The following is a 57671-nucleotide window of genomic DNA, read 5'->3' on the forward strand; positions in this document are numbered from 1 at the left end:
CGGCATCCGCCCGCCAAGCTCGATCGATCCGTCCTCGATCGCGCGCCACGATTCACCCGGTGCGGTCAGGCCGAGATGGTCGATTGCCATATATTCGGTCGCGGTGAAGCAGTCATGTGTCTCGACCGCATCGATCGCCGCGATGTCCTTCACCCCGGCCCGCGCCCGTGCGTCGAGGATCGCCCGGCGGACCTGCGGGAAGACATAGGGCTCGCCTTCGCTCGCCCGCACTTTCGCTGCGTAGGAAATCGGCGCCGACCGGTGGCCCCAGCCAGTTATGCGTGCCAGGCTTTCCAGCGGCACGCCGCGCTTGCGGGCATAATCGGCGGCGCGTTCCGGTGAGGCGAGGAACACCACCGCCGCGCCGTCCGTCACCTGCCCGCAATCCATTTTCCGCGTGCGGCCCTCGACCACAGGGTTGGTTTCGTCGTCAGCCGTGAAGTGCGCGGGCGTGAAGACATGGTTGCGCGTCTGGGCATTCGGATTGCGCCTGGCATTGCCGAAATTGATTTCGGCGATGCGCATCAGATGTTCGTATTTCAGGCCATGCCGCCGGTCATATTCCTCGGCGAGGTCGGAAAAGGCACGCGGCCAGACGAAGTCGGCATCGGCGAATTCATGCCCGTTCCACGCCGCCGCGCCGAGATGCTGCGCGGCTGTCCGTCCGGGCACGTTGCGCATCTGCTCGATTCCGACGACGCAGGCGAGATCATATCGTCCCGCTTCGATCTCGGCCGTCGCCGCAAGCAACGCGACGCTGCCCGAGGCGCAGGCAGCTTCGTGCCGTGCGGTCGGCAATCCATCCCACGCCGGATCGACCAGCCCGAAGAACCCGCCCAGCAGGCCCTGCCCGGCGAAGAGTTCGGCGGTAAAATTGCCAACATGGCCGGTTTCGATCTCGTCGGCGTCGAGCGCTGCTGCTTCGAGCCCGTGCCGGACCGATTCGCTAAAGGCATCGGCGATATCGATGCCCTCGCGGCTCCAGTTGCGCGCGAAGTCGCTTTGCCAGCCGCCCAATATATAGGCCAAACATCTTCTCCCCGGCTCTCGCGCCCGAGTGTTGCGCGTTTGCAGGGGAATGGCAATTTGCCGGTGCTGGCGATTATCGCGTGCGGGCGCTCCCGAATTTGTCCGCGCGGCGCTGGCCGACCATCAGGCCCCGTTCCAGCCTGGCGCACAACGCCGCGTAATAGTCCGACAGGAACCGGTAATCGTCGCCATCGTCGGGGATGTCCGCCTTGCGCCGGATCGTCGTCGCCACGGTCGCGATCGCGTCGTCGCGCCCGCCCCGGAGCACGTCTTCCAGCGTCTGGAGCTCGTAGATACCGTACAGGCTGAGTGCTGCCTCGCTGAAACTACGGCGCTGCCGCGAGATTTCTCCGCCCAGATCATCACCAAGCGTACCGCTGGTCGTGCGTACGACCCAGGTTCCCGCGATCAGGTCTCCGACCCGGAGCCGATCGCGATTGAACAGCGGGAAGAACAGGAAGATCCCGCTCCAGCTGAGCGCGAACAGGACAAGGAACCCGTCCGCCTGGCCCTGCGCCGATTGTATCGCCAGGAAGGACATCGGCAGAAATACCTCGATCTCGCGCATGGCGTTGCGCGCCAGCACGGCGCCGCCGGTCAACCGTGCCCCGTCACGTGCCACCACGCGCAGGCCCATCAGCCGCTTGCCCGGCGTGGCGCCCCGGCCGCCCATTTCGAAGAGCGCGAACCAGCCGTTGCGCAGGATGAAGAAGCCGATCATCCAAAGGATGGCGAGCGCGCTCGACTTGATGGCGGTGAATAGCAGGGCGATAACGATCGTCGTCGCGACCAGCACGATCAGGATCGCGACGGCATCCAGCATGAACGCCGCGCCGCGTACGCCGGCGCCGCCCAGCTCGAGCTGCAGGTCGACGCCCTCCGGCGTCACGAAATTGCGGCGGAGCGATTTGGGGAGGCGTGGCCCCTTGCGGAAAGGCCAGCGCATCAGGTGCGCCTCGGCAGATAGAAATAGACGAGCCAGCCCGCGAGCATGGCGAGCCCGATCGCATAGCGGGTGGTATCTCCGGTTACCGTCTGGCGGCCGATGCCCTCCAGCAGGCCGGCGATCGCCAGCATGACCACCGCGCCACCCATGGCGACCGCGCCGGCACGTCCGGCGTTGACGACGGAGTCGCCGCGCGCGAGGCGGCCGGGAAAGGCGATGGCGGTGCCGACGCGGAAACCGGCCGCGCCGGACAGGATGATCGCGAACATCTCGGTCGTGCCGTGGATTGTCAGCCAGCCGGCGAATTCGAAACCGAGTCCTTTCGACGCGAACACTGCCATCATCGCCCCGAGCATCAGGCCGTTATAGATGATCAGCATCGCTGTCGGCACCGCAAAGGCGAAACCCAGGGCGAAGGAGAAGATCGCGATCTGGGCATTGTGCGTGAACAGGAAGGTGGCGAAGGTCGCGAGCAACTCCTCCTTGCTGTCGTAGAGCGTCGCCTTCAACGCTGCCGCCGAAGCGGTCGGATCGCGCCCGTTCGCCATGCCGTCGCCGACAATGCCGTAGAACCAGGTCGGATCGCTGACGACCAGCAGATAGCCGACCACCGCGCCCGCCACGGTCAGCAACAGCGCAACGAGCGTTTCCCGCCACAGGGATTTCACGGCGTCCGGCCAGCCATGGGCGAAGAAATGGGCAAGCTGGCGCAGCGCCGAGGTCGGCACGCCGTAGATCTGGAAATAGGCGCGGGCGCAGAGTTGCTCGAGATAGGCGACCAGCGACCGGTCGAGCGATGTTTCCCGCGCCACCGACAGGGTCGACAATGCCGAGCGATAGAGCAGGGGCAGGGCAAGCAGGTCGTCGTCGGACAGCGCCCGCACCGACCGCTTCTCGCACCGGGTTACAAGCTGGTCGAGCCGTTCCCAGTCCGCTGAATGCACCTTGCGGAAACGGCTGGCATTGACCAGCACTGGCTGCGCATCGACAAAGGCCGATGACCGGCCCTGCTTGCGGGTGGTGCCTGGCGAGGTCACAACAGGTTCCTCCGCTTGAGATCGATATAGCCTTCGACGAGCCGCTCGCTGACCTTGTCGTGCTCGCTCTCGATCAGATGCACCCCGAGATGCCGCAACCGCGTCATGACGATCCGGCGGTCCTTGAGCAGCGCCGCCGCGGTCACCGCGCGGGTCACGTCATCGGCGCTTTGCGGTGCGCTGTCGGCGATCGCCTCGGCTTCCTCTTCGCGCAGCACGACGATCAGCAGCAAATGGGTCTTCACGATCCGCGCGGCGGCGCGGACCAGGAACTCGGCGGTGGTAAGGTCGGTGAACTCGGTGAAGAGGACGATCATCGATCGCCGGTTGAGCTGGGTCGCGAGCGTGGTCAGGGCGAAGGTATAGTTGGTTTCCTCGCCGCTATAATCGATGCCGGCGGCAAGCCGCTGGAGCTCAGCGAAGGAGGTCGTCCCGGAGATCAGGCCGCTGGCGATGCGCGGGCGCGAATCGAAGGAATGGAGCGCGATCCGGTCACCCAGCTTGAGCGCCACCCATGCCGTCAGCAGCATCGCCGAAACGGCACGGTCGACGCGGGGCAGGCCCGCGACCGGCTCTGTCATCTGGCGCCCTGCATCGACTGCGAAGACGATCTGGTTATTGCGCTCAGTCCGGTATTCCTTGGCGTGCAGTTTCACGTGCCGCGCCGATTGCTTCCAGTCGATCGCCCGCCTGTCCATGCCCGACCGGAATTCGACCAGCGCGTCGAAATCGGCGCCGTCGCCGCGATCGATCTGCGCGATCAGACCTTGCAGGGCGTGCCGCTGGAAAATCTGGGCGCCGCGCTCGCGCACCGGGCGGATATCGGGGATGATCGGGAAGCTCGCGTCCAGCGGCATCTCGCGCTGCTTCCAGGCCAGGCCGAAGGGCCCGCGCCAGCGCAGCCACAGCCGGTCTATCCGGCCCAGCCCGCGCCGTACCGCCGTCAGGGGCAGTAGCGCCGCGCCGCGTCCGTTCTTCAGTGCTATCCGCAGCCGCCCATCGTCTTCGACGGCAAGCAGCGGGCCGGTGGCGACCGCGATCTCGGCGGATGGGGGCGGCGTGCCGTCGCCAAGCACGACACTGATTGTCGCATCCACTGTCGCGCCGACGCAGACACTGGGGATAGCTTCAAGCCGCGCGCTGCCCCTGCGCGCGCCGGAAAAGGCGTCGATCAGGGTAAGGATCAGCACCGCGACCGGCCACGCAAGCCCTGCATACCAGCGCGACGGCAGAAGGACGGCGATCAGCAGCGCGACGGGCGCACCCGCCGCCGCCGCCACGACCGCCGCGCGCGTCGGATAGATCAACGGGGCGCCTCGATGGCCTCGATGATGCCGAGCAGGACATCCTCGATCGATCGCCCGTCGATCTCGGCCGCCGGCGACAGGATGAGGCGGTGGCGCAGCAAGGCCGGAGCCAGGGCCTTCACATCGTCCGGAAGCACGAAATCACGTCCATCGATCGCCGCCCGCGCGCGCGCCGCGCCCGCCAGCATGGCGCCGGCGCGCGGGCTTGCGCCGCTTTCCAGGTCGGCCACATCGCGCGTCGCGCGGATCAGGGCGGTGATATAGTCGATCACCTCGTCGACCAGCCTTATGCCCGCAACCGCCGTGAGGGCCGCGTCGATCTTCGCCGCGTCCGCGCGTTTTTCCACGTCCCAGTCGGCCGGCGTCATTGCCGGGTGCGCGCCGTGCCGTGCCACGATGCGGCGCTCCTCCTCGGCTGAAGGATAATCGACCGCCTGCTTGAACAGGAAACGATCGAGCTGCGCTTCGGGCAGCGGATAGACGCCCTGCTGTTCGATCGGGTTCTGCGTCGCGACGACCATGAAACGGTTGCCGAGCGCCAGGCTTTCGCCGTCGATCGTCACGGTGCGTTCCTGCATCGCTTCGAGCAGGGCGGCCTGGGTCTTGGGTGGTGCGCGATTGATTTCGTCGGCGAGCAGCAGGTCGGTGAAGATCGGCCCGCGGGTAAGGGTGAAGGTCGATGTTTGGAAATTGAACAGGTTCGCGCCGATGATATCGCCCGGCATGAGATCGGGCGTGAATTGAATCCGTCCGAAATCGAGCCCGATCACCTCGGCGAAGCTGCGTGCAAGCAGGGTCTTGGCAGTACCGGGAGGGCCCTCCAGCAGGATGTGGCCGCCGGAGAACAGGGCGACGAGCATCAGGTCGACGCTGGCTTCCTGCCCGACTACCGCCTTGCCGATCTCGACCCGTATCGCTTCCGCGAGCGCGCGCACCTCGTCAGTCGTCACCTGTTCTTCTCCCATAACCATTGATGCAGCGCCTGCGCTGCGGAAAGCACTGAATGCTGGTCGCGTGCGTCCCGCGCGGCCTGGGCCAGGTCGCTGAAGCGTGGCTGGCGCCCAAGCCCGTCGAGGTGCGAGTCGAGGGCGCCGTCCCGCAGATGCGCCGGGGCGCCGAAGATCGTGCTGGCCCGCTCCCGGGTCATGTCGGCATAACGATTGCCGAGCATGGCATATCGGCCGGCTTTTCGGACCAGCGCGGCGGCGTTGTCGATCAGCGCGACCTTGCCGAAGGCGATCGCGCGCGCGCGCCGACGCGGCGATCCGAAGCGCACCGCGCCCTGCCAGGCCGCGAGGAAAACGGCGATGGCAATCGCCAGGGTCATCGCAAGGAAGGGCGGGTCGAAGGCAAGCTTGAGCGGGCTTGGCGAGCGGCCGAAGCCGTTCAGCGTGACGTCGAAATAGATCGATGTCGCCTCGTTCGAGTTCAGCCAGTCGAGCAGATCAAGCGCTGAAGCGGCCTGACGCGCGTCAGCCATCCCGATGTTCGACAGCAGGTCAGGATCGGCGAGGACATAGAGCGGGCGGTCAGTCAGCTTGGCGAGCACGATGCGGCCCTGCGGGTCGGTGATCAGCGGCGTGAGACCGGTGCCCGAAATCGTTTGAAGCGGTCGCGGCGCCGTGAAGCGAATGGTTCGCGGGAGCTCGGGCGACGTGACAAGCGGCACGCCCGCGCTCCGGTGGCGAGCGACCTCGATCTCTTCCTTGGGCGCGAGGACACCCCCGGGATCGGAAGACGGCTTCAGACCCTTGTAATGGACCCAGCCGGTCCGTTCCGGATCTCCTACCGTCAGCCATTTCGGCAGGACGACGAGTGTCACCTTCGCCGATCGCTGGCTGAGTATGGGGAAGAGATTGGTTGTACCGGACTCGGGCGTCAGCACCACGAGATCTTCGGTATCCAGGCGATGGACATCGCGTGCCACCTGGGGGTGGCGTCCGGTCGCCTCCGCCAGTCGAACAAGCCCGCTGAAGCCGGTCGCGGCGGTCGAAAGGGCATGGCCGCCACCGTTACGTCCGGATCGCAGGTCGGGAGCATAGGCGCCGAGCACCAGCGTGCCGATAAAGCCCAGGATACCGATCGCGAGAATCAATATGACCGTGCGCGCGCTGAACGCGCCATCCGCGCCCCTTGATCCGATGGCGATGTCGCTCATGCGCGCCAGGTTCCGGGCAGGGCGAAATCCGAATAGGCGGACCGGGCCGTTTCCCAATCCTCCGGTGCGACCGGCCGGCCGCCGAACAGGCTCTTCTCCACCAGGCGCGCGATGCCGGCGAACAGATCGCGGGCCGATGGCGGGATGGCGTCGGTCGCGGCAAGCTCGCGACTGGTGAGAGCTGGCCGGACGAGACGTGGCCGGCGGCGTGCGATATCCTCGATCGACCGGAACAGCAGATGATGGACAGCCTCAGCGTAACGGCCTTGCGCCGCCAGCGCATCGGCCTCGTTCAGCCAGGCGCGGGCCGGGGCCGCTTCGGGCGCCCAGGCTTCCTCGGGCATGTCAACTGAGATGCTGGTTCTCCGCCGGAGACGCGGCAGGCGCCACTCGCCGTGGCGGATTCGCTGATACACCATCCATAACAAGGCAGCAGCCGCCACCGCGATCACGCTCCACAGGAAGATGCGGGCATAGAGCGCGTCCGGCATGAAGCTGCTGATCCATTGGAAGAACCGCCCGACGGGACGCAACACCTCCACCAGCCACTCGCCCAGGTGCCGCAGCCACGCCGGCGGCTGCGGCGGTGGCGGCGCGGGCGTGAGCGAAAACTGGACTGACGGGTCCGCTTTCAGCGCGTCATGGCCGGCGGCGAAGCGCTCGGCGGCGGTTGCCGCCTGCTGCGTGTTACCCCCGCTCACATCTTCCCCCGATCACAATCAGCCCGTACCAAGCCTAGACAATGTCGGCAGCGGTGCAATTGCGGATATTGCACCGGAATGATTGTTACTTCTGACTTTACAGCCTGAAACGCCATCGTCACTCTGATCGATGGCAGGGCGCCGGGCGCGCGACTGACGGTCAAGGGGAAAACCATGGCGACGAGCATCAATGGCGCAAGCGATCGTTCCGTTTCGATCGGCCGGATATTCAGCCGGGCGTTCGGAACGATGGGCAGTAATCCGGTCACGGTCTTCGGAATCTCGCTGGTGTTCAGCGCGCTGCCCGGGGTTGTCATCAACCTGGTTAGCCAGCGCCTGGGCTATGTGCCGCAGAATCTGGCGACGGGCGTGATCACGCCGGTCCTTTATTATACCATCGCGGCCGTCGTCTCCGTGTTGAGCATCGCGTTCGTCATGCTGGCACAGGGTGCCCTGGTACGCGCCACCGCGGCCCATAGCGAAGGGCGCGAGGCCAGTTTCGCTGAGTCGGCGATGACGGGCCTGCGGGTGATCGTGCCGCTGTTCGTGCTTGGCCTGCTGCTGGCCATCGGCGTCGGCTTCGGTTTCCTCCTGCTGATCGTGCCGGGCGTCATCCTCTATCTCATGTGGGCGGTTGCCGCGCCGGCATTGGTGGAGGAGAAGACGGGCATCCTCGGCTCTTTCGGCCGGAGCAGCTATCTGACCAAGGGCGCGCGCTGGAAAGTCCTTGGTCTCGGGCTCATCATGGTCGTGATCTACTGGATATTCTCGGCCGTGATCGGCGTTCTCATGCTCAGCATATATGGTCTGAACGGACTCGCCGCCGTCGCGCAGCAGGGGTTTCCGATCGGCTTCCTCCTGGTGAGCGCGGTGCTCTCGACCATCGTCACCGCCATCGTCGCGACTATCCAGACCTCGCTCTATATTGAACTGCGCGACTGGAAGGATGGACCCGCGACCGAGGCGCTGACCGAGATCTTCGCCTGAGTTGATCGCGGCGGGTCGGGCCATGGGCCATGGCCGTTGCGGGCGGCACCTACGGACCCTATCCCATGGCCATGGAACAGCCTGACGCAGCGCCGCGCGCGACTTTCATCGCCAGACTCGCCCTTGCCGGTCTGCTCGGATTGCTTGGGCTTTGGATTGCCTGGACTTTTTTGCCATCGCTTGCCTGGGCGGTGGTGATCGCGGTCGCGATCGATCCGGTGCACATGCGGCTGCGCGAGCGATGGCCAGGTCCGGCCGGCCGGACCTGGACGGCTGCGACGATCGCGCTGCTGGTCGCGTTGGTCGTACTGGTGCCAGTAGCCGCCGGCATCACCCAGGCCGCGCGGGAGGCGCATGACGTTTCGATCTGGATCACCCAGGCACAGGCGAATGGCCTGCCATTGCCCGGCTGGGTGGCCAAGGTGCCGGTCGGCCGCGAGATGCTCACGACCTGGTGGCAGGCCAACCTCGCCACCCCGGAAGGCGCGGTCAACCAGTTCCACCATCTCCGCGATGTCGCCGATACGCGCCTGATCGGCAGCAACGTGCTGCACCGGCTGGTCGTTTTCGCCTTCACCCTGCTGACCCTGTTCTTCCTTTTGCGCGACCGGGATTCGATCATCGCGCAGCTCCGTCGGGCCGGGGACCGCCTGTTCGGTCCGACCGGGGAACGGGTGGGCGTCCAGGCGCTACGCTCGATCCGCGGGACGATCGACGGGCTAGTGCTGGTCGGCATCGGGGAGGGGGCGGTGATGACCCTGGTCTATATCACCCTCGGCGTGCCGCACCCCTTGCTGCTCGGCGCGGTGACCGCGGTGGCGGCGATGATCCCGTTCGGCGCGGCGCTGGTCTTCGCGATTGCCGGTGCCTTGCTGGTCGGCCTCGGATCGGTCGGCGGTGCGGTGGCGGTGATGGTGATCGGGCTGGTCGTGGTCGGCATCGCCGATCATTTCATCCGGCCCGTCCTGATCGGCGGCGCGACCCGGCTGCCTTTTTTGTGGGTGCTGATCGGCATCCTCGGCGGCGTCGAGACCTTGGGGTTGCTCGGCCTGTTCATCGGCCCCGCGACGATGGCAGTGCTGGTCATGCTGTGGCGCGAGTTTCTCGAACAGCCGGAACAGGAGCAAGACGATGCGTCCCCGGCGACATGATGTGATGACGGCCCGGGCCCGAACTGGATTCGTGGTCGACGATGTCGAATGAGCGCAAGCCCCGAAAGATGCAGATCCTGATCGAGGCTGATGCGGGGGATTCGCTCGAAGGCATCTGGGATCAGGAGGCGCAACGCCTGAAGATCAGGGTAATGCGGGACAGCAAGCCTGTCAGCGCTCGCGGCATAACCGAGACCACCTTCTATGAAGGAACTGGTCGGCGCAAATTCATCCATGAAACGATGTTCGGGAAATCCTCCGACTTCACCGTCGATCCGAACGAGACGCTTCGGCTCTATCATCAGGTCTGGGCGGTGGACACCAACAGCAAGCCCGGCTTTGGCGGAATCATGAACGTCACCGGGGTCTCAGTGGTGGCGACCGACGGCAGCAACGTCATCGCGCCGGTGGCGGTCCTCTTCTTCGGCCGGACGGCGGGCAAGGCCGAGCTTTGTGGGTGGCGGCGCTTCATTGATGTCGCGCTATCCAATCCGCGATACGATGCCGGTCATCGTTATGCGCTCATCGTCGATGCCGACTATCCGAACCTTGCCGACTTCAACCATCGCCGTCGGCCAATTCATGGCGATTTTTACCTGCCCGATAATTTCACGCTGATCTACGCGACCGCGGACAAGCCGGACAGCATCCTGAATCGAGCGTTGAAGATGAGCGACATCGTGGCGACCAAATATCGCGAGCGCGCACTCCGGTTGCCTCGCAACGCCGCCTATTTTGCCGATGTCTTGGACGAGGAAACCCATCAGGTCGCGGTGGGCCTGATCCAGCCTGAATAGTCGGGGCCGCTTCTCAATACACCCCGCCGACCGCCTGCACCGTCGCCACCGCGATCTGCAACCGGCTGGTGCGCACATCAAGCAGGGAACGCTGCGCGTCGAGCGCTGCGGTCTGGGCCGTCACCACCTCAAGATAATCCGACGCCCCGTCGCGATAACGGATCAGGGCGAGGTCGCGGGTGCGTTCGGCGGCGGTCGTCGCGTTCTGCTGGTCGGCTTCCTGCACCGCAAGATGGCGGGCGCGGGCGAGATCGTCCTCTACTTCGCGGAAGGCGGTCAGCACGGTCGAACGATAGCTCGCGGCGGCTTCGTCATATTGCGCCCGGCTGATCTTCACCCGGGCCTGCCGGGCGCCGCCGTCGAAGATCGATAAAGCGGCCGACAGCGGCCCGAGTGCCCAGAAAGCGTTCGGCGCGCTGAAGATGCTCGTGTTGCCTGCCTCGAATCCGCCGGCCCCGCCCAGGCTGAGCGAGGGGTAGAGCGCGGCGCGCGCGACGCCGATCCGGGCGTTGGCGGCCGCGATGCGCTCGGCCGCGGCGGCGATGTCGGGACGGCGCTGGAGCAGGTCGGACGGCACGCCGACGGGGATCGCCGGTGGAACGAACGGGGCACCGGATACCGGCAGCGAGAAGCTGGACGGGGATTCGCCCACCAGGATCGCGACCGCGTGTTCAAGCGCGGCACGATCCGCGGCGATGGAAGACAGTTCTGCCTTTGCGCTCGACAGGATGGCGGCGGCACGGCTGACGTCGATACCGGAGGCAATGCCGCCGGCATGCCGCGTATCCGTCAGGTCATAGGCGCGCTGGAACGCTTCAACTGTCTGCCTGAGCAGGGTGATGCGTGCATCGAGTCCGCGCATCCGCACATAATTGTCAGCCAGCGCCGCCTGGAGACCGAGCCGCACGCCGGCAAGATCCTGTGCGCTGGCGCGGGCATCGGCCGCACCGGCCTTGATCGAATTGCGCACCCGGCCGAACAGGTCGATCTCATAGGAAAGCGAGGCACCGATGCGCAGGTCATTGTCGGTTACCGCCGTGCCAGAGCCGAAGGGGCGCCCAGCGGAGACGCGTGAGCGCCCGGCAAGCGCGCCGGCATCAACGCGCGGCAGCGCTTGCGCGCCCGCCTCGCGCAGCGCGGCGCGGGCCTGGTCGTAGCGAGCGACCGCCGCGGCCAGATCCGGATTGGCCGCCTCGATCCGGGATTCCAGATCGTTGAGTGTCGGATCGGCGAACAATGTCCACCATTTGCCGGCCTCGGGCGGCGTCGCGGCGACGGGCTGCCACGCGCCGAGTTCCTTGTAGGCCGGCGCGGCAGGGCTGGGCGGGAGCGTTTCGGGCGGGGCCAGCGAACAGGCGGTGAGGGCGGTTGCAAGGAGCGCGGCTACAAATCCCCTTCTCCTCAGCGGAGGGTTTGGAAGTGACACGCTACCCATCTCAGCTTGCCGCACGGGTGGCCCCCGGCCTGGTCGTGCGCACCGCATCGCCGGTCTGGAGCGAGTCGGGTGGGTTGTCGATCACGCGGTCGCTGGCGTTCAGCCCGGCGCTGATCTCGACATTGTCGCCATTGTCGCGGCCGATCGTGACCGTCTTGAGCAAGGCCTTGCCGTCCGGCCCGATCACGGCGACCTGCGTGCCGTTCGCGCCGATGATCATCGCGCTCGGCGGCAGGCGGACGCCGGCGCCCGGACTGCCCGCGCCGAGCGGCAGCTTCACCTGGGCGTAGGCGCCCGGCTTCAGCGCCTTGTCGCCATTCGCTGCCTGGAACTCCATCAGCACCGTGCCCGACTGGGGATCGACCGCGCCGGCGCTCCGCACGAGCTGGATGTCAAAATCGCGCCCCGGATATTCCGGCACGCTGAGCGAGGCGTGCAGGCCTGGGTGGAAGGCGCCCGAATAGGGCTGGGGCACGCGAACATAGACGCGCATCCGCCCGATATCCGCGACGGTGAAGAGCGGGGTCGAGGCGGCGGTGCCGGCGGTGACGAGCGCGCCGATCTGGGTCGAGCGGCTGGTGACCACGCCGGAGAAGGGCGCCACGAGGTGCGTGAAGCCTTGCAGCGCACCAAGCCGGCGGACATTCGCGCTTGCTGCGTTGGCGATCGCGGTCTTGGCGGCCAGATCGCCGATCTTCTCGTCGGTCTCCTGCTTCGACACCGCGTCCTTCGCCAGCAGGTTGTTCCAGCGCGTGGCGGTCGACTGGGCGAGTGCGCGATTGGCCTGGGCGGTCTGGAGATCGGCCCGGGCGGCGGCGACCTGCTGGTCGACCTCGGGCGCGTCGAGCACCGCAAGAACCTGCCCGGCGCGGACGGGATCGCCGATATCGACGAACCAGCGGCTGATATAGCCGGTGGTGCGGGCATAGATCGCGGCGCTGTTATAGGCCTGGACGCTTCCCGGCAGGGTCAGCGCCTCGGCCTTTTCGGCAGCCGTCGGGCGGATGATCGTGACGACCGGGGTCGATTGAGCGTCGGTCCAGCGTGTCAGGCTGCTTTCAGTGCGCATCCGGCTGAAGATGCCGAACGCGACGACCAGCAAGGCGATCGCCACGGCGACGATGGCGAAGAGGCGCAGTTTGGTCCTGGGCCGTGAATCAACGGTATCGATACGGGTTTCAAGCATGCGATTCCTCCAGCGCGGCGGCGCGCTTGCTTGCCTTTTCGGCGTCCCGGCGATGGGCGATGCTGAAGATCACCGGGACGAACATCAACGTTGCGATCGTCGCCACGATCAGCCCGCCGATCACCGCGCGGCCCAGTGGCGCGTTCTGCTCGCCGCCCTCGCCAAGGCCCAGCGCCATCGGCAGCATGCCGATGATCATGGCGAGCGCGGTCATCAGCACCGGGCGGAACCGCGTCATCCCCGCCTCGAGGGCTGCCTTCGTCGCATCGGCATGCTCGGCGAGCCGTTCGCGCGCGAAGCTGACGACCAGGATCGAGTTGGCGGTGGCGACGCCCATGCACATGATCGCACCAGTCAGCGCCGGCACCGACAGCGTGGTGCCGGTGATGAACAGCATCCAGATGATGCCGGCGATTGCGCCGGGCAGGGCGGTGATGATGACGAACGGATCGAGCCAGCTCTGGAAGTTCACCACGATCAGCAGGTAGATCAGCAGGATCGCGCCGATCAGGCCGAAGAACAGGCCGGAAAAGGCGGTGTTCATCGTCTGGTACTGGCCGCGCAGCGTGACGGTCACGCCCTTGGGCGCCTGCGCTTTCATCTGTTTCAGCACATGGTTGATGTCGCCGGCCACGGCGCCGAGATCGCGGCCGTTGGGCGTCGCGAAAATATCGATCGATGGCGCGATATTGTAGTGGGAAACGACCGCGGCCGCGTTTCCGCGCACGAGGGTGGAGATGCCGCCGAGCACCTGGGATCCGGCATGGCCGGCACCGGTGATCGGGATGTTCTGCAGGTCGCTGAGCGATCCAATCTGATATTCCGGCGTCTGCGCGACGACCGAATAGGACACGCCGTTCTCGGGGTTGAGGTAGAAGACCGGGGATGTCTGGCCCGATCCGGCGAGCGCGCCCGACAGGCCGTTGGTCACGTCGCGTTCGGTCAGGCCGAACTGGCTGATCCGGCTGCGGTCGACCGCGACACGCATCTCGGGATAGCGCGCCGATTGCTGGATGCGCGCGTCGGCCACGCCCGGAATGGTCTGGAGCTTGCGCAGGATATTGCGCGCATAGGCATAGTTGGCGGCCTGGTCCCGCCCGCCCGCGATCTGCACGTCGATCGGCGCTGGCGCACCGAAATTCAGGATCTGGCTGGTGATGTCGGCGGGCAGGAAGGAGAAGGTCGTGCCGGGGAAGCCGCCGGGCAGCGCCTCGCGCAGCTGGCGGACATAGTCGGCCGTCGGCGCATGGTCCTTCGAAAGCTGGATTAGGATGTCGCCGTCCTGTGGACCGATCGTGCCGGAATTGTTGTAGATCACGTTGATGCCGCTGAACGGCAGGCCGATATTGTCGACGATCGAGACCAGTTCCTGCGCCGGGATGATCTGGCGAATGCGGCGCTGGATACGGTCGAACTCAGCCGATGTCTGTTCGATGCGTGAGCCTACCGGGGTTCGGACGTGCATGGTGATCTGTCCGGCATCGACCGACGGGAAGAAATTCTGTCCGAGGAACGGCACCAGCAGGAACGATACGGCCACGACCGCCAGGAAGCCGATCACGAAGCGCCGGCCGGAGCCGAGCGCGCGTTCAAGCAGGGCGCCATATCCGGTGCGGATGCGTTCGAACCGCGCCTCGAACCCGCGCTGGAAACGGACGAGCGGGTTGCGCGAATCCGGCCTGCCCGCCTCGTGAAGATGACCGGGCGCATGTGGTTTCAGCAGGAACATCGCCATGGTCGGGACAAGCGTGCGTGACAGGATGAACGATGCGATCATCGCGAACACCACGGCGAACGCGAGCGGCACGAACAGGAAACCGGCGACTCCCGGCAGGAAGAACATCGGCACGAATACGATGCAGATGCACAGTAGCGAGACGAAGGCTGGCGTCACGATCTGAGCGGCGCCGTCGAGGATCGAGGGGATGACACCCTTGCCCTGTTCCATGTGCCAGTTGATGTTCTCGATCGTCACCGTCGCGTCGTCGACCAGAATGCCGACCGCGAGGCTCAGCCCGCCCAAGGTCATGATGTTCAGCGTCTGGCCCGTGGCGGCCAGCGCGATCAGCGCGGCGAGGATCGCGAGCGGAATGGAAATGGCGATGATGACGGTCGATCGCCACGATCCCAGGAACAGCAGGATCATCAGGCTGGTCAGCGCGGCCGCGATCGCGCCTTCCTTGATCACGCCGTTGATCGCTGCCTTCACGAACAGGGACTGGTCGCCGATCGGCACGATCTTCAACGCGTCCGGCAAGCTCGCCTGCGCGCCCGGCAACGCGTCCTTGATTCCCTGCACGATCGCCAGGGTGGAGGTCGCGCCGTTCTTCAGGATCGTCATCAGAACGGATCGCGATCCGTCGACATGCACGACGTTGGTCTGCGGCGCGGTACCGTCGCGGACATGGGCGACATCGCGCATATAGATGGTGCCGCCATCGACCACCTTGATCGGCAGCGCGTTGAGCTCCTCGATCGATCCCGGCGCGTTGTTGAGCCGGACGGTGTACTGATAGCCGCCGATCTTGACGAAGCCGGCCGGGTTGATCTGGTTCTGCGCGGCGATGGCATTGGTCACGTCCTGCGCCGAGAGCCCTTTTGACTGGAGCGCCTGCGGATCCATGTCGATCTGGATCTGGCGCGACCGCCCGCCCGAGGGATAGGGGATGGCGGCGCCGGGCACCGTCACCAGCGCAGGCCGGATATTGTTCTGCGCAAGATCGAACATGCGCCCTTCGGACAGCCCCTTGCCCGACAGCGCGAGCTGAAGGATCGGCACGGTGGAGGCGTTGTAGTTCAGGATCAGCGGGGGCGTGGTGCCGACGGGCATCTGCCGCACCGCCGTCTGCGATACCGACGTCACCTGAGCGGTGGCGGTGCGGATATCGACGCCCGGCTGAAAATAGATCTTCACGATGCCGATACCGGGCATCGACTGGCTCTCGATATGATCGATATCGTTTACCGTGGTGGTCAGGATGCGCTCGTACGGCGTGATGATCCGGCCCGACATGTCCTCGGGCGACAGGCCGGCATAGTTCCAGGCCGTGGCAATCACCGGCACGCGGATCTCGGGGAAGATATCGACCGGGGTGCGCGCCGCCGCCAGCACGCCGACGATGGCGATCAGGATGGCCATGACGATGAAGGTCAGCGGACGTGCCAGCGCTACCTTGACGATACCGATCATTTGGGTCCGATCATGGCGGATCTCCGGGTCCCGGGGAGGGAATGCGACTGAGTCTTCTGGCGGCCGAATGAGCTTTTGCTGCACTTGCGTCCAATATGATTTGACCCCGGATCAAGACGTGCGACATATCGATCATGGAACTTCGCCATCTGCGATATTTCGTCGCCGTCGCCGATGAACTGCATTTCGGGCGCGCGGCACAGCATCTGGGCGTGTCGCAACCGCCGCTCAGCCAGCAGATCAGGGCGCTGGAGGATGAGCTTGGTGTGCGCCTGTTCGAACGGAGCAGTCGCAAGGTGGTGCTGACGGAGGCCGGCCGGGTCTTCCTTGACCAGGCCCGCGCCACCCTGACTCAGGCCGAGCATGCGGTGGACGTGGCGAAGCGCGCGGCGCGGGGGGATTTCGGCAGACTCACGGTAGGGTTCAATCCTTCCGCGCCGTTCGTGCCCGCGGTTGCCCGCGCGATCTTCGATTTCCGGCAACGCTATCCGGAGATGCGGATCGAACTGCTCGAACTTTCACCAGGCGCGCAGGTCGCCGAACTCGCGGCCGGCGAGATCGACATCAGCTTCCTGCGCAGCCCGACGCCGCCGCTGGTGCCGCCCGGCATCATCGCGACGCGCGTGCTTGAGGAACGGCTCTATATCGCGATGCGATCGGACCATCGCTTTGCCCGCAAGGCCAGCCTGTCGTTCAAGGACCTGCACGGCGAGCCGATGATCTTCTATTCGAGCGAGCAGAAGGGCAGCTTCGCCGGGCATTTCCTCGACATGCTGCACGAGGTTGGCGTCGAGCCGATCATGGCGCAGGACGTTCGCGAGATATCGACTCTGTTCGGCCTGGTCGTCGCCGGACTGGGCACGGCGGTGCTGGCAGAATCGCTGCGCGCGCTCCAGCCGGCCGGGCTGGTCTATCGCCCGCTGCGGGACAAGAAGGCGATCTCCTCGCTCTGGATCCTCAGCGCGAAGAATGCCGCTGGCGTGGTCGCGCGGCAGTTCCTCGACATTCTCGAAGCATCGGGGTCGGACGTCTCGCAACAGAACATCCCGCCCCGGAATGGACCATAAGCACGTGGCTAGTAGTTCATGATGCGGAACTCGCAGCCATCGGGATTGGCTGCGCTGCCACTTGAATACGGCTATTCTTGAAGCCCCCCCCCCCGATCCCCGACCTGCAAGGTCGATATGACTTTCGTCTCCTTGCCCGTATGCGTCGGTTCTCTTGCTGCTTTACAAGCGCAATACACCTGATAGGCTTTGCTCCGACCGGAGGGAATCCATGCTGAAGATCGAGAAGCTCACCCATGTCTATGGCAACGGCACGGTGGCGCTGGATGGCGTCGACCTGACCATCCCGCCCGGCATGTTCGGGCTGCTCGGCCCCAACGGCGCCGGCAAGTCGACCCTGATGCGCACGGTCGCGACCCTGCAGACGCCGACATCGGGCAGCATCGACTTCGACGGGCTTGATGTCATCGCCGAGCCGGAGAAGCTGCGCCGGATGCTCGGCTATCTGCCGCAGGACTTCGGCGTCTATCCGCGCGTGTCGGCCTACGACATGCTCGATCACATGGCGGTGCTGAAGGGCATATCCGGCCGCGGCGAGCGCAAGGCGACGGTCGAGGGATTGCTCAACCAGGTCAATCTCTGGGGTGTCCGCAAGAAAGCGCTGGCTGGCTTCTCCGGCGGCATGCGCCAGCGTTTCGGTATCGCCCAGGCGCTGATCGGCGGGCCGAAGCTGATCATCGTCGACGAGCCGACCGCCGGTCTCGACCCGGAGGAGCGCAACCGCTTCCTCAACCTGCTCGGCGAGATCGGCGACAGCGTCGTGGTGATCCTGTCGACTCATATCGTCGAGGACGTGGCCGATCTCTGCCCGCGCATGGCGGTGCTGGCGGGCGGTCGCATCCTGCTTGAGGGCGCGCCGCTCGATCTGATCGCGGCGACTCAGGGGCGCATCTGGGAAAAGACCATCGACCGCGCGGAACTCGAGGGATATCGCGAGCAGCACCGCGTGATCTCGACGCGCTTGTTCGCGGGGCGGACGGTCATCCATGTCCTTGCCGATGCCGCACCCGATGCCGGCTTCCACCCGGTGTCAGGGGGCCTTGAGGATGTCTATTTCTCGACGCTCGATACCTCGCGCCGCGCGGCCTGACGCCCATGTTCCGCGGCATCTTCGGCTTCGAGCTCCGCTACCAGCTGCGTAATCCGGTCTTCTGGGTCGCGGTGGTCGCCTTCTTCCTGTGCGGCTTCGGCGCGACCACGATCGACCAGATCCAGATCGGATCGGGCGGCAACGTCCACAAGAACGCGCCCTATGCGATCGCGCAGGTCGTGATGATCATGTCGGTCTTCTACATGTTCGTCTCGACCGCATTCGTCGCCAATGTGGTCGTGCGCGACGACGAGACCGGCTTCGGCCCGATCGTGCGCGCCACGCGAATCACCCGCAGCGCCTATCTGCTTGGCCGCTATTCCGGCGCCTATGTGGCCGCCGCGCTTGGCTTCCTTGCCGTTCTGGCCGGCATCTGGATCGGCACCTTCATGCCCTGGGTCGACCGCGAGGTGCTCGGCCCGAACATCTTCTCTTATTATGCGATGCCCTTTCTGCTGGTCGGGCTGCCAAACCTGCTGCTCACTTCGGCGCTGTTCTTCGCACTTGCGACGGCAACCCGGTCGATGATGGCGACCTATCTCGGTGTCGTCGGGTTCCTGATCCTGTGGACGATCGCCAGTGTCGTGCTCGATCGCAACCCGGCCTATGAACTGGCGGGGGCCTATGGCGAGCCGTTCGGCGTCGGTGCCTTTTCCTATGCGACCAAATACTGGACGGCGGCGGATCGCAACACGCTCGTCCCGCCGATCGACGGCATGTTCCTGTGGAACCGCGCCATCGTCATCGCGATCGGCGTTGGCGCGCTGGCGGTGGCGGTCGCCACCTTCAGTTTCGGCACCAGGCCGTCAAAGGCGAGCAGGCGCGCATTGAGGCTTCAGCAGCAGGTCGAAGCGCGCGCGCCGTCCGGTCAGGCCGGTCCGTTGCCTGTACCCAGCTTCGGTCGCGCGACTGCCTTCGCCCAACTCCGCGTGCGGACCGCGCTCGAGCTCGGCCAGGTGTTCAAGAGCCCGGCCTTTTTCGTCCTGATGGCGCTCGGCCTGTTCAACGCGGCTGGCGCGATGGTCGATATCGGCGAATTGTTCGGCACGCCGGTGCTGCCGGTGACGCGCGTGGTGATCGGCCTGCTCGAAGGATCCTTCAGCATCGTCCCGGTGATCATCGCGATCTATTATGCCGGCGAACTCGTCTGGCGCGAGCGCGACCGCAAGATCCATGAGATCATCGATGCGTCGGCGATTCCCGACTGGGCCTATGTGGTGCCGAAGGCGCTCGCTGTCCTGCTGGTGATGTTGTCGACCCTGCTGGTCAGCGTGCTTGCCGGCCTTGGGGCGCAGCTGTTCCACGGCTATACCGACGTCGAGCTCGGCAAATATCTCCTCTGGTACGTGCTGCCCGACACGATCGGCTTCACGCTGATCGCGGTGCTTGCCGTCTTCATCCAGGCGCTCAGCCCGAACAAATATCTCGGCTGGGGCCTGATGGTGTTCTATTTCATCATCGTCCGGGTCACGTTGCGCAATCTCGGCTTCGGCGATGCGCTCTATAATTACGGGCAAATCCCGGGCGTGCCGCTGTCCGACATGAATGGGCAGGGGCGTTTCTGGATCGGGGCGTACTGGCTGCGGCTCTACTGGTCGGCTTTCGCGCTGATCCTGCTGGTGCTGGCGCATGCGCTCTGGCGGCGCGGCACCGAGACCCGGCTGCGGCCGCGGCTCAAACGTCTCCCTCGCCGGTTGTCCGGCACGGCCGGGCTGGTTGGCGGCGTTGCGTTCGCGGTGTTCGTCGCGAGCGGGGTGTACATCTTCATCAACACCCATGTCTGGAACAGGTACAGCACGCCCGTCTCCGACGACGCTTTCACGGCAGAATATGAAAAGACGCTGCTGCCCTACCAGAAGCTGCCCCAGCTCTCCGTCGCGGCGGCGCGCGTCGCGGTGGACCTGCGCCCCCAGGAGCCAGGGCTCAGCGCGAAGGGCGTCCTGACTCTGGTCAACCGGACCTCCGGGCCGATCCGCGACGTGCACGTCCGCCTGGACGATCGCGTGACGAAGATCGGGTCGATCGCCATTCCGGGCGTGACGCTGGTGCGGGATTATCCGAAATTCCAGTACCGTATCTACCGGCTCGCGGCGCCGCTTGCGCCGGGCGGTGAGACCAGCCTGACCTTCCGCAGCGAGCGGACCCAGCGTGGCTTCCGCAACAGCGGTAACGATACGCGGGTCGTGCAGAACGGCACCTTCGTCAATAATTTCGAATTCGTGCCGACGATCGGCATGGACCGGAACGGGTTGCTGCAGGACCGGACCAAGCGCCGCAAATACGGCCTTCCGCCGGAGCTTCGGCCGGCGAAGCTGGAGGACATGGCCGCGACGCGTTTCAGCCAGCTACGTACTGACTGGATCAAGACCGACATCACCGTCACCACCGATGCCGGCCAGACGCCGATCGCGCCCGGCTACAAGGTCAGCGATACGACCGCGAACGGTCGTCGCACCGCGCGCTTCGTCGTCGATGCCCCGATCCAGAATTTCTATTCGGTCCAGTCGGCGCGCTACGTGGAAAAGCATGTGATGCACCACGGCGTAGACCTGTCGGTCTATTACGATGCCCGCCACGGCCGGAACGTCGATCGCATGCTCGCCGCCTTCGCGCACGGGCTCAATTATTATCAGCCGAATTTCGGTCCCTATCAGTTCCGGCAGGCGCGCATCATCGAGTTCCCCGATTATGCGCAGTTCGCCCAGGCGTTCGCCGGCACCATGCCCTATTCGGAAGGCATCGGTTTCATCGCGGACCTCTCCGATCCGGAGAAGATCGACTATGTCACCTATGTCACGGCGCATGAACTGGGCCATCAATGGTGGGCGCATCAGGCGATCGGTGCCGACATGCAGGGCGCGACGATGCTCACGGAAACGCTGGCGCAATATTCAGCGCTGATGGTGATGGAGAAGCTTTACGGCCGTGACCAGATCCGCCGTTTCCTGAAGTTCGAGCTCGACCGCTATCTCCGCAGCCGCGGCGGCGAGGTGATCGAGGAACTGCCGCTCTACCGGGTTGAGAACCAGCAATATATCCACTACCGCAAGGGGTCGCTGGTCATGTACCGGCTAAAGGATGCGCTGGGCGAGCAACGGGTCAATGCGGCGCTGAAGCGGTATCTCGAACGCTTCCGCTTCAAGGGCGCGCCTTATCCGCGCTCGCTCGACCTGATCGCCGAATTCCGGAAAGGCGCCAGCCCCGAAGAGCAGGCGCTGATCACCGACCTGTTCGAACGCATTTCGCTTTACGACATCAAGACCAAAGGTGCCGTGGTGAAGAAGCTGCCCGATGGCCGGTTCGAAACCACCCTGACGGTCGAGGCCCACAAGCTCTACGCCGACGGTAAGGGCAAGGAGACCGAGGCGCCGATGGCCGAGCAGGCGGAATTCGGCCTGTTCACGGCGATGCCGGGGCGCGGTGCGTTCGCGAAGAAGGACGTGCTGCTTCTCCAGCGCCTGCCTTTGAGGACCGGGACGCAGACCGTGAAGCTGGTCACGGCAAGGAAGCCGGCCTTTGCGGGCACCGACCCCTACAATATCCGTATCGACCGCAACTCCGAGGACAATGTCATCGCGACGACGGGGTGAGCGTCGAGAGGCCGCCTGCCGAACCTGATTGCATCAGGGACAATCGCTACGGGACTTTACGCACTTGCGGTCAATCGTGCTGCGGTGCACAACGATCAGGCCTTTCAGGCATCCTCTCCTAAAACTTTTTCGGGCCGGCCCTTTGGGACCGGCCCGTTTTTTTTGTTCTCACCCCCTATCGGGATGCAGGGGCATGCCCGATCAGGGCCGGGAGAGGTCGGCCTTCACCGCCGCGAGCAGATCCCGCCACCACTCGCCATGGCGCTTCAGGAACTGAATGCCGACCATGCCGTGGCGCGCCGCATGTGGAGCCGGGATGCTGTCCCAGCCGAGATGCTCGACCGTGACACGCGTTTCCGTGCCGATCGCTTCGAAGCGCACATCGACCAGGGTCGACTGGTCGTCGATAAAGCTCGCCTGGCGCCAGGTCAGTCCGAGCCGAACGCCCGGTTCCCAGTGCGTGACCTTGCCGATCTCGAACTCGGTGCCGTCGGCCTGGGTCTCGGTGAAGCGCCCGCCCACCAGCGGTTCGATCGCGAGCATGCCGGGGCCGGCCTGCGTGAACCGGAACATCGGGTTGGGCCGCCACCATGAATTGATATCGCGCGTGAAAGCCTCGAACACGCGCTCCGGCGTTGCTGCGATGCGTAGCGCGACCATGACACGCGAACTCATGGCATTTTCTCGACATGCGCCTTGAGCGCGGCGAGCTGGTCTGCCCAGAGCTGTTCGGTCTGGTCCACCCAGGATTTGAGCCCCGCCATCGACCCTGTCTTCAGCGCATAGATACGCACCCGCGCATCATAATCAGGATGAACTTCCTCGATCAGCCCGCCCGCCTTGAGCGTGCGCAGATGCCGGCTGAGCGCGGCGGGGCTCAGCCCGACACTCTCGGCCAGTTCGCCGGCGCGGTGCGGCCGGTCGCGCAGCAATTCCACCACGCGCCGCCGGTTTGGATCGGCAAGCGCGGCGAGCGTGCGGTCGATCGCGGCCGCCGCGCTCAGGAGAACATCTCGATCCTGAGGCCGGTCGTCTTTTCCGATTCCTCGGGCGAAAAGGGCCGCAGATTCTGGCCGAAAGTCCAGACATGCCCTTCCGGATCGCGCGCGCGATAGGTACGGTCGCCATAGAATTGATCGGCCGGCTCCTCTTCGATCACGGCCCCGGCGGTACGCGCCAGCGCGCAATGGGCGTCGATATCGCTGTCGATGTTGACGTGGACCGTCTGGCTGTTCTTGCCGCCGATGCTCGCCGGGCTGGCGGTATAGTCGGCCCATTCGCTGCCGATCATGATATAGCCATTGCCGAAGGTCATCTGGGCATGAACCATCTTGTTGTCAGGATCAGTGATGAGCATCGCGGGCTCGAAGCCGAAGGCCTTTTCGAGCCAGGCGAAGGCAGCCACCGGATCGCGATAGAAGATGGCGGAGGCGAGTGAGGCGCGGTCCATGGCGGGCATCCTTCACGAATCGATCAATATTTAACGTTATACGAAAATATATTCCCCTGCGTCAATCCGGCAACGAGGCGTCCAGGTGGTGTGGAGAGAGTGCAGATGCGTATCATGCTTGCCATGCTGCTGGCGTCCATCGCGATGCCGGCGCCGGCTGAGGATCGCGCGACGCTGGTCGGCCTCTACGACGGCCACCAGATGGAGATGGGCGCCCAGCTCAACCTCAGCGCCGACGGGCGGTTCGACTATGGTCTTGTCTATGGCGCGCTCGACGAGGCGGGGCAGGGGACGTGGGGGGTGAAGAATGGTCGCGTCCTGCTCACCAGCGACCCGGTCACGCCGCCGCGTTTCGTCTTCACCGGACAGAAACCCGCGCCTGCCGGTACGCTGCGCCTGTCGCTTGAGGCGCCAAAGGACGTGTCGCTCCAGTATTTCGACGCGGTTCTCACCTCGGCCAGGGGCGGAAACAAAGGCGGCCAATTGTCGGAAGATGGCCTGTCGTTGCCGCTCGACGCAACCGATCCGCCGATCAGCGTGCGGATGTTCCTGCCGATGTTCGAGGTGGCGGGCGATCCGGTGGCGATCGACCCGTCCAAAGGCTATTGGCTGAGCTTCCGCTTCGAGGCGAACGATATCGGCAAGGCCGATTTCCGCGGCACGGCGCTGACGATCGACAAGGGCGATCTGGTGTTCGAACGGTTCGGCCGCATCATCCGCTTCAGGCGCGTCGGCGGCTGATGCGGTTCAGGGCGTAGCGGGATCGCGTTGCACCGGCGAGGGCGCATCCTGCCAACCGCCGCCCAGCGCCTTGAACAGGCTGATCTGCGCATCCGATACCGCTGCGTCGGATTGCGCCAGCGCCGTGCGGGCATCGGCGCGGTCGCGTTCCGCCTGGATCAGCAACAGGAAGCTGTCGGCGCCATAGTCGAAGCGCAGACGGGAAAGCCGTGCAGCCTCGGTGCTTGCCTGTTCCGCACGCACCAGCGCGGCGTTGCGATCCAGGGCGCCGGCATAGCGGGCGAGCGCCTGCTCGACTTCCTTCAGCGCGGTCAGCACCGTTCCGTCGAAGCGGGCAAGCGATGCATCGGCGCCTGCCCTGGCCTGGCGGACACGCGCGCGGGCGACCGTCATGTTGGGGAAGTTCCAGGAAATCAGCGGGCCGAGTGACCAGGAAATGCCGGCCGGCTTGAAGATGTCCCCGGGTTTCCGTCCGCCGAAGCCGACCGAACCGAGCAGCTGGATCGAGGGAAAGAGATCGGCAACGGCGACGCCGACCCGGGCGGTATCGCCGGCCAGCGTGCGTTCAGCGGCGCGGACGTCGGGTCGGCGGGCAAGCAGGGCTGCGCCGTCGCCGACCGGGACGGTCACCGTCACCCGTGGCGGAGCAGTGCATTTGTCCGCATCGGCGTCGATCGCCTCGGGCGCGAGACCGGTCATCGTCGCCAGTGCATAGAGCGAGGCGCGGCGTTCGGCCTCGAAGGTCGGAATCTGCGCCTGCGTGTTGGCGAGCAGCACGTCGGCCCGCTCGACGTCGCTACGTGTTCCGCGCCCGGCGTCGAACAGGGTTCTGGTGAGGTCGAGCGTCTGTTGCTGCAGCTTCACCGTCTCCAGCGCGACCGTGCGTTGCGCCGCGTTCGAACAGGCCTGGGCGTAAGCGCGCGCCGTTTCCGCCGCTACCGAGACGCGCGCGGCGTCAAGCTGGGCGGCGGCTGCATCGGTGTCGCCGCGTGCCGCCTCGATCGCGCGGGTCACGCCGCCGAACAGGTCGATCTCATAGGAAGCGTCGAAGCCGAGGGAGTAGAAATCGGCCTCGAACGACTTGCCGGTGGGGCTGGTCACCGCCGGGGTGCGGCTGCGCGTCGCCTGAGCACTGAGGCTGGTGGTCGGCAAGCGCGCGCCGCGTTGCTCGGACAGGACGGCGCGGGCCCGGGCAAGGTTCGCCGCCGCCGTGCGGATATCGGTATTGTGCGCCAGCGCATCGGTGACGAGCCGGTCGAGGACAGGATCGGTATAGAGTTGCCACCAGTGATCCGGCAGCGGCGTCGCGGCGATGCTGCCGGCTCGGGCCGTCTCGGCAAAGCCGCCGGCCGCTACCGACGGCGTCGCCGGGCGGACATAATTCGGTCCGACGGTACAGGCGGAAAGGGCAAGGGCGATTGCCGTAGCCCCTGCTGTGATTCCCGGCAAACGGCGCATCATGCGGGCTCTCCCGCAGGGTCGGCGGGTGGCGCAGCCGGCTTTGCGCGCCGCACCTTGCTCGAAACCCAGTCGCCCAGCTTGCGGCTGATGACATAGAAACTTGGCGTGAACAGCAGGCCGAAGGTGGTGACGCCGATCATGCCGAAGAACACCGCGACGCCAAGCGCCTGACGCATCTCGGCGCCGGGGCCGGAACCGATCACCAGCGGCAGCACGCCGAGGATGAACGCGATCGAGGTCATCACGATTGGGCGCAGGCGCTGTTCGGCGGCATGCTCGGCGGCGGCATGCATCTCCATGCCGTTCTCCTCGTTCTGCCGCGCGAACTCGACGATCAGGATCGCGTTCTTCGCGGCGAGGCCGATCAGCACGACAAGACCGATCTGGGTGAGGATATTGTTGTCCCCGCCCATCAGGTTCACGCCCAGGATCGCCGCGAGCAGGCACATCGGCACGATCAGGATGACGGCAAGCGGCAGCACCACGCTTTCGTAATTCGCCGCGAGCAACAGGAAGACGAACAGCACGGCCAGGCCGAACACCAGTCCGGCGGTGTTGCCCGCCGCCTGTTGCTGGAAGGCGAGCTCGGTCCATTCGAAGCGCATGCCCTTGGGCAACGTCTCCTCGGCAAGCTTCGCCATGGTCGTCAGCGACTGGCCGGACGAGAAACCGCGCACCGTATCGCCCTGCAATTCGGCCGAGGGATAGAGATTGTACCGCACCACCCGATACGGCCCGCTGTCGTTCTTCAACGTCATCACCGCGTCGAGCGGGACCATCAGGCCCGCCGCCGAGCGCGTGCGCAGATGGCCGACATCGGATACCTGGTCGCGATACGGCGCATCAGCCTGAGCGGTCACGCGATAGGTGCGCCCGAGGAAGTTGAAGTCGTTGATATAGGTCGAGCCGAGATAGGTGCCGAGCGTCGAGAAGACATTCTCCACCGGCACGCCGAGCTGCTCCGCCCGCTCGCGATCGATATCGGCGAACAGGCGCGGGGTGCGCGTGTTGAAGGTGGTGAAGGCGCTGGTGATGCCCGGGGTCTGGTTCGCCTTCATCATCATCGCGAAGGCTGCACCCTCAAGCGCCTTGAGGCCGAGATTGGTACGATCCTCGATCAGCATCTTCCAGCCGCCGCCGGTGCCGATCCCGCGCACGGGCGGCGGCGGCACGACCAGGATGTTGCCGCCGTTGATCGCACCGAACTCGCGGCGCAGTTCGTTGGCGATGGCGTCGGCATGCGCGCGGTTCGCATGCGGCTTCAGCGGGATGAACATCGCGCCGGCATTGGGCGCGGTTGAGAAGGTCGCGCCGTCAAGGCCGGCAAAGGCGACGGTCGCCTGAGTCCCCTTGTTGGCCAGCGCGATCTTCGCCGCCTGGCTCATGATGCCGGTCGTCCGCTGGAGCGAGGCGCCCGGCGGAAGCTGGATGACCGCGATGAGATACCCCTGGTCCTGCGCCGGGATGAAGCCGGTCGGTGTCGCGTTGAAGCGCCAGCCCGCCAGCCCGATCAGGCCGAGATAGACGATGCCGACCAGCACCAGCGCCCGCACCGCGCGCGCGGTGAACCTGCCGAAGCGTTCGCCCAGCCGCTGGAAGCCGTGGTTGAAGCCGCGCGCGAACCGGCCGGGCCAGCCAAGCACGCCGGGCCGCGGCTCCGCCTCGTGCTTGGCCTTCAGCACGATCGCGGCAAGGGCCGGCGACAGCGTCAGCGAGACGAAGGCGGAGATCACCGCGGCCGACACGATCGTCAGCGCGAACTGCTTGTAGAATGCGCCGGAAATGCCGGGGATGAAGCTGGTCGGAATGAACACGCCGCACAGCACCAGCGCGATGGCGATCAGCGCGCCCGACACTTCGTCCATCGTCTCGTGCGCCGCCTGCCGGGGCGACAGGCCCTGTTCCTCCATCAGCCGTTCGATATTCTCGACCACGACGATCGCGTCGTCGACGACGATACCGACCGCCAGCACCATGCCGAACAGCGACAGGTTGTTGAGGCTGAAGCCGAACAAGGCGAGCATCGCCAGCGACCCGACCAGCGACACCGGCACCGCGATCAGCGGGATGATCGTCGCGCGCCAGCTCTGCAGGAACAGCAGCACGACCAGCGCGACCAAGACGATCGCCTCGATCAGCGTATGATACACCGCCTCGATCGACGCCTGGATATATTCGGTCGGGTTGTAGGGGATGCTGTACGCCATCCCCTGCGGAAAGCCCTTGGACGCCTCGGCGATATCAGCCTTGACCGCTTCTGCGGTGGTCAGCGCGTTGGATCCGGGCAACTGGGTGATCGCGATGCCGATCATCGGCTTTCCCGACAGGAAGGCATTGATGCCGTAATCCTGCGCACCGATTTCGACGCGGGCGACATCGCGCAGGCGAGTCAGCCGGCCCTGATCGTCGCGCTTGACGATGATTTCGCCGAACTGCTCCGGATTGGCGAGCCGGCCCTTCGCCTGGATGCCGAGCTGGAAGGCGGTGCCGCCCTGGTTGAACGGCGGTGCGCCGACCGATCCGACCGCGACCTGGGCATTTTGCGCGCGGATCGCGGCGACGATCTCGTCGACGGTCAGGTTGCGTGACGCGGCGCGATCGGGATCGATCCAGACGCGCATATTATAGTCGCGTCCGCCGAACGCGCGCACGCCGCCGACGCCGGGGATACGCGCCATGCGGTCGATGATCTGGGTCGTCGCATAGTTGGACACATATTGCTGGGGCAGCGACCCGTCGGGCGAGGTGAGCGCGATCACCATAAGGATGTCGGGCGAATTCTTCAGCACCGTCACGCCGACCTGGCGGACTTCGGCCGGCAGGCGCGGTTCGGCGGTGGAGACCCGGTTCTGCACCAGCACCTGCGCCTGGTCGACATTGACGCCTTGCTTGAACGTCACGGTGATCTGCAGCGATCCGTCGCCGGTCGCCGACGAGGACATGTAGAGCATGTTCTCGACGCCGTTGATCGATTCCTCGAGCGGTGCGGCGACGGTTTCGGCCAGGGTTTCGGCTGTCGCACCGGGATAGGTCGCGCTCACCACCACGGTCGGTGGCGCGATCTCGGGATATTGCGCCACGGGCAGGCCGGGATAGGCGACCAGCCCGAACACGACGATGAGGATTGACATGACCGCCGCGAAGATCGGTCGTTCGATGAAGAAATGGGGAAACTTCACCGGCTCAGTCCGCCGTCGCTTCGGCCGGCGGAGGTGCTGTGTCCGGTTGTGACGTCGGCGCCGTATCCGCTGCCTGCGGTTTCATCACGACTTTCTTCGCCGTCACCGCCGCGCCGGGCTGCAAGGTCGTGATGCCTTCGATCACCACCTCGTCCGTCGGGGCGAGGCCGGTCTTGATGACGCGCAGGCCCTCGACCTGGGGGCCCGTTTCAACCGGCCGCGGCGATGCCTTGCCGTCCTTGCCGACGACATAGACGAGCTTCCGTGTCTGGTCGGTGATGATCGCCTCGTCCGGCACCAGCATCGCCTTGTAGGTGCCGGAGCCAAGCAGGCGCGCACGGCCGAACATGCCCGGCGTCAGGAAACCATCGGGATTGGGAACCACCGCATGGGCGCGGATCGTGCCCGAATTGGTGTCGATCGCATTGTCGAGGAATTCCATGCGCCCGCGCCAGCGATAGCCGCTTTCGTCGGCAAGCTGGATCTCGACCGGATTGGGCGTGCTGCGGGACGAGCCGCGCTCGCCCTTGCGGTCCTGGCGGAGATATTTGAGATAGAAGCTCTCTGCGCCCTCGAACGAGAACCAGATCGGGTCAGTCGAGACGACGCGGGTCAGCACCGTCTGGCCCTCGGTCGCGAAATTGCCCTTCGACACACGGCGGTCGGAAACCAGTCCAGTGATCGGTGAGCGGACGGTGGTGAAGCCGAGGTTCAGCCGCGCGTTGCTGACATTGGCCTGTCCCGCTGCAAGGTCGGCCGCGGCGCTGCGGACATTGGCCTGCTTCGTCTCATATTCCTCCTTGCTGATCGCCAGGGCGGCAAGCAGCTTGTCGGCGCGGGCCAGCTCGGATCGGGCGTTGATCAGCGCGGCGTTCGCCTTGGCGACCTGCGCCTGGGCCTGGCCGAGGGCAGCTGCATAAGGGCGCGGATCGATGATGAAGAGCGCCTCGCCGGCCCGGACGTGCTGCCCGTTGGCGAACAGGATCCGGTCGATCGCGCCGGAGACGCGCGGACGAAGCTCGACATCCTGGATCGCCTCGAACCGACCGACATATTCGTCCCAGTCGATCACGTCGCGTTGCAGCGGCACGGCGACCGTCACCTGCGGTTTGGGAGGAGCGGGCGGCTTGCCGCCGCCGGAACAGGCGGCCAGGGCAAGCGCGGCAACGGAGATCAGGGAAGCGGCGGGCCAGCGGAAGGCAATCGGCATCGGTGGCTCATCCCCTTAACGGCCAGCGCTTTTTCCGGGCATCCCCCAAATGATCCTGGGTCTCCCGCCCGGCGTGCATTCCAGGTGGAAGTGCGAACATTGCGAGTCATTTGCAAGGGTGATCCAACCGGCCTGACCAGCAGTTCATCTCTAACATATTTTAAAGAAAAGAGAACTTTCTTTCTACTTTGTTGCTGCCGAGATTGGCTCTTCCTCCAGCTCGCCAAGCGCCGGCACAGTGAAGCTGAACACCGCGCCGCCCTCCGGCCGGTTGGTGGCGACGAGCGTGCCGCCATGCGCCTCGACGATCCGGCGCGAGATGGACAGGCCGATGCCCATCGACGGGCCGCCCTTGGTGGTGGCGAAACGCGAATAGAGACGGTCGGCCATCTCCTTGGGCAGGCCGGGGCCGCTGTCGCAGACGGATATCTCGACCATGTCCTCCATCATTCGCGAGCCGATGATGATCTCCCGCGCGCCGTCGACCTGCCCGCGCAATGCATCGACCGCGTTGCGCAGCAGGTTGACCAGTACCTGCTGGATCTGGATTCGATCGGCGAAGATGGTGTCTGCCGCCGGGTCCAGGGCATAGGTCAGCTGGATATCGAACTGGGCGGTGCCGAACAGCACCAGCTCGACAGCCTCGCGGACGACGGTTTCGAGGGATTCGACGCGCATTTCACCTTCATGCTTGGCCAGGAAGTCGCGCAGCCGGCGGATGATCTCCCCGGACCGCAGGGTCTGCTCCTCGCCGAGGCGGAGGAGGTCGGCGATTCGCCCGCTATCCTCGCCGCGCTCGATCAGGATGCGCGCGGTGGCGAGGAAATTGGCGGTGGCGCTGAGCGGCTGGTTGAGCTCGTGCGCCAGGTCGGCGGCGAGCTCGCTCATCGCGTTCTGGCGGGAGATGTGCGCCAGTTCCGAATTGAGGTCGCTCATGCGCTGCTCGGCGGCGAGCCGGTCGGATACGTCGCGGATCACGCCAGTGAAGATATGTTCCCTGCCCAGTATCGCCTCCCCGATATTGACCTCGATCGGGAACAGGGTCCCATCGGCGCGGCGTGCGGTCAGCTCCCGCGTCGCCCCGATCACATGGCGCTCGCCGCTCTTCAGATAGCGCGCGATCGACGCGTCATGCCCCGCGGCGATGGCATCCGGCATCAGGAACTGCACATTGCTGCCGATCGCGGTGGCCGCGTCGATCCCGAACATCCGCTCGGCGGCGGGGCTGAAGCTGCGGATGATGCCCGTGGAATCGATCATCACCGTCGCATCCGGGATCGTCTCGATGATCGACTGGAGCTGCGATGTCGCTTCACGCTCGTCCCGCTCGGTCACATCGGCATTGGCGCCGATCACCGTATCGAGCTGGCCTTCCGCATCGTAGAAGCAGCGCGCCGACCCTTCGATCGTGCGCACCACGCCATTGGCCTGGCGGAAACGGTATCTGAAGCTGACGCGCTCATCCCGATTGGTGACGGCGCGTTGCATCGTCTCCATCACCCCCTGGGCATCGTCGGGATCGACAAAGGCATACCATTGGTCGAAGGTCGCCAGCCCGCCGGTGGGCAGGCCAAGACGCTGTTCCGATCCGGGCGACCATTCAAGCCGGCCGCTTTTGACGTCCCATTGGGATACGCCAAGCTGATGCGCCTCGGCTGCCGCGGCGAGCCGGCTCTCGCTCAGCCTCAGCGCGCTTTCGGTATGCACGCGCTCCGAGATGTCGAGCATCCTGAGCACCAGCAGCGGCTCGCGATCCGGTCGTTCGTGGATCCGGGTGCTTTCAAGCACGCTGATCTCGCTGCCGTCGCGCCGCCGCTCGATCAGCTCCCGCTCGGCCGACCCCGTTGGCCGGGGTGGCCCGACCTGGCAGTCCCTGCCGTGACGCGAGTGCAGCAGCTCGTATTTCTTGCGGCCGATCGCTTCCTCCGCCGGCCAGCCATAAAGCTGCTCGCAGCCGCGCGACCAATAGGTGATCTCGCCGTCCGCCCGGGTCAGCGCGATCGCCGCGACGTCAAGCGCCAGCGAAACCTCATTGAGCTCCTCCTGCTGGCGCCTGAAGCGATCGGCCGACAGCCAGAGCAGGAAGCCGAGGATCGCCACATTGCCCAGCATCGCCAGCAACTCGGTCTCCGGCAGCGCGACCGGTCCGCCCGCCGCGGCCCATCGGGCGGCGAGGGTGGGTATGACCGGCAAGGCGATGACCAGTGGCAGGATCAGCCAGTAGAGCAGGCCGCGCGTGCGGTCCGGTGAAAGCAGCACGGTCCAGCCGGCATCAGGGCGCCAGAGCAGGAACGCGGTTGCGAGCGTTACGGTAATCAGGCTGCCGGGCAGCGGCGCGACGAACATATGCAGGATCGTCGCCTCTTTTCCCGGACCGACGAAGAGCAGGAGCAGGGTGGAGGTGACGCCGAAGCAGAAGGCGGCGGAAGCGAACAGATTGGCCAGTTCCGCCCAGGCCTGGTTCCGCCGCCCGGCGACAAGCAGCGCCAGGCCGAGAAAGCCGAAGGTGGCGATCGAGTTCGCGACCGGGCGGCCGGGATAGACCCCGCCAAACTGGCTGACCTGCCCCGGGAAGAGCAGCTGGTCGATGCCCGGCGCGACGCCGGCGACATTCTCCACCAGCACGCAGGCGGCGATGAGGATAGGGACGGCGAGCAGGAAGCGGGCCGCCCGGTGCTGCGCCATCGTTGCCCAGAAACCGGCCGCCAGAAAGATGTAGCCGACCGCCGATAGCGGCCACATCGGATAGCCGGTGACGCCGAAACTCTGGAGATGGGGGGCATCGAACACCCATCCGGCAAATGGTATGCCGCTGAACAATCCTGCTGCGACGATAAGAGTAAGAACAATCTTCCGTTCCGTGGACCCACCGTGCCCTGGACGTACACGCGATTGCTGTTGCAACCTTTTCGCAGCTCCTCAACCCGGAAGAACGCCCCCCGGGAAGTTAACACAGGTCAGGGGGGCAGGCGAGATTGGCGCGCAGCCATGGCCCGACGATCTGAACCGATATGGTTGTTCTTCGTGTATGGCTTAGCTGAGCGGATTGCTCTTCGACTCGTCGAAAGAAAATGAAGAAAAAATTAGGCATATCGTGCCGGAGACGCCCGAAATTGCCTTATTCACTCTGAATCGGTTGCATTTTGGTTTGAGGCGTGCGCCGTTTCTCTGTCAGCATACGCGCGGCGGCGTATCGCCGTGGCGCCAGCCGGGGGGAGGGCGGGATGACGGGCAGCGAGCCGCGTTACGGGGCTTTTCTCAGCTATAGCCACAAGGATGCGGGGGCCGCGCGCTGGTTGCATCGACGCCTCGAATCCTATCGTATTCCGCGCCGTCTCGCCAGGACCGGCACCGCCGGCACGGCGGTACCCAAACGGCTTGGTCAGATCTTTCGCGACCGTGAGGAACTCGCCGCCGGCCATGATCTGAGCGAGGGGGTGCGCGCGGCGCTCGCGCGGTCGGACGCGCTGGTCGTGCTCTGCTCGCCCGATGCCGCGGCGTCGATCTGGGTCGGACGGGAGATTGCGGCCTTTCGCGATCTCAATCCCGGCAAGCCGGTTTTCGCCGCGATCATCCGAGGCGATCCGGCTGATTGTTTCCCTGAAACGTTGCGAGCCGGGGCGGACGGCGCCGAGCTTGAACCGCTCGCCGCGGATCTACGGCCGGACGGCGACGGCCGCCGCCTCGGTCTGCTGAAGCTCGTCGCGGGGCTTGCCGGCATCGGTCTCGACGCACTTGTCCAGCGCGACGCGCAACGCCGTATTCGCCGCGTGATGGCCGTCACGCTCGCCGCGGCAGTCGCGGTGGTAGCCATGGCGGTGTTGACGATCTTCGCGCTCTCTGCCCGTGCGGAGGCGGATCGCCAGCGCAAGGAAGCCGAGGGACTGGTGGAATTCATGCTGACTGATCTGCGCGACAGGCTGAAGGGAGTGGGGCGGCTAGACGTCCTCACCGCCGTCAATCGCCGCGCGCTCGATCATTACCGTCAGCAGGATCTGGCGGCGCTTCTGGCGGATTCGCTGGAACGCCGCGCGCGCATCCTACACGCGATGGGCGAGGACGACGAACGGCGCGGGGATTTCGCACGAGCGCTCGCACAATTCCATGAGGCAGCGCGCACCACCGCCGCCCTGCTGGCGAGCGCGCCGAATGATCCGCAGCGAATCTTCGCGCAGGCGCAAAGCGAATTCTGGATCGCTTCGGTCGATTATGAGCGTGGCAATCTGGCGCGGGCGAAGGCGGGGTTCGATCGCTATCGGGCGCTGGCGGAACATCTGGTCGCGATCGACCGGCGCAATCCGGACTGGCTGAAGGAAGCGGGCTATGCCGAGGGCAATCTCTGCTCGATCGCCCTGAAGCAGCCGCGGGATGTCCATGCGGCGCTTCACGCTTGCACCGCTGCGCTCGCCTGGATGGAGGCCGCCGCTCGGCGGACGGGCGACCCTTACGCGATGATCAAGGATCTGGCGAACCGCCATGCCTGGATGGCGGACGCCTATCGCGCCGCTGGCGATTGGCCGAACGCGGTGCGCCATCGGGACAGTGAGCTCGCCTTGCTCGATCGCCAGCTTGCGCGCGATCCGGCGAACGTCAAATTCCGCGCGGCGCGTCTCTGGTCGCTGCGTGGCCGGGCCAAGATCGATCTGGATACCGGTCGGACCGATGCCGCACGCGAGCGGCTGACTGCGGTGCTCGGACAGCTCGATGCACTCATCCGCCTCGACCCGGCAAATATCGAGTGGCGGCAGGTTCGGACTCAGATCGTGAACGAAATCGACGACAGCCGCGCGCAAACCTTGAAGGAGTAAAGACGATGGCAACAAAACCCCTCTGCAACATGAGCACCTTCAAGCCCGATAGATATTTTAAGCAGCACGAACTGAGTCGCGTCGGACCGATCTCCTATGATTACGAAGTGACGCGCTCTTTCCTCATCAGCGCGGAAACCACCACGACGGCAGGTCCGCTGGATGATCTTACCCTATCGATCTACCCTTTCGAGGAGTCTGTTCCGGATGTGGGGACGCCTCATACGGCAGATACGACGTGGCAGGCCGTCTTGCAGCACGTCCTGAATTCGAAGCCATTTATCGGGGCTACGTCGCTTGATTTCTCGCTCGCCGTCAGGTCACGCGTGATCTTGTCGCTTGCGGGAAAGTTCTGGCGATTCTCTAACACTATGGCCCCGATGACGACCAAGTTCGATTTGGGCACGCAATATTTCGATCTGCAGCGACATAAGCTGGACGGGAATGGTAACGCGGTCGAGGCCGGCCCGACGGATGATTGCCGATGCATCTCCTTTTTCGCCGATCAGCCCTGTCCCTCTGGCCTGAGCATCGCTCACGGGTTCAGTCTGAACATCGAACTGGTCAAGGGCGGCGAGGTCCTTTTGCCGATGACAATCGATCCGGATATCGAGAACAAGGGCGGCGATTGATTCCTTTTCCGGGTCTCTTCGCCAGATCGGCGCCGCGGAAGGCGCGTGTAGCTTCATGGAATGCCGATGCCAGTTGACAAGCAGGTCCTGCTCTCGATCATCACGAATGCCCGCGCCGGGGCCCTGGATCACGCTCGGTTTCTCTTCGAACAGGCTGGCTTGGCCGCCATAGTCGACGATGCCGCCGTGCTGAGCATAAAGGGCCGCCTGCTCAAGGATATGGCCGGGCGCACGGCGGGCACGGCGCGGCTCCAGCTCTATGCCGACGCGGCCCAGGCCTATCGCCAGGCGGCGGATGCCGGTGGCGGCACCTATCCGCTGATCAATGCGGCAACGCTCTCGCTGCTCTGCGGCGCGGAAGCGACGTCGCGAATGCTCGCCGGGGAAGCGCTCGCGCGCGTCGCCGCACATCCCGACGAACCCGAAACCCCCTATTACCGCGCCGCCACGCGCGCCGAGGCACTGGTCCTGCTCGGCCGGAAGGAAGAGGCGCAGGCTGCGCTTGGGGAGGCGGTTGCGCTCGCACCACTGGCCTGGGAGGATCACGCATCGACGCTCCGCCAGTTCGCGATCATCCTCGATGCGCTGGGGCAGAACCCGGCCTGGCTCGACATTCTCCGGCCGCCACGTTCGCTTCACTTCGGCGGACACATGGCCTTCCGAGCGCATTCCGGGGCGACCGCGCTCACGCACGATGTGGCGGCGGCGCTGGGGGATGAGCGGATCGGCTTCGGCTATGGTGCCCTGGCCGCGGGCGCTGACATCATCATTGCCGAGGCGTTGCTCGATCGCGGTGCCGCGCTGCACGTCATTCTGCCCGGCGGGATAGCGGGGTTCGCCGCGCTGTCGGTCGATCCGTGGGGATCGGAATGGCGCCGCCGCTTCGACGCGGCGCTCGCCCGAGCCGAGACAGTGCGGACGGTGGAACCCCGGACACTGCCTGACGAGACGATGATCGCGCTCGCCGATGAGATCGCCATGGGCAGTGCACTGGCCAACGCGCGTTTGCTGGCGAGCGAAGCAGTGCAGTTGCTGGTCCTTGCCGATGATGGGGAGAGTCCGGTCGATAGCGCATCGGGTCGGGCGCGGACGGCCTGGTCGCGTGCGGGCCATCGTCAGAAGATTCTGCTTGCGCCGCGCGAAATCGTCGACGGGCCTTCTGCTGCCGAGGTAGCTTCCCGTTATCGTACGGCTCTGCTTGCGATCCGCGCGCCCGGTTCCGGAGAAGGGCGCCTTGCGGCTATCAAGGCGGCCCTCGATCGCTGCCCGACACCCGACGTTGCAGCCACCTTCACCGGAAACGAGGTTGTCCTCGCCTATGACGATCTCGCTCTCGCGGTTCAGGCCGCGCTGATCGTGAAGGGGGAAACACTGCGCATCAGTGGCCATTATGGCATCGCCGATAGGGTGGATGATCCCTTTGCCGGATCGCTGCGCCTGATTGGCCGGGCGGTCGATCTCGCCTGTGCCGCTGCGGCGTCCGCACCCGCGGGAACGATCTGCGTGACCGACGACTTCGCGTCCGCGCTTGCGATCATCGCACCGGATGCCGCCCGCGTCGAATATGTCGGCGAACTCGCCAGCCCCGCCGGAGAATCGCCGGTCGGTTTGTTCGCGCTCAGGTCATCCGACCGGGCCCAGTCATAGGATCATCTCCTCCAGCCGTTGTGGCGCCACCACGGTAAGGCCGTCGCCGTCGCGGCGGATGATGCCGCGGCGTTCCAGCGCGTTGATCGTGCGCGACGCCGTCTCGCGCGTGGTCGCGACGCGCAGCGCGAGGTCGGCGATCACCGGTGCCGGCCGGATCGTCATCGCTGCACCGCTCCGTGCCTGGCGCAGCAATTCGGCATGGACGCGGCCGACCGCCGACAGGGCGGTGCGTTCGTACATGCGCTCGGTCGTCTGGCGCAGCCGCTGCAACAGCATTCGGGATAGTGCGAGACCGATACAGCCATAACGCTGGGCCAGCAGGGCGAGATCGCCCGAATCGAGCGTCAGTGCCCGTACCTCGTCCACCGCTACGACATCCGCATCCTGGCGCACGGCTTCGGCTTCGCCTAGCGCGCCGAACAGGTCGCCCGGCGCGAATTCGTGGAGCAGCACCAATTGCCCCTCGGCGGCATAGAGCAGGGCCTGGGCGCGCCCGACCAGCAGCAGGAAGGTCAGCGCCAGCCAGTCGCCCTGCCGCAGGATGATCGCCGTCCGCGCATAGGAGCGGAGGCGGCCGCGATCGGTCACCTGCTCGGCGACGTCGGCCGGACAGGCAAAGACCCTGCTCACGAATATCCTGGTCTCTTCGAGCTGCACCGCGCATTCCCCCGGGGCGTTACCGCCATGAGAGACGAAGCGGGTTGCGTTGGCAATCCGTAACGCCCCGTCACCGGGCGCGGCGATCGACTGTCACTATTTTGTCGTGGCTACCTTACTGGGCTGGGGAGTTTTGCCGCCGGATGCCTGAGTCCCCGCGCTTTGCGACAGTTCGGAACGGACTTCGTCGGTGCGAATCCGGTCGAGCACGAACCATACGGCGGCTGACAAGAGGAACAGCAGCGCGAAGGTGATCAGCACGGGCACGGCTTCGCCGTCCTGCCCCGGATTCGCCTCTTCGGACTGATCGGTAACTCGCTCGTTCATACGGTCCCCCACATATTTGACAGGCGCAACGGCGGTGCGTCCCGCTGGTTCCCGACGGAAGATGCAGATCGCCCGGCAGTGGGCGCGTTGAGCCTCTGCCGCCCGGTGATCGTGCGCCCCCCTAACAGAGCGATGATCGATATGGGAAGCCAAAGACGGTGGGATGGTCCCCGCGGGAGACGAAAATGCGTCGAACACGACAGGAAGCCTGTCCTTGCGGCGTTAGACTTAAGTCTAATCGCGCAGGATTCCTGAGGACATGCCGATTGCCTGCTCGCGGGCGGTTCCCGCCAGCCTCGCAAACGCCTCCGGGGAGGGCGTGAAACTTCCGCCCGGAATGATCGTTCGACCGAAATGACCGGAACCGAATGCGACTGGCTTGCCGACCGCAAATCCCTTTCTGATTCCACCGTACATATGCTTCGCGAATGCTGGTTTCTCGCCCGGAGCCTCGTTCCGGCGGGCAGGGTGCTGCGGCGACGCTTCAACAACCGTGGTGGCGCGCGTATCCTGTTATTGCCTGGCCTGTTCGCCACCGATGCCGCGATGCGGCCGATGCGGATCGCACTGCGCTATGCGGGCTATCGCCCCTATCGCTGGGGCCAAGGGCGCAACCTGGGGGCTTCGGCCGACATGTTCGACCGGCTCGACCGGCGGCTCGATCAACTGCAGCGGCGGGACGATCGGCCTGTCATCCTGCTCGGCTGGAGCTTCGGCGGGTTGATGGCGCGCGAATATGCGAAGGTCGCGCCGCATCGCGTTCGCGCCGTCATCACGCTAGGCAGTCCCTTTTCGGGCGATCTCAGCGCAACCATGCTGGCGCGCGTCTATGAATGGATCGCCGGGCATCGGGTCGACGCGCCGCCGATCGAGTGTACCCTGTCCGAGAAGCCCCCGGTGCCGACGGTGGCGATCTGGTCGCGTTGCGACGGCGTGATTCCCGCCTCCGCCGCGCGGGGTGCGACGACGGAGGCGGATCACCGGATCGAGGTATCCTGCGCTCATCTCGCCTTTCCTTCGGATCGCGGTGCGCTTGCAGCGATACTTGACGCGATCGCACGCTGCTGCCCTGAAGAGGCGATGTCCGTACCGGCCCATCGGCCGGCCTTCGCGGGTGGCGATCTCGTCCGGGGTTTGGCGGCCTGATTTCGCGAACCATCCATGTTAAGGCGTCGTGTGACGGCAGCGCCTAGGACGAAACCCTGCAATCCCTTGCGCGCACGTCCGGCGCGACGAACGACGGAGCCGAAATGACCGCGCCAAAAGACAAGGCAGCAACGGGCGTTGCAGGGCTCGACGACATCACGGCGGGCGGATTCACCCGCGGTCGTCTCTATCTCGTCGAGGGTAGCCCGGGCACGGGCAAGACGACGATCGCCAGCCAGTTCCTGATGGCCGGTGCCGCTGCGGGCGAAAGCTGCCTGTACATTACCCTTTCCGAAACCGAGGAGGAACTGCGCGAAAGCGCCGGGTCCCATGGCTGGACGTTCGGCGACAATATCGAGGTGTTCGAGCTGGTGCCGCCTGAAAGCCTGCTCGACGAAGATCAGCAGCAGAGCCTGCTCTATTCCTCCGACCTTGAACTGGGCGAGACGACCAAGCGAATCTTCGAGGCGTTCGAGCGGGCGAAACCGGACAGAGTCGTACTCGACAGCCTGTCCGAAATCCGGCTGCTCGCGCAAAGCTCGTTGCGCTATCGCCGCCAGATCCTCGCGCTGAAACATTATTTCTCGCACCATGGCTCAACGGTGCTGATGCTCGATGACCTGACCACGGAAATCCTCGACAAGACGGTCCACAGTGTCGCGCACGGGGTGATACGTCTCGAGGAATTGTCGCCCAATTATGGCGCCGAGCGCCGCCGCCTGCGCGTCGTGAAATATCGCGGCCAGCGCTTTCGCGGTGGCTATCATGATTTCGTGATCGCAACCGGCGGGGTGCGCGCCTTTCCCAGGCTGGTCTCGGCCGAACACAAGGGCAGCTTCGCCCGCGATCTCGTGCCGACCAGGCAAAAGGCGCTGAACGCCTTGCTCGGCGGGGGGGTCGAGCGTGGATCAAGCACTCTCGTCATTGGTCCCGCTGGTACCGGAAAATCATTGCTGACCCTGACTTTCGTCGCCGATGCGGTCGCGCGTGGCGAACATGCCGCGTTGTTCATCTTCGACGAGGAGATGGGCCTGCTCAAGGCGCGATCCAAGGCCCTCGGCATCGATCTGGCGGGGATGGTCGACAGCGGATCGCTGACGCTTGAGCAGGTCGATGCGGCTGAGCTGACGCCCGGTGAATTCTCCGAACGGGTGCGCAATTGCGTCGAGCGGCACGATGCACGGGTCGTCGTGATCGACAGCGTCAACGGCTATCAGGCGGCGATGCCGGAAGAGCAGGCGCTGATCCTGCACATGCACGAACTGCTGCAATATCTGAACCGCCAGGGCGCGACGACCTTTCTCACCGTCGCGCAGCATGGGCTGGTCGGCGACATGAAGGCGCCGGTCGATGTCACCTATCTCGCCGACACCGTGATCCTGCTGCGCTATTTCGAGGCGGCCGGGCGGGTGCGCCGCGCGATCTCGATCGTGAAGAAGCGCACCGGTCCGCACGAGGATACGATCCGCGAATTCAGGATCGGCGGCGACGGTATCGCACTGGGCGAGCCGCTGACCCAGTTCCAGGGCGTGCTTCGCGGGGTTCCGTCGCTGATCGGACGGGCGGGTGCCGGGATCGACGAATTCGTCGCCGAATGAGGCATACGTGAACCTAACCTCCGCCCGGCGCGCGATCATCCTCGCCCCGCATGGCCGCGATGCGATCATCGCGGCGGAGATGCTGCGCGAGGCGGGGATCGTCGCGTCCGTCGCGCGCGATCTTCCGGCGCTGGTGACGGAGCTTCGCGCCGGCGCGGGTTTCGCACTCGTCACTGAAGAGGCGTTGCGTGGTGCCGATCTCCATCCACTCGACGCCTTCCTGCGGGATCAGGAGGAATGGTCTGACTTTCCTTTCATCCTGCTCACTCAGCGCGGCGGCGGGCTGGAGAGGAATCCGGCGGCGGTGCGCCTGCTCGAGACGCTCGGCAACGTCACCTTCCTCGAACGCCCTTTCCACCCGACGACGCTGATCAGCCTCGCCAAGTCGGCGGTGCGGGGCCGGCTCAGGCAATATGAGGCGCGGTCCCGGCTGGCGGCGATCAACGCGAGCGAAGCGCAATTTCGCGCCTTCGCCCAGGCGATGGCCAACCACGTCTGGACCTCGCCGCCGGATGGCAGGCTCGACTGGTTCAACCAGCGCACGCTTGACTATAGTGGCCTGGCGCCGGCGGCCCTGCTTGGGGAAGGCTGGGCAAGCATCGTGCATCCAGGCGATATTGCGGGCGCTGCTACCCTTTGGGCGGCATCGCTCGCTTCGGGTGTCGATTACGAAACCGAGTTTAGGATTCGTCGCGCTGACGGGGAATATCGGTGGCACCTCGTGCGCGCTCTGCCGATCCGTGGCGAGGGCGGTGCGATCCTGCGCTGGATCGGTACCAATACCGATATCCACGAACAGAAATTGTCCGAGGCGGAGAGCCTGCGCGATCGCGACCGGTTGTGGATGCTGTCGCAGGATCTGATGCTGGTCTGCGATTTCGACGGCATCATCACCGCGGTGAACCCTTCGGCAACACGACTGCTCGGCTGGAGCGAGGCAGAGATGGTCGGCCGCAACATTGTCGACTTCCTGCACGCCGACGATGTCGCGACCACGGCCATGCAGATTGCCACCCTGTCCGCCGGGGCGACGACGCTGGCGTTCGAGAATCGCTATGCCAGCAAGCAGGGCGGCTATCGCCTGCTCGACTGGACGGCTGTGCCGGATGCCGGGCGCATCCACGCGGTCGGTCGGGACATTACCAAAGAACGCAGCCTCGCGAGGGATCGGGAGCGGATCTGGAACCTCTCGCCCGTGGTGAAGCTGGTCCTGTCGACGTCGGGTGAGGTCCATGCGGTGAATCCGTCCTGGACCAAGGTTCTCGGCTGGAGTTTGGAGGAAACGGTCGGCCGCACGATCACCGATTTCGTCGCGCCAGAGGAATTACCGAAAAGCAGGCTCGCCCTGGAGGAACTGTCGGGCGGTGCACCATTGCTTGAGGTCGAACGAATCTATCTGAAAAAAGATGGCGGCCGCTGTCGCCTGGCCTGGATCACCGTCGCCGATGGCGGCACGCTCTACAGTTTCGGGCGAGACGTGACCGCCGAGCGCGAAGCCGCGGCAGCGCTTGCCGACACCGAAGCGGCGCTGCGCCAGTCGCAGAAGATGGAGGCCGTGGGCCAGTTGACCGGCGGCATCGCGCACGACTTCAACAATCTGCTGCAGGGCATCACCGGCAGCCTCGAGATCGTCCAGCGACGATTGGATTCAGGGCGGCCAGAGGGGATCGAGCGTTTCATCGCCGGGGCTACCAGCGCCGCCAACCGCGCTGCCGCGCTTACTCACCGGCTGCTTGCCTTCTCGCGCCGTCAACCGCTCGATCCCCGCCCGGTGGATGCCAATCCGCTGATCGCGTCGATGGAGGATCTGATGCGCCGCACGCTTGGCGAGCATATCGACCTCGACCTGATCCTGGCCGAGGATCTGTGGTTGACCTTATGCGACCACAACCAGCTCGAGAACGCGATCCTCAATCTCGTCATCAACGCGCGCGACGCGATGCCCGACGGCGGCAGGCTGACGATTGAGACCTCCAACGCCGATTTCGACAAAGGGTACGCCGACCGGCATCGCGATCTGGAGCCGGACCAATATGTCTGTATCCGGGTGACCGATACCGGGGACGGGATGGACGCCGACACCATCGCCCGCGCCTTCGAGCCGTTCTTCACCACCAAGCCGCTTGGCCAGGGCACCGGCCTTGGCCTTTCGATGATCTACGGTTTTGCGCGCCAGTCGGAAGGTCATGCCGAGATCGAGAGCGAGCGCGGTGTCGGCACAAGCTTCAGCCTGTACCTGCCTCGCTACGCGGGGGTGGTCGAGACCGAGGAACCAGCGCCGGAGCTGACTCCCACGGCGCCGACCGACTTGGCCGAGGTGGTTCTGGTCGTCGAGGACGAACCGGTCGTGCGTGGGCTGATCGTCGAGGTGCTGACGGAGCTTGGCTATCGTGCGATCGAAGCGGGCGACGGGCCAGAGGGGCTTGAACGGCTGCGTGAGCGGGGCCGGATCGATCTCCTGATCACCGATATCGGGTTGCCGGGACTCAATGGCCGCCAGATCGCCGATGCGGGTCGGGAGCTTCGGCCTGGCCTCAAGGTGCTCTACATGACCGGCTATGCCGAGAATGCGGCGCTCGCGCCGGGGTTCCTCCAGCCCGGCACCGGGCTCATCACAAAGCCCTTTGCGATGGAGGCGCTGGCCATGCGGGTTCGCTCGATCATCGAAGCGCCGGTCGGGGCTTCGACCCACACTCCGGCACACGCGATGCCGTAACCCAGTTATTGTGGAACCCGGTCGGGGCCCTTGCGAAGGGGACGACCATCAACGCATCCTGCGGAACCGGTTGCGCCCGCTGGCCTGCCGCTCGATGCCGTCAGGCCAGCGGGCACATCCCCGCGCGCATGACGGGCGTGCCGTTGGTGAACCAGCGGCTTGAATCCTGCATCGTCGCGGTGTCATGATAACAGGCCTCGCCCGTGCCGGTCGCCGGATCGAACCGGAACGTCCAGTTGAGCCCGCTGCAATCCCGTGCGTTGCAGCCGGCCGCGACGACCTTGTCGTCCTGCGCGAAGATCGGCTTTTCCGGCTCTCTGGTTTCGCTGAAATGGGCCCGGATCGCGTTGTCGCGCACTGCCTCCGCCAGCGCCTTCGATACATCGGTGCGATCGAAGAACAGCACGCCGCCGACCGGATCGTTAGGGAACTTGCCGATATAGGCGATGGCCGGTGTCTGCGGCGTCTGCCCCGGCAACGGAGTCGCGGCGACTTCGCGCGGCGGTACGAAAGTGGTGGCATTGACCGGCTCGGGGCCCTGACCGGGCCCGTTGCCGCATCCCCCGAGCAGCAGGAGCGCGACGAGGATCGGAGAAGTCCGAATAGGGAAAGGGATGGTCATGATCCACCAACGCACCGATCGGCCCGGCGGGCCCGTCCGATCGGAATCGACCGGACGGGGTATTTGAGTATCGTGGGGGCGCTGAGGGTCGCCCCGCGATACTCTTATGGCGTCTTGTCCGCCTGGTTCTCGCGTTCGGCCGCGATGGCCGCCTTCTCCGCCGCGCCGATCGGCTCCCATTCCGCCCCGCGTGGCTCGGTGGTGGTGAAGGGCTGGCCGGGGCGGTAGAGGACGCCGCCGGTATAGACGTCGTGGGGCGCGGTGTAAGTCCTGGGCTGCTTCATGGTGCTGCTTCCCTTCGCGCTCACGGGTTGGTCTGGTTGCCCGCGGTCACGCCGGCGGTGATCTTGCCCAGCGTGGGCGCGGTGCCGGCGACGGTGTATTTCAACCGCAGATAGTGTTCGTCGGTGCCGACCGGCAGCTCGTCGGGCAGCAACAGCTTCGCGCCTACGGCCAGGTCGGCCAGCGCGTAGGTGGGCGAACTCCACACCGTCTTCGGCGAAGAGAAGCCGGCATTGTCGTCGGTCTCGATGCCGATGGTCAGCGAGGTCAGGTTGTTGAAGCTCTCGACCACGCTCGCGCGGATCGCGATCTCGCGGCCTTTTCCGACATCGCGGGTGAGGGCGGCGGCACCGCCGAACACGGTACCGGTCGTACCGAGATCGATGATATTGGTCGAAGCCGCCGTGGCGGTGACCGCCTGGGCGTTCGAGAACAGGGTGGTTGCGTCGAAGATCATGTCTTTTTCCTTTTTGCCTCTTCCCTCTCCGGCCTTCCCCGGCGCAGGCCGGGGTCCAGTTGGGGACGGGAATCGATTGGCGCTGCGTGAGGTTATTTCAGTCTTCTCGACTGGACCCCGGCCTGCGCCGAGGAGGAAGAGGAAGGTTTTACGAAACCACGCTCTCCGCGTTGATCAGCGCATCGGTCTCGCGGATCGGCATGCCGCGATACGACAGCACCTCCTCGCCCTGCAGCTCCATCGGCTTCAGCATCAGCGCGCCATTGGCCGAGTTGGTGCCGAGCGCGTCGAGTGCCTGCAGCATGTCTCGGTTCATGTAGATGACCGTGCGGCCCTGTGCCGCGACGTTCGCCGCCATCTTGGTCGCACGACGCCCCTGCAGCTTGTAACAGGCCTGGCGCATGAAGCCGTAGAGATCGACGGTGCCCGCAAGCACGTTCGACACGTCGATATTCGCGATCCGCGCATTATAGCGCCAGTCGCGTACCGCCACGCCGATATGCTGGCGGAACAGTTCCTCCTTCACATAATAGATATTGCCGCTGCCGTCGGTGGTGCGCTGCTCGCCCTTGTCCTCGCGCGTGACGCCGGCCTTGGTGCCCTTGGGGTGGATCAGGGTCGTGTAATCGTCGCCCCAGGTGACGAACCAGATCGAGGTATTGTCCGACTGGACCCCACCGGCATTGACGATCTGGTTGCCCGCGCCGCCACCGCCAAGCGAGGAATAGCGCGCGGCCAGGCCCTTGAACTTCTCCGGCGTGGTCGTCGTGTTGTGGTAGAAGAAACCGCGCGACACCTCCTGTGCCATCGCTTCCAGATAGGCGCGGCCTTCCGACAGGCGCACGCCGCCGGGATTGTCGGAGATTTCGAGCAGCCGGGTATCGACGGTCGACAGACCCTCGACGAAGCCGGTCGTGTCGTCGACCTGCTGGGTAGTCGACTTGGACTGCGGGATGCCCTGGTAGAGCCGGCCCCACGCGACATCGGGCAGGCCGGTGCGGATGGTATGACGGTGGACGGTGCCCATGTTGCAGGGCGCGGTCACCGCGTCCTCCATGATCGGGTTGAGCTGCCGCAGAACCTCGACCACTTCGCCGAGCTGGCCGTCGGCGCCGCCGGCGCCCTTGTAGAGATCGATGAGATTGAGGAACGAATTGCCGATGGTTGCCATGTCTTACCCTCCTTTGGGTGTGTCTTCGGGGTAGAGCGTCTCCGCCCTGTCTCGCTTCGAATGGTGGATGCCCGACGAGCGTTCGAAGCCGTCCTCGCCGATCGCCTTGCCGACCCGCTGGAACGCGCGGATCATTTCGGGGTGGTTGCCCAGCCCGCTCTCGTCGAGCAGCGTACGGAACGCGCTGCCCTTGCCGAAGCCGAGGGCGTCGAGCGCCTTGGCCGCGGTGCCGATGGTGGACGTCCAGTGTTGGCCACCGATCTCCGGATCGTTGCGCGCGCTGTCGAGCCACGCCTTGCGCTCGGTCTGGACCTGGCCGAGCATCTGACGGTTGTGGCGATCGAGAACGCCTTGGGCGAACTGGCCCGCCACCGGCATCAGCTTGTTGGCCTGCTCGTTGGAAAGGCCGAGCTCGCGGAAGACCGGGGTAGCCAGCTCGATCGCGACGGGATCGAGGGTCAGGCCCTCGGGCGCGGTGAGCTGATACTGGGCGGGGGCCCCGGTATCGGTGTCGGGCGCGTCGCCTCCATCGTCTTCCGGCAACTCCTCCCCGTCATCGGCCCCGCCATCGGCGACTTCATCGCCAAGCGCGGAAGGTTCGAAATCGTCGAAGCCGTCATCCGCCTCAGGCGGCATCGTCTCCGAGTTCTGCATAAGTGTTTCGTCGTTCAAGGACATTCTCCTTGCGCCCCGAATGCGCCAGTTCGTGCAAGGTTTGAATCAAGGTCGCGGCGGGGATTCCGCCGGGCAGCGCGACCGGTTGCGCCGCATCGAAATCGCGCAGGATCTCGAGCGCGAGCGAGCGCCGGCCTTCGAGATAGAGGTGGCGCCCATCGGCGATATTGGCGGCGGTCTCGAACACCCCGGCACTCTGCACGAGCGACAGGAGGAAGCGGCGAAACGGCGCGCTTTCCAGCAGGGTGAGCTTGTCGGTCTTCTCGATCATGGGGTGCTCGCCGAAACGCCCTCTCCCCTTTTTTGGGGGAGAGGGAAGGGGCCCGCGCCGAAGGCGTGGGAAGGGTGAGGGGGAGTGAGGTTCGAGACCTTCAACTCCCGACCGTCACCCCGGACTTGTTCCGGGGGCCATGGTGCCGCCAGAGCGGCGGGTCGTGGTGCGTGCGGACCGATGGACCCCGGAACAAGTCCGGGGGTGACGAGGAGGATGCGGCTATTGTCCCGGCTCCGGCCCTTGTCCGGGTACCAGCCCCGCCGGCCCACCCTGCGGCCCCGCCATCCGCCCGAGCATCTGCATCGCCGCCGCGCCGTCCTTGGCGGGGCCGGCCATCGCTGCCATCTTGGCCATCTGCGCTTCCTGCTCGCGGCCCTGGCGCAGCTTGCCAGCATCCTCGACTGACCGGATGATTCTGGGCGGCGCGCCCGCGCGATCGGCATAGTCGTCGACGATCGCGTCGACATCGAGCCGATCCGCCGCTTCCGGGAAACGTCCCGCCAGATTGCCGACGAACGCCACCGTCCGCTCGATCTGGCCGAGCCCGACCATCCGCTGCATCTGTGCCAGGATCGACACGAAATCGACCTTCACCGGCTCGCCCTGAAGATGGTCTGGCGCCGGCGGCAGCAGGCCGCGCCGCGTCATGATGCCGAAGGTCCGGTCGATCGTCACCTCCAGCTTCTCGTTGTTCACGCGTTCGATCACCGGGCCGAGCTGAGTCAGCTTTTCCTCGTTGCGGCTGGCGATCTCCTCCACATTGCGCGGCTGGATGCCGTCCATATTGGTGATCGCCATGAACAGGTCGGCATAGGTCAGCCGGTCGATCGCCTCGGCGCAGCGGTTCACATCCTCCATGATCGCGCCGATCGCCGCCGGGTTGATCATATAGGGCACGACCACCCCGGCCGCGTCGACCGCCGAGGCGGAGACGACATTGCCCGCCTTGCCGGTGAGCTTCACCGTGGCCGGCACGATCTTCTCGGGTCGGATCAGGAATTCGGTCGCCTCGGTCTTGCGCTTGGTCTGCAACTGCAATTCGCGCATGTCGGGCAGCGCGTCGAAGCCAGGCGAGGTGCCATAGGTGTCGCCGCCGGTCGTGTCCCAGCGCGGCGCCCAGAAAGGCTGCTCCTCATAGCCGGAGACGCGCAGCACCCGGTCGGCACGCCCGTCATTCTCGTCCCAATAGACCGACCGCCACGGCTTGCCCCGCGCGGTCTTCACGCCAGGCAGCCGGTCGTCGTTCGGCTCGATCGCGTGGATCACCGGGATCTGCTCGTCATAGCGCCCGTTGGCGTGGCAGTTGCGCACGAAGTCGCTGGCCGTCTCCAGGCCGAACGACTGCACCACCTGATGCACTGACATGGAACAGCGGCGATACAGCGTGTCCGGCACCATCGCATCGCTCAGCGCGGTCCAATATTCGCCCGCGGTCAGCGCGTGGCACACCGCGCCCTCGCGGTCATGCTCGACCATCACACAGGCATCGGTGCCGAACAGCCCCATCTCGGCGTACCCGGCCTTGACCGCGCCATAGAAATTGGTGCCCGCCAGAAAGGCGTACATCCGCTGCTCGACCTCGCTCAGCCAGGCCTTCACCGCGCCGTCGCCCGCCAGATCGGTATCGAACGGGGTCAGTCGGAACCACGGGCGCGAGGGCGAGGAAAGCCCGCTCGTCATGCCCCCGGTCAGCGTACGGAAGCTGAGGATCGCCCGCGCATTGTAGATGGCTGAATTGCCCCGCCGGAAATTGCGGTTGTTCTCGGATGTGAGGAAACGCGATCGGGAGGGCTGCGCATATTTCGCGATCTCCGCCCATTCGGCTTCATAGGGCTGGCGGGCTGCCTTCAGCGCCGAAAGGCGCCGGTTGCAGCGCTCCTTGAGGGAGACGTTGGGGAGCGCGGGGCCGGGCATCAGCCGCCCAGCACCGTCGTGGTCGACGGCCCCGATCCTTGTCCGAGGAGACTCGAGAAGACGGACGTCATCATCGCGCGGCGACGACGAACGCCATCCTCGACCCTCGGTGCGGTGGAGCCGCCATCCGGCAGCTTGAGCGCCTGGCGCTCGGGAATTTCTTGCGGCTTGGGGGGCTTTGGCATGCACATGCAGTGCGGAATAGGGGCTTTGGGGAAGGGTTTGAATCGAGGGGCGGGTTGCAGGGGTGGGCAGCCCGTGAGGTCGGTGAACGGCTGCGCTCCAGCGACCTGACGGGAGTCTTTCCTTTCGATCTATAGCGTGATCCCGAACCGCTCGAAGTCGGTGCGAATCTCCGGGGCCACTTTCAGCGCCGCAGCCATGTCGGCTGCCGACTTGTCCTTGTCGCCTTTGCGGGCCCAGGCCACGCCCCGGCCGAACAGCGAAAATGCCATATGCGGGTATTTGGCCAATGCCTTGTCATAGTCGGCAATCGCATCGTCGAGCCGTCCGAGGCGCAACAAGACGAGCCCTCTGCTATCCAGATAAGCGGCTGTGCCCGGCGCCTTGTTCAAGGCGGTGTTGCAATCCGCCAACGCGGCTTCAAGTTCTATTCCCGCCTTTGCCTTCGACCAGCACATGTTGTTGAAATCGAAGGCTTCCTTGGCTTTGGCGCGAGCACTGGTAAAATCCGCCGCCGCGCGTTTTGCATCACCCGATCGGGCATAGGCGATCCCGCGGTCGGTAAGGAGCTCGGCGTTCCCCGGTGATTTATCGATTGCCGAAGTATATGTCACGACAGCTCCCGCGAAGTCACCCTTGTCGACCTGCACCTCGGCCTTTGCGGTGAGCACATCTTCGTCGTTCGGATCCAGTCTCGCGGCGGCGTCGAGGTCAGCCTGACGACCGGCAATATCGGCTTTGGGACGCATTACGCTGCGATTCAGATAGATATAGGCCTCGGGCTTGATCGCGATTGCCCGATCATAGGCCTTCATCGCCTCCGCATCCTGGTGGAAAGCAGCGAACAGATTGGCGGCCGTGACATGCGCAAAGGCAATATCCGGGTTGGCAGCTTCGACTGCCACTGCTTCCTTCAGTGCGTCCTCATTCTTGCCCTGATTCCGCAGGATGTTTGCCCGCAAAAGATAGAGGTCGATCCATTTCGGGTTGATTTTCAACGCCGCCGCCGCGTCCTGCAGGGCCGCTTCGTCATTCCCCGCAGCCTTGTTGGCTTCAGCGCGATGCCCCAGATCGAAGGGATTGCCCGGATCAATGCCCAATGACTTTGTATAGGCCGCTACGGCGTCCTGAGGTGGGCCCTTGCGCTGCGCGATCATGCCGCGTCCCCGCCAGGCGCCGCCATTGTTTGGATCGATCGCGGCAGCTGCGTCGAGATCCTTGGCAGCGAGGTCGAGATCGCCTTTCCAGACGCGTGCGATACCCCTGTTTGCTATGGCCCACGCATTTTTCGGATCAAGCGTGCTTGCCTGGTCAAAGTCCTTGATCGCCTCGTCTTGGCGGTTTCGGTCAAGCAACAGAACACCTCGATCGAGATATTCTTGCGCGGTCGTCGGTGTCGCGGCGATCAGTAAATCCGCCTCTTTCTCGGTCGGCTTGTAGCCCGGGGGCTTGCGCAGGTAGGTGGTCTGGCTGGCGAGTTCACGGAGTTTGGCCTGGGCGGCGGCGGCGTCCTTCGCGGGGAATTCCGGCGCGACGCTTCGTTCCGTCACCTCGATCGAGAATACCGCTGCCTCGACCTTGGACTGCCGATGATATTCGATACCGGCGACCGTCTGGTTCACGTCGCTCTTCAGTGCGGACCTGACACCGGCAAAGCTGGGGGGGAGAAGGATGGTTTCGGTCGATCGCTGATAATAGGGGTACGGCACGGCAAACGGCGCGTTCTGGTCCTGGGTCGCCGCCCGGGCGAAGTCGGCCTTGTACCCAACCCCGGTTCCGTCCGTCTCGTACCAGCCGCTGCTCCAGTCCATCTTGGCCAGTCCGTCCATTGAGAGGCGCAACTCGCCGGACTTCGGATCGAAGGTCGAACTGGCGGATGTCATATCGACAAAGTCGTATTGCTCCTTCCAATAGTCGCGCAGCATGGAGGTTCGCGCATCGCCGACGAGATTGGCTAGCGAAGCGTTCATGGCAACGGCGCCGTCACCGCGAATAATCGTTTCGACCTTGAATGGCGCCGGAATGGTCAAGCCTGCGGTCGCGTCGATCCGGATCGAAACATCGCGCGTCGGCACCTCCAATGGTGTCGGCACCATCCGCACGAGCGCTGCTCCCGCCGGTATGAGCGGGAGGCCCCATCCGAACGCCGGTATTGCCAGCCTGTCGAGACTGGTGTCGCCGGAGCGCGTGCCGTCGAGCCAATAGCCCTTGCCGGCAATCGTGGCGCGAACAAGGACATGGTTGAACAGCCCGATCATCGGCAACCGGGCATCCATGCCGTCACCGAAGATGGTGCTGACCGCGACCGGTTCTGCCTGGATATCCATGGCGTGCAGCAGCGCGAGCAGAAGAGCGGTCTTGCCCTTGCAGTCGCCATAGCGACGAGACCATGTCGCCTCCGCATCCGCAGGAACCAGGCCCCCGGCTCCCATCGCCAGGGCGACGTACCGGATACGATCCTGGACGAGTGCGAGTGCCGCTTCGGCCTGTGCCTTCGGATCGCGCGATACGCCGCGAATCCGCTCCAGTTCCGTACGCAACGGGCCTTGCGCCGGCACTGTCGCTGCCTTCTCGTAAAGCGGCGCCATCAATGCCCCGAGATCGGCCCATGAGGCGAAGTCTGTCATCTCGGCGAGCCGGCCGATGCGATAGCGGACAGGGGCGCCCTTGGGCGGGATGATCGGCTTAACATCGTCCAGCAGTATCTCGACGGAGGTGCTGTCGCCTATCTTGACCGGCTTGAAGGCGGGCAGGGAAGGAGTCTGCCGGAGCCGCGTTTTCATGCTGTTCGGCCATTGCATGCGCAGGTGCGCGCGACCGATCGGGGTGTCGTCCCAATTGGCCCCGATCTGTTCGACATGACCCTTCAGTACCGGGTCGCTGGAGGAAACCGATATCGCGAATTCCAGCACGTCCCCGACCTGAAGGCCTTCGGGCTGGATATTCGCGGTGAGAACACCGTCCAGTGTTGCGCTCTCCAGATTCTGCTCCCGCCGGATGACGGTGAAAGTCTGTCCGGAGGCGAGAACGTCGATGGTCTGGTCGCCACGCAGGATCACGAGCCTGTGCACCGTGAGTTCCTCGGTATCGGGGCGCCACGGAAAGGATATGTTGCCGACGGTAAGGCCCTGCGGCGTCTGTATCTTCAGGGCCATCTGGGAATACACGGTCTGCCGGCCAGGCTGTAAATCGACCTGCTGGTCTGACAGCAGCAGCTGGACCGGCGCCTCGTCGGTTTTTGGGGGCGTGGATGGCAGGCTGACCGGCCTCACCCATGCAGGGGCCGGGGCAATCAGTGGTTTGTCACCCGCATAGGCTGGGCTTGTCAGCGCACCCGATACCGCGAGCGCACCAAGAAAAGCTCTCATCTGTCTACCCCCTCGACCGGACTGATGTCTGTCGAGACTATCGCCGGATGCTCGCATCCTGGATCATCATCCGACAGGCATGCAAGAACATCTGCCGCCATCTCGACTTGGTCATTCGTGATCGTGCCGGTGCGCGGCGAGCCACATGACAGGCGCGTCGCCGGGCGCCCATGATGCCAGACGCGCCATCGCCTGCTCGAACAACGGGGAGGCAATATGGTCCGCGAGCCAGCGTTGCACCCCCGGCAATGGCCGGGTGTCGAACCATATTCTGTCGACCGAGGCGAATTGCCGCACGAACGGCATGATCGCGATGTCGGCAAGCGACCGCGCCTCGCCGCACAGGTTTCTGCTGACGGCTAGCCGTTCCTCCAGCTCCCTCAACAGCATCGCACCGGCCAGACGATGTTCCTCCGGGTCCGCATTGTGCCGGTCGGCATATTTGTACCGGTCGAGATGATGCTTGAACCGGTCGTCGAATGTCGCGATCAGCGCTGTGTCGTCACCCGTCAGCCAGTCCTCAGGGTCGGCGCGCCGGAGAGCCCAGCGCATGATGTCGAGGCTTTCGTCGATCACCTGTCCATCAGCCAGGACGAGGACCGGGACGGTTCCCTTTGGGGAGACGGCGATCATCTCCGCCGGCTTGTTTCGCAGGACGATCTCGTGGATCTCGATCCGGGCGCCACTCACCAGCAACGCCATGCGCGCGCGCATCGCATAGGGGCATCGCCGGAAGCTGTAGAGAATATCCATTCGCCTCAGCGCGCATGCAATCGCGCCAGCGCGATGCCGGCAAGATTCTGCGACCGCTTGATATGCCGGATACGCGGCGGGTTCGCGGCGGATGTGATGGCGCGGAATTCCTCCAGATGCTGGATATTGCCACCGCGGCATTTCGCGGTTCCGTTGGCCTGGTTCACGACGGCAACGGAATCCCCGATGAACACCACGTAGGTCAGGCCAAGTTTCCGCGCCAGGCCGACCGCGTGGATCAGGGCGAGCCATTCAGCATCCATCCCGGTTCCCGGCCCGAGGTCGCGTTGGATATGGGCCTTCCCGCCGATAACGACCGCGATTTCCATTCCTTGAGGGGCAGGGCGACATCCGCCATCGAAGAATATTTTGACGCGGGATGTCATGCGGGGCTCACCGTTATGTCATTTCGGCGCGGGCGCAATGTCGCCAAGCGCTAGGATGCCGCCCGGATTGTCGTGGGCGGGTCCGGCACCGGCGCGGTGACGACGGCGAACCGGCGCATGACGATCCGGTTGCGGCCCTCCTGCTTGGCGGCATAGAGCGCCTGGTCGGCAAGCCGGTAGAGCTGCTGGAAATCGCTCGGCATGGGCGCTTCGGCGACACCGATGCTCGCCGTCACCGGTCGCTCGCCGATCGCCCCGCGATGGTCGCATGCGGCGATCTCGAGGCGGACATTGTCGGCGAAGCGGGCGAGGGCGAACCCCTCGATCCCGGCGATCATCAGGGCGAACTCCTCACCGCCAAGCCGGGCGACCGCGCACATCGCGCCTTCCCATCGTTCAAGCCTCCTGGCGATACAGCGCAGCACCATGTCGCCCGCCTCATGGCCATGGGCATCGTTGACCGATTTGAAGCGGTCGATGTCGATCAGCAGCAGGGCGGCGGATGCACCTTCCGATCGCACCGGGTCGAGCAATGGCGCGATCGTCTCGACGAAACCGCGTCTGTTATACAGTCCGGTGAGCGGGTCGCGCCGCGCAAGTTCATTTGCCCGTGCCTCGGCGGCGCGGGCATGGTCGCGCTCGATGCGAAGGCGCGCAAACCGTCTGGTCGCGGCGATCGACAGCCACAGCGTCTGCCATGCCGCGGCCAGCAGGATCAGCAGTTTCGAGCCACCGCCCCAGAGGCCGCTGTCGACATCCGCGATCTGGATGAATCCCAATGTCGCCATCGGCAGCGACCAGGCGCCAGCGAAATCGCGTGCTTCGGCGCTGCCGTGGCGCCAGGCCCAGGTGAGGCAGGCTGCCACGGCCAGCAGATCGGCCAGGATGAGCATGCTTGCCACGTTCGCCAGCGAATCGATCCCCGCGCCACGGACGAGGGCGAGTGGGATGCCGAGCAGCGCGATGCCGCCGCCCAGCGCGAGTGTCGCTTTTTTCGCCAGGCGCGGCAGGTCGGCCGGGCTGAGCGAGGTGACGACGCTGGTCGTCGCCAGGGCGATCGCGAGACAGGCGAGGAAGGTGCAGGTCTGCGCTGAGATGGTCCCCGCCATGCCCGGGACGGCGATCAGATGTATTTCCGACCAGATTACGCCCCAAAGCAGCATGCACCCCGCCCAGCCGCCGTGCCAGGCAAGGAATTGCCGCCGAACCGAGAAGGCAAGCGACAGGTTGTAGATCGCGCCGATCAGCAAGAGCGTCAGCGCCGCGCCGATCGCCGCAGCCAGCGCCGCTGATTGCACGCCGCTCTCGCCCCGCGTCATCAGCCGCGCGTGGAGGAGGTTGTGACTGGCAAGGGCATCGAATCGCAATGTCACCGCAACGAGCGGCGCGTTCCGGGCGGGCGCCTCGAAGGTGATCTGTCCGCCCGTCCGCCAATGCGATCCGTAGTTGCCGCTGCTGACCTGCTGGCGCTGTTCAGTGCCGTCCGCATAGGAAAATATCACCGCGAGCCTGTCGAAGCGCGAATGATGAATCATGAGCACCACGTCGTTGCGATCGACCGGCAATCGCCTGAGATCGGCGCGCAGCCAGAGGCTGCCCCGCTGATAACCGGCCGGCGAACCGCTGCAGTGGAAACGCAGCGAGGGGAGGCCGTTGTCCGCTTGTTGCCGCCCGGTGACGGCGTTGCAAAGCGATCCATCCAGGAGCGTTGTCTCAGCGACAGACGGAAGCGACCAGCACACGGCGGCGACGCCGAACGCGGCCAGCAGCACGCGTGCCGCGATGGCCCGGCATGAATCCCCAATCCCGCTCATGCTTCACCCTTTGCACTGATCGGATGAGAAAAGTCTTACCCAGCATGCTGTGGCGGGGCTTGCTTTTCCCGGGCAGAGATGGCGCTGCTCGCCGTCAGCAAAAAAGGCCGCCCCTTTCGGGACGGCCTTTCCATTGTCAGCCGGACACGGCTGGGAAATCAGGCGCGCAAAGCCCCCGCGCTGGAGGTCGTGCTCGCATGATCCGCCATGGCCGGCGTGTGACAATGAGACATCTGACCACCTCCTTTCCGTTGTTGAACAAGGGCTTGGATATGGGGTGCCCGCGCCGGGGATCAAGGCGCTGAATATCGGGCGCGGTGCCGCTACCGCGGGTTCCTGTCGAAATCATTCTTTCCCCGCGGGCGAAGCTGGATCGTCCGGTGAATCGACATATCTATATCTTTGCGCCCCCCGCGCTTCTGAATGCCGCGCGACGGCGCATGCACGGGCGTGACACCGCCCGGCGGCTGTGAAAGGATGTGGCGATCATGAAGCGCGAGGAGAGACGTCATGACGATGGGCCAGTTCCACGCGGCAACGCATCAGTGATTGCCGCCATCGCGGCAGGGGTGGCGGCGCTGGCCGGCGGGCTGGTGCTGTTCTCGCGTTTCGCCGCGCGCCGGATCGAGCGGGAGGTGCCGCCCGACGGCCAGTTCGCCACCATTCATGGCACCCGCCTTCACTATGTCGATCGCGGCCACGGGCCCGCCATCGTGATGATCCACGGGCTTGGCGGCCAGATCCGCAATTTCGGCTATGCGCTGGTCGACCGGCTCGTCGCCGATCATCGCGTCATCCTCGTTGACCGGCCCGGCTCGGGTTATTCGGCCGCCGGGCACTCCGCGAGCATCGCGGTGCAGGCAGGGCTGATCGCCGGACTAATCGAGACGCTGGAGCTTGATCGTCCACTGGTCGTCGGTCATTCGCTGGGCGGCGCGGTGGCACTGGCCTTGGCGCTCGATCATCCCGACAAGGTCGGCGGCCTCGCGCTTGTCGCCCCGCTTACTCAGCCGGAGGGTGCCGTGCCCGCCGCGTTTCGCGGCATTGCGATCAACTCGCCCGCGGTGCGCCGCGCTGTCGCCTTGACGCTGGCCACGCCGCTTGGCCTGCTCTCCGGCGACAAGGGCGCGGTGGCGGTGTTCGCGCCGGAGCCGGTCGCGGCCGATTTCGGGACGCTGGGTGGCGGGCGGCTCGTGCTGCGGCCTGGCGCCTTCCATGCCGCCTCGACCGATCTGGCGGCTGCCCGTACCGACATGGCCGGGTTGGCCGCCCGCTATCCCGATCTGGCGGTGCCCGTCGCGATCCTGTTCGGCCGGCAGGATGAGATCCTCGATCCCACGCTGCATGGCGGCCGGATCGCCGCTGATGTACCGCGCGTCGAACTGACCCTGATCGACGGCGGGCACATGATCCTGATCACCGCGGCCGACACGGTGGCGCTTTGGATAAGAGGGCGGATCGGCGCTGCGTGAAGCACCGCCGATATGGAGGATTCGTTAATCAATACGGTTTAGGCTGGTGGCCCATGAAGTTCGTGCTCGCCGCCATCCTGATGCTGGTCCTGGGGGATCTCGCATTCGCTCGTGGTGCGAATACCGCCATGCTCACCAATGCCGTGATGCATTTCTTCCACTCGGCCGGAGAGGAAGGCCGCTCCTCCATCTTCTCGCGCTGAGCGGTTGGCAACGGCCATCTGACTCCCCCGGGAACAGGGCTTGTCGGAGCGCCGCGACCTGAGGGGAAGAGTGGGCCGGAGATGCGGTTCAACCTCCGGCCCATCCCGCCACCGTAAAAGGAAGAGTCTCCAAATCGGTCGGCACCGGGCAATATAGCCATTTTGAGGATAATATGGATTAGGTAGTTTTCCGGGTCGATTCCGCCCCCGGGAAAAACGGGGGAAGCGCAGGCGCTCCGCCGCTAAACGCTTGCCCTCCCGCGCTCCGATCAGCCAAGGGCAGGCGCATGACGTTTCAGGTAGACATGGGAACGGACGGCACGGGCAAAACAGTCCATGTCGATCTGGAGGAGTTGCTCGCCACGCGCCTGCTCGTCCAGGGTAATTCGGGCTCGGGCAAATCCTATCTCCTGCGCCGGCTGATGGAGCGCAGCGCCGGGCAGGTGCAGCAGATCGTGATCGACCCGGAAGGCGATTTCGTCACCCTCGCGCCCTATGGCCATGTCGCGATCGAGGCGGTCGATTATGCGGTGGGCGAGATCACGCGTTTCGCCGCGCGCTGCCGCGAGCATCGCACCTCGGTGGTGCTCAGCCTCGAGGGGCTGGAGATGGAAGGGCAGATGCGCTGTGCCGCCGCGTTCCTCAACGGCCTGTTCGATGCCCCGCGCGAGCATTGGTACCCGGCGCTGGTGGTGGTCGACGAGGCACAGATCTTCGCGCCGGCGGCCGGCGCGGAGGTGAGCGAGGAGGTACGCCGCGCCTCGCTCTCCGCCATGGCGAACCTGATGTCGCGCGGTCGCAAGCGCGGTCTCGCCGGCATCATCGCGACCCAGCGGCTGGCCAAGCTCAGC

General features: G+C 65.4%; 48 protein-coding genes (2 of these 48 only partly in view). 17 read left to right on the forward strand and 31 right to left on the reverse strand.

The window, feature by feature from the left end:
- The 7 genes from NDN01_RS24670 to NDN01_RS24700 form a co-directional block, all read right to left on the reverse strand.
- Positions 1 to 1029, reverse strand: the 5' portion of a protein-coding gene (locus NDN01_RS24670) for an acetyl-CoA acetyltransferase (RefSeq protein ID WP_272624862.1). Its footprint begins 201 nt before the window's first position; the window shows 1029 of its 1230 coding nt (coding positions 1–1029); it begins with the start codon at positions 1027 to 1029; its stop codon lies beyond the left edge, outside the window.
- A 73-nt stretch (positions 1030 to 1102) separates the two neighbouring features.
- A complete protein-coding gene (locus NDN01_RS24675; RefSeq protein ID WP_272624863.1) occupies positions 1103 to 1975 on the reverse strand; it encodes an RDD family protein in 873 nt (290 codons plus the stop codon).
- Positions 1975 to 3012 carry a stage II sporulation protein M gene (locus NDN01_RS24680; protein WP_272624864.1) on the reverse strand — a complete coding sequence of 346 codons (1038 nt, stop codon included), beginning with the start codon at positions 3010 to 3012 and terminating at the stop codon, positions 1975 to 1977. The genes NDN01_RS24675 and NDN01_RS24680 overlap by 1 nt, the downstream gene beginning before the upstream one ends.
- Positions 3009 to 4319, reverse strand: coding sequence for a DUF58 domain-containing protein (locus tag NDN01_RS24685; RefSeq protein WP_272624865.1), 1311 nt, complete (start codon positions 4317 to 4319; stop codon positions 3009 to 3011). The genes NDN01_RS24680 and NDN01_RS24685 overlap by 4 nt, the downstream gene beginning before the upstream one ends.
- Positions 4316 to 5284 (reverse strand): AAA family ATPase, encoded by a 969-nt coding sequence (locus NDN01_RS24690; protein WP_443025268.1) that lies wholly within the window; start codon positions 5282 to 5284, stop codon positions 4316 to 4318. Before NDN01_RS24690 ends, NDN01_RS24685 begins: the two co-directional genes overlap by 4 nt.
- A complete protein-coding gene (locus NDN01_RS24695; protein ID WP_272624867.1) occupies positions 5266 to 6477 on the reverse strand; it encodes a DUF4350 domain-containing protein in 1212 nt (403 codons plus the stop codon). The genes NDN01_RS24690 and NDN01_RS24695 overlap by 19 nt, the downstream gene beginning before the upstream one ends.
- Entirely contained in the window at positions 6474 to 7178 is a 705-nt protein-coding gene (locus NDN01_RS24700; RefSeq protein ID WP_272624868.1) for a DUF4129 domain-containing protein, read from the reverse strand. Before NDN01_RS24700 ends, NDN01_RS24695 begins: the two co-directional genes overlap by 4 nt.
- 174 nt (positions 7179 to 7352) lie before the next feature.
- Here NDN01_RS24700 and NDN01_RS24705 point away from each other — a divergent pair, with 174 nt between their 5' ends.
- The 3 genes from NDN01_RS24705 (at position 7353) to NDN01_RS24715 (ending at position 10113) form a co-directional block, all read left to right on the forward strand.
- Positions 7353 to 8165 (forward strand): YciC family protein, encoded by an 813-nt coding sequence (locus tag NDN01_RS24705; protein ID WP_272624869.1) that lies wholly within the window; start codon positions 7353 to 7355, stop codon positions 8163 to 8165.
- Positions 8166 to 8236: 71 nt separating this feature from the next.
- Positions 8237 to 9316: an AI-2E family transporter gene (locus tag NDN01_RS24710; protein WP_272624870.1), complete on the forward strand. Its 1080-nt coding sequence runs from the start codon at positions 8237 to 8239 to the stop codon at positions 9314 to 9316.
- 68 nt (positions 9317 to 9384) lie between these two features.
- The gene (locus NDN01_RS24715) at positions 9385 to 10113 is read left to right on the forward strand and encodes a hypothetical protein (protein WP_272624871.1); all 729 of its coding nucleotides are present in this window, start codon (positions 9385 to 9387) and stop codon (positions 10111 to 10113) included.
- A gap of 13 nt (positions 10114 to 10126) precedes the next feature.
- On the opposite strand, the gene NDN01_RS24720 is transcribed toward NDN01_RS24715, so the two are convergent.
- From NDN01_RS24720 to NDN01_RS24730, 3 genes are read right to left on the reverse strand one after another with little or no spacing between them, the layout of a single operon-like run.
- Entirely contained in the window at positions 10127 to 11539 is a 1413-nt protein-coding gene (locus NDN01_RS24720; RefSeq protein WP_443025172.1) for an efflux transporter outer membrane subunit, read from the reverse strand.
- Positions 11540 to 11549: 10 nt separating this feature from the next.
- Positions 11550 to 12734 carry an efflux RND transporter periplasmic adaptor subunit gene (locus tag NDN01_RS24725; protein WP_272624872.1) on the reverse strand — a complete coding sequence of 395 codons (1185 nt, stop codon included), beginning with the start codon at positions 12732 to 12734 and terminating at the stop codon, positions 11550 to 11552.
- A complete protein-coding gene (locus NDN01_RS24730) occupies positions 12727 to 15924 on the reverse strand; it encodes an efflux RND transporter permease subunit (RefSeq protein WP_272624873.1) in 3198 nt (1065 codons plus the stop codon). The genes NDN01_RS24725 and NDN01_RS24730 overlap by 8 nt, the downstream gene beginning before the upstream one ends.
- Before the next feature lie 134 nt (positions 15925 to 16058).
- Between NDN01_RS24730 and NDN01_RS24735 the strand changes: the two genes are divergently transcribed.
- From NDN01_RS24735 to NDN01_RS24745, 3 genes are all read left to right on the forward strand, one after another.
- Entirely contained in the window at positions 16059 to 16991 is a 933-nt protein-coding gene (locus tag NDN01_RS24735; protein WP_272624874.1) for a LysR substrate-binding domain-containing protein, read from the forward strand.
- A gap of 211 nt (positions 16992 to 17202) precedes the next feature.
- Positions 17203 to 18081 (forward strand): ABC transporter ATP-binding protein, encoded by an 879-nt coding sequence (locus NDN01_RS24740; RefSeq protein ID WP_272624875.1) that lies wholly within the window; start codon positions 17203 to 17205, stop codon positions 18079 to 18081.
- Positions 18082 to 18086: 5 nt separating this feature from the next.
- The gene (locus NDN01_RS24745; RefSeq protein ID WP_272624876.1) at positions 18087 to 21671 is read left to right on the forward strand and encodes an ABC transporter permease/M1 family aminopeptidase; all 3585 of its coding nucleotides are present in this window, start codon (positions 18087 to 18089) and stop codon (positions 21669 to 21671) included.
- 201 nt (positions 21672 to 21872) lie between these two features.
- Here NDN01_RS24745 and NDN01_RS24750 read toward each other — a convergent pair whose 3' ends face one another.
- From NDN01_RS24750 to NDN01_RS24760, 3 genes are read right to left on the reverse strand one after another with little or no spacing between them, the layout of a single operon-like run.
- Complete coding sequence (locus tag NDN01_RS24750) at positions 21873 to 22346, reverse strand: SRPBCC domain-containing protein (protein WP_272624877.1); 474 nt, start codon at positions 22344 to 22346, stop codon at positions 21873 to 21875.
- Positions 22343 to 22612, reverse strand: a complete 270-nt coding sequence (locus tag NDN01_RS24755; RefSeq protein WP_443025173.1) for an ArsR/SmtB family transcription factor — start codon at positions 22610 to 22612, stop codon at positions 22343 to 22345. The genes NDN01_RS24750 and NDN01_RS24755 overlap by 4 nt, the downstream gene beginning before the upstream one ends.
- A gap of 59 nt (positions 22613 to 22671) precedes the next feature.
- On the reverse strand, positions 22672 to 23121 hold the full coding sequence (locus NDN01_RS24760; RefSeq protein WP_272624878.1) for a VOC family protein: 450 nt from the start codon (positions 23119 to 23121) through the stop codon (positions 22672 to 22674).
- Between the two features lie 105 nt (positions 23122 to 23226).
- Here NDN01_RS24760 and NDN01_RS24765 point away from each other — a divergent pair, with 105 nt between their 5' ends.
- Complete coding sequence (locus tag NDN01_RS24765; RefSeq protein ID WP_272624879.1) at positions 23227 to 23862, forward strand: hypothetical protein; 636 nt, start codon at positions 23227 to 23229, stop codon at positions 23860 to 23862.
- 6 nt (positions 23863 to 23868) lie between these two features.
- On the opposite strand, the gene NDN01_RS24770 is transcribed toward NDN01_RS24765, so the two are convergent.
- The 4 genes from NDN01_RS24770 to NDN01_RS24785 form a co-directional block, all read right to left on the reverse strand.
- Positions 23869 to 25323, reverse strand: coding sequence for an efflux transporter outer membrane subunit (locus tag NDN01_RS24770; protein ID WP_272624880.1), 1455 nt, complete (start codon positions 25321 to 25323; stop codon positions 23869 to 23871).
- The gene (locus NDN01_RS24775) at positions 25320 to 28502 is read right to left on the reverse strand and encodes an efflux RND transporter permease subunit (protein ID WP_272624881.1); all 3183 of its coding nucleotides are present in this window, start codon (positions 28500 to 28502) and stop codon (positions 25320 to 25322) included. Before NDN01_RS24775 ends, NDN01_RS24770 begins: the two co-directional genes overlap by 4 nt.
- A 4-nt stretch (positions 28503 to 28506) precedes the next feature.
- Complete coding sequence (locus tag NDN01_RS24780) at positions 28507 to 29712, reverse strand: efflux RND transporter periplasmic adaptor subunit (protein WP_272624882.1); 1206 nt, start codon at positions 29710 to 29712, stop codon at positions 28507 to 28509.
- Positions 29713 to 29895: 183 nt separating this feature from the next.
- Positions 29896 to 32502 carry a PAS domain-containing sensor histidine kinase gene (locus NDN01_RS24785; RefSeq protein ID WP_272624883.1) on the reverse strand — a complete coding sequence of 869 codons (2607 nt, stop codon included), beginning with the start codon at positions 32500 to 32502 and terminating at the stop codon, positions 29896 to 29898.
- Between the two features lie 434 nt (positions 32503 to 32936).
- Between NDN01_RS24785 and NDN01_RS24790 the strand changes: the two genes are divergently transcribed.
- The 3 genes from NDN01_RS24790 (at position 32937) to NDN01_RS24800 (ending at position 36799) form a co-directional block, all read left to right on the forward strand.
- Positions 32937 to 34520, forward strand: coding sequence for a toll/interleukin-1 receptor domain-containing protein (locus NDN01_RS24790; RefSeq protein ID WP_272624884.1), 1584 nt, complete (start codon positions 32937 to 32939; stop codon positions 34518 to 34520).
- Positions 34521 to 34525: 5 nt separating this feature from the next.
- Entirely contained in the window at positions 34526 to 35152 is a 627-nt protein-coding gene (locus NDN01_RS24795; protein WP_272624885.1) for a nucleotide synthetase, read from the forward strand.
- Between the two features lie 66 nt (positions 35153 to 35218).
- Positions 35219 to 36799, forward strand: a complete 1581-nt coding sequence (locus NDN01_RS24800) for a tetratricopeptide repeat-containing protein (RefSeq protein WP_272624886.1) — start codon at positions 35219 to 35221, stop codon at positions 36797 to 36799.
- On the opposite strand, the gene NDN01_RS24805 is transcribed toward NDN01_RS24800, so the two are convergent.
- Together NDN01_RS24805 and NDN01_RS24810 are read right to left on the reverse strand one after the other, a co-directional pair.
- Complete coding sequence (locus NDN01_RS24805; RefSeq protein WP_272624887.1) at positions 36794 to 37432, reverse strand: Crp/Fnr family transcriptional regulator; 639 nt, start codon at positions 37430 to 37432, stop codon at positions 36794 to 36796. The genes NDN01_RS24800 and NDN01_RS24805 overlap by 6 nt on opposite strands.
- 123 nt (positions 37433 to 37555) lie before the next feature.
- Complete coding sequence (locus tag NDN01_RS24810; protein ID WP_272624888.1) at positions 37556 to 37786, reverse strand: hypothetical protein; 231 nt, start codon at positions 37784 to 37786, stop codon at positions 37556 to 37558.
- 354 nt (positions 37787 to 38140) lie between these two features.
- Here NDN01_RS24810 and NDN01_RS24815 point away from each other — a divergent pair, with 354 nt between their 5' ends.
- From NDN01_RS24815 to NDN01_RS24825, 3 genes are all read left to right on the forward strand, one after another.
- On the forward strand, positions 38141 to 38932 hold the full coding sequence (locus NDN01_RS24815) for an alpha/beta fold hydrolase (RefSeq protein ID WP_272624889.1): 792 nt from the start codon (positions 38141 to 38143) through the stop codon (positions 38930 to 38932).
- 104 nt (positions 38933 to 39036) lie between these two features.
- The gene (locus NDN01_RS24820; protein ID WP_272624890.1) at positions 39037 to 40530 is read left to right on the forward strand and encodes an ATPase domain-containing protein; all 1494 of its coding nucleotides are present in this window, start codon (positions 39037 to 39039) and stop codon (positions 40528 to 40530) included.
- Positions 40531 to 40537: 7 nt separating this feature from the next.
- Complete coding sequence (locus NDN01_RS24825; RefSeq protein WP_272624891.1) at positions 40538 to 43246, forward strand: PAS domain S-box protein; 2709 nt, start codon at positions 40538 to 40540, stop codon at positions 43244 to 43246.
- A 100-nt stretch (positions 43247 to 43346) separates the two neighbouring features.
- Here the strand turns inward: NDN01_RS24825 and NDN01_RS24830 are convergent, their stop codons facing one another.
- The 12 genes from NDN01_RS24830 to NDN01_RS24885 form a co-directional block, all read right to left on the reverse strand.
- The gene (locus NDN01_RS24830; protein WP_272624892.1) at positions 43347 to 43868 is read right to left on the reverse strand and encodes a hypothetical protein; all 522 of its coding nucleotides are present in this window, start codon (positions 43866 to 43868) and stop codon (positions 43347 to 43349) included.
- Between the two features lie 104 nt (positions 43869 to 43972).
- A complete protein-coding gene (locus NDN01_RS24835) occupies positions 43973 to 44152 on the reverse strand; it encodes a hypothetical protein (protein WP_272624893.1) in 180 nt (59 codons plus the stop codon).
- A gap of 20 nt (positions 44153 to 44172) precedes the next feature.
- The gene (locus NDN01_RS24840; RefSeq protein WP_272624894.1) at positions 44173 to 44607 is read right to left on the reverse strand and encodes a Bbp16 family capsid cement protein; all 435 of its coding nucleotides are present in this window, start codon (positions 44605 to 44607) and stop codon (positions 44173 to 44175) included.
- Positions 44608 to 44755: 148 nt separating this feature from the next.
- On the reverse strand, positions 44756 to 45778 hold the full coding sequence (locus NDN01_RS24845) for a major capsid protein (protein ID WP_272624895.1): 1023 nt from the start codon (positions 45776 to 45778) through the stop codon (positions 44756 to 44758).
- A gap of 3 nt (positions 45779 to 45781) precedes the next feature.
- On the reverse strand, positions 45782 to 46450 hold the full coding sequence (locus NDN01_RS24850; protein WP_272624896.1) for a hypothetical protein: 669 nt from the start codon (positions 46448 to 46450) through the stop codon (positions 45782 to 45784).
- The gene (locus tag NDN01_RS24855; protein ID WP_272624897.1) at positions 46404 to 46724 is read right to left on the reverse strand and encodes a Bbp19 family protein; all 321 of its coding nucleotides are present in this window, start codon (positions 46722 to 46724) and stop codon (positions 46404 to 46406) included. Before NDN01_RS24855 ends, NDN01_RS24850 begins: the two co-directional genes overlap by 47 nt.
- Positions 46725 to 46946: 222 nt before the next feature.
- Positions 46947 to 48641: a portal protein gene (locus tag NDN01_RS24860; protein WP_272624898.1), complete on the reverse strand. Its 1695-nt coding sequence runs from the start codon at positions 48639 to 48641 to the stop codon at positions 46947 to 46949.
- A complete protein-coding gene (locus tag NDN01_RS24865) occupies positions 48641 to 48826 on the reverse strand; it encodes a hypothetical protein (protein ID WP_272624899.1) in 186 nt (61 codons plus the stop codon). The genes NDN01_RS24860 and NDN01_RS24865 overlap by 1 nt, the downstream gene beginning before the upstream one ends.
- Positions 48827 to 48955: 129 nt before the next feature.
- Positions 48956 to 52192, reverse strand: a complete 3237-nt coding sequence (locus NDN01_RS24870; protein ID WP_272624900.1) for a tetratricopeptide repeat protein — start codon at positions 52190 to 52192, stop codon at positions 48956 to 48958.
- 111 nt (positions 52193 to 52303) lie between these two features.
- The gene (locus tag NDN01_RS24875) at positions 52304 to 52945 is read right to left on the reverse strand and encodes a glutathione S-transferase (protein WP_272624901.1); all 642 of its coding nucleotides are present in this window, start codon (positions 52943 to 52945) and stop codon (positions 52304 to 52306) included.
- 5 nt (positions 52946 to 52950) lie between these two features.
- Complete coding sequence (locus NDN01_RS24880) at positions 52951 to 53208, reverse strand: reverse transcriptase-like protein (RefSeq protein ID WP_336298330.1); 258 nt, start codon at positions 53206 to 53208, stop codon at positions 52951 to 52953.
- 173 nt (positions 53209 to 53381) lie between these two features.
- Positions 53382 to 55145, reverse strand: a complete 1764-nt coding sequence (locus NDN01_RS24885) for a GGDEF domain-containing protein (protein ID WP_272624903.1) — start codon at positions 55143 to 55145, stop codon at positions 53382 to 53384.
- 78 nt (positions 55146 to 55223) lie between these two features.
- Here NDN01_RS24885 and NDN01_RS24890 point away from each other — a divergent pair, with 78 nt between their 5' ends.
- The 4 genes from NDN01_RS24890 to NDN01_RS24905 form a co-directional block, all read left to right on the forward strand.
- Entirely contained in the window at positions 55224 to 55346 is a 123-nt protein-coding gene (locus NDN01_RS24890; protein ID WP_272624904.1) for a hypothetical protein, read from the forward strand.
- A gap of 287 nt (positions 55347 to 55633) precedes the next feature.
- Positions 55634 to 56617 (forward strand): alpha/beta fold hydrolase, encoded by a 984-nt coding sequence (locus NDN01_RS24895; RefSeq protein ID WP_272624905.1) that lies wholly within the window; start codon positions 55634 to 55636, stop codon positions 56615 to 56617.
- 53 nt (positions 56618 to 56670) lie between these two features.
- Entirely contained in the window at positions 56671 to 56820 is a 150-nt protein-coding gene (locus NDN01_RS24900) for a hypothetical protein (RefSeq protein WP_272624906.1), read from the forward strand.
- A 287-nt stretch (positions 56821 to 57107) separates the two neighbouring features.
- Positions 57108 to 57671: the beginning of an ATP-binding protein gene (locus NDN01_RS24905; protein WP_272624907.1), read on the forward strand. 906 nt of this gene lie beyond the right edge of the window; the window shows 564 of its 1470 coding nt (coding positions 1–564); its start codon is at positions 57108 to 57110; the stop codon falls past the right edge of the window.

The sequence above is a fragment of the Sphingomonas sp. QA11 genome (assembly GCF_028473665.1).
Lineage (GTDB): Bacteria > Pseudomonadota > Alphaproteobacteria > Sphingomonadales > Sphingomonadaceae > Sphingomonas > Sphingomonas phytovorans.

Bases quoted from the DNA above. Each gene is read 5' to 3' on its own strand.
- NDN01_RS24715 (WP_272624871.1), top strand. From the start codon at position 9,385: ATGCAGATCCTGATCGAGGCTGATGCGGGGGATTCGCTCGAAGGCATC.
- NDN01_RS24735 (WP_272624874.1), top strand. From the start codon at position 16,059: ATGGAACTTCGCCATCTGCGATATTTCGTCGCCGTCGCCGATGAACTG.
- NDN01_RS24780 (WP_272624882.1), bottom strand. From the start codon at position 29,712: ATGCCGATTGCCTTCCGCTGGCCCGCCGCTTCCCTGATCTCCGTTGCC.
- NDN01_RS24750 (WP_272624877.1), bottom strand. From the start codon at position 22,346: ATGAGTTCGCGTGTCATGGTCGCGCTACGCATCGCAGCAACGCCGGAG.
- NDN01_RS24675 (WP_272624863.1), bottom strand. From the start codon at position 1,975: ATGCGCTGGCCTTTCCGCAAGGGGCCACGCCTCCCCAAATCGCTCCGC.
- NDN01_RS24865 (WP_272624899.1), bottom strand. From the start codon at position 48,826: ATGCCAAAGCCCCCCAAGCCGCAAGAAATTCCCGAGCGCCAGGCGCTC.
- NDN01_RS24810 (WP_272624888.1), bottom strand. From the start codon at position 37,786: ATGAACGAGCGAGTTACCGATCAGTCCGAAGAGGCGAATCCGGGGCAG.
- NDN01_RS24860 (WP_272624898.1), bottom strand. From the start codon at position 48,641: ATGCCCGGCCCCGCGCTCCCCAACGTCTCCCTCAAGGAGCGCTGCAAC.
- NDN01_RS24900 (WP_272624906.1), top strand. From the start codon at position 56,671: ATGAAGTTCGTGCTCGCCGCCATCCTGATGCTGGTCCTGGGGGATCTC.
- NDN01_RS24890 (WP_272624904.1), top strand. From the start codon at position 55,224: ATGGCGCTGCTCGCCGTCAGCAAAAAAGGCCGCCCCTTTCGGGACGGC.
- NDN01_RS24765 (WP_272624879.1), top strand. From the start codon at position 23,227: ATGCGTATCATGCTTGCCATGCTGCTGGCGTCCATCGCGATGCCGGCG.
- NDN01_RS24845 (WP_272624895.1), bottom strand. From the start codon at position 45,778: ATGGCAACCATCGGCAATTCGTTCCTCAATCTCATCGATCTCTACAAG.
- NDN01_RS24835 (WP_272624893.1), bottom strand. From the start codon at position 44,152: ATGAAGCAGCCCAGGACTTACACCGCGCCCCACGACGTCTATACCGGC.
- NDN01_RS24745 (WP_272624876.1), top strand. From the start codon at position 18,087: ATGTTCCGCGGCATCTTCGGCTTCGAGCTCCGCTACCAGCTGCGTAAT.
- NDN01_RS24790 (WP_272624884.1), top strand. From the start codon at position 32,937: ATGACGGGCAGCGAGCCGCGTTACGGGGCTTTTCTCAGCTATAGCCAC.
- NDN01_RS24875 (WP_272624901.1), bottom strand. From the start codon at position 52,945: ATGGATATTCTCTACAGCTTCCGGCGATGCCCCTATGCGATGCGCGCG.
- NDN01_RS24725 (WP_272624872.1), bottom strand. From the start codon at position 12,734: ATGCTTGAAACCCGTATCGATACCGTTGATTCACGGCCCAGGACCAAA.
- NDN01_RS24710 (WP_272624870.1), top strand. From the start codon at position 8,237: ATGGAACAGCCTGACGCAGCGCCGCGCGCGACTTTCATCGCCAGACTC.
- NDN01_RS24820 (WP_272624890.1), top strand. From the start codon at position 39,037: ATGACCGCGCCAAAAGACAAGGCAGCAACGGGCGTTGCAGGGCTCGAC.
- NDN01_RS24795 (WP_272624885.1), top strand. From the start codon at position 34,526: ATGGCAACAAAACCCCTCTGCAACATGAGCACCTTCAAGCCCGATAGA.
- NDN01_RS24840 (WP_272624894.1), bottom strand. From the start codon at position 44,607: ATGATCTTCGACGCAACCACCCTGTTCTCGAACGCCCAGGCGGTCACC.
- NDN01_RS24880 (WP_336298330.1), bottom strand. From the start codon at position 53,208: ATGGATGCTGAATGGCTCGCCCTGATCCACGCGGTCGGCCTGGCGCGG.
- NDN01_RS24815 (WP_272624889.1), top strand. From the start codon at position 38,141: ATGACCGGAACCGAATGCGACTGGCTTGCCGACCGCAAATCCCTTTCT.
- NDN01_RS24830 (WP_272624892.1), bottom strand. From the start codon at position 43,868: ATGACCATCCCTTTCCCTATTCGGACTTCTCCGATCCTCGTCGCGCTC.
- NDN01_RS24885 (WP_272624903.1), bottom strand. From the start codon at position 55,145: ATGAGCGGGATTGGGGATTCATGCCGGGCCATCGCGGCACGCGTGCTG.
- NDN01_RS24705 (WP_272624869.1), top strand. From the start codon at position 7,353: ATGGCGACGAGCATCAATGGCGCAAGCGATCGTTCCGTTTCGATCGGC.
- NDN01_RS24895 (WP_272624905.1), top strand. From the start codon at position 55,634: ATGAAGCGCGAGGAGAGACGTCATGACGATGGGCCAGTTCCACGCGGC.
- NDN01_RS24760 (WP_272624878.1), bottom strand. From the start codon at position 23,121: ATGGACCGCGCCTCACTCGCCTCCGCCATCTTCTATCGCGATCCGGTG.
- NDN01_RS24740 (WP_272624875.1), top strand. From the start codon at position 17,203: ATGCTGAAGATCGAGAAGCTCACCCATGTCTATGGCAACGGCACGGTG.
- NDN01_RS24695 (WP_272624867.1), bottom strand. From the start codon at position 6,477: ATGAGCGACATCGCCATCGGATCAAGGGGCGCGGATGGCGCGTTCAGC.
- NDN01_RS24770 (WP_272624880.1), bottom strand. From the start codon at position 25,323: ATGATGCGCCGTTTGCCGGGAATCACAGCAGGGGCTACGGCAATCGCC.
- NDN01_RS24800 (WP_272624886.1), top strand. From the start codon at position 35,219: ATGCCAGTTGACAAGCAGGTCCTGCTCTCGATCATCACGAATGCCCGC.
- NDN01_RS24870 (WP_272624900.1), bottom strand. From the start codon at position 52,192: ATGAGAGCTTTTCTTGGTGCGCTCGCGGTATCGGGTGCGCTGACAAGC.
- NDN01_RS24855 (WP_272624897.1), bottom strand. From the start codon at position 46,724: ATGATCGAGAAGACCGACAAGCTCACCCTGCTGGAAAGCGCGCCGTTT.
- NDN01_RS24730 (WP_272624873.1), bottom strand. From the start codon at position 15,924: ATGATCGGTATCGTCAAGGTAGCGCTGGCACGTCCGCTGACCTTCATC.
- NDN01_RS24690 (WP_443025268.1), bottom strand. From the start codon at position 5,284: ATGGGAGAAGAACAGGTGACGACTGACGAGGTGCGCGCGCTCGCGGAA.